Annotated in this window: 47 protein-coding genes and 1 riboswitch (1 of these 48 running past the window's edge); of the genes, 17 read left to right on the top strand and 30 right to left on the bottom strand. The window is 34.1% G+C overall.

Annotated features, from left to right (window positions below; translation table 11 throughout):
- The 18 genes from QO190_RS11935 to QO190_RS11850 form a co-directional block, all read right to left on the bottom strand.
- Window positions 1-624: the 5' portion of a M48 family metallopeptidase gene (locus QO190_RS11935; protein WP_371463271.1), read on the bottom strand. The gene continues 81 nt to the left of window position 1, outside the view; the window shows 624 of its 705 coding nt (coding positions 1-624); it begins with the start codon at window positions 622-624; the stop codon falls past the left edge of the window.
- Window positions 625-629: 5 nt separating this feature from the next.
- Complete coding sequence (locus QO190_RS11930) at window positions 630-3,857, bottom strand: type I restriction endonuclease subunit R (protein WP_371463269.1); 3,228 nt, start codon at window positions 3,855-3,857, stop codon at window positions 630-632.
- Window positions 3,858-4,058: 201 nt separating this feature from the next.
- Window positions 4,059-5,720, bottom strand: coding sequence for an ATP-binding protein (locus tag QO190_RS11925; RefSeq protein ID WP_371463267.1), 1,662 nt, complete (start codon window positions 5,718-5,720; stop codon window positions 4,059-4,061).
- Window positions 5,721-5,731: 11 nt separating this feature from the next.
- Window positions 5,732-6,856 carry an SAVED domain-containing protein gene (locus QO190_RS11920; protein WP_371463265.1) on the bottom strand — a complete coding sequence of 375 codons (1,125 nt, stop codon included), beginning with the start codon at window positions 6,854-6,856 and terminating at the stop codon, window positions 5,732-5,734.
- Window positions 6,853-8,079 carry a restriction endonuclease subunit S gene (locus QO190_RS11915; RefSeq protein ID WP_371463263.1) on the bottom strand — a complete coding sequence of 409 codons (1,227 nt, stop codon included), beginning with the start codon at window positions 8,077-8,079 and terminating at the stop codon, window positions 6,853-6,855. Before QO190_RS11915 ends, QO190_RS11920 begins: the two co-directional genes overlap by 4 nt.
- Window positions 8,080-8,117: 38 nt before the next feature.
- Window positions 8,118-8,543 carry a hypothetical protein gene (locus QO190_RS11910; protein ID WP_371463261.1) on the bottom strand — a complete coding sequence of 142 codons (426 nt, stop codon included), beginning with the start codon at window positions 8,541-8,543 and terminating at the stop codon, window positions 8,118-8,120.
- Window positions 8,527-9,780: a nucleotidyltransferase gene (locus QO190_RS11905; RefSeq protein ID WP_371463259.1), complete on the bottom strand. Its 1,254-nt coding sequence runs from the start codon at window positions 9,778-9,780 to the stop codon at window positions 8,527-8,529. The genes QO190_RS11910 and QO190_RS11905 overlap by 17 nt, the downstream gene beginning before the upstream one ends.
- Window positions 9,777-11,309 (bottom strand): type I restriction-modification system subunit M, encoded by a 1,533-nt coding sequence (locus QO190_RS11900; RefSeq protein ID WP_371463257.1) that lies wholly within the window; start codon window positions 11,307-11,309, stop codon window positions 9,777-9,779. The genes QO190_RS11905 and QO190_RS11900 overlap by 4 nt, the downstream gene beginning before the upstream one ends.
- Before the next feature lie 6 nt (window positions 11,310-11,315).
- Window positions 11,316-11,876 carry a restriction endonuclease subunit S gene (locus tag QO190_RS11895; protein WP_313101566.1) on the bottom strand — a complete coding sequence of 187 codons (561 nt, stop codon included), beginning with the start codon at window positions 11,874-11,876 and terminating at the stop codon, window positions 11,316-11,318.
- A 389-nt stretch (window positions 11,877-12,265) separates the two neighbouring features.
- Complete coding sequence (locus QO190_RS11890) at window positions 12,266-13,207, bottom strand: hypothetical protein (protein WP_371463254.1); 942 nt, start codon at window positions 13,205-13,207, stop codon at window positions 12,266-12,268.
- Between the two features lie 42 nt (window positions 13,208-13,249).
- Window positions 13,250-13,897, bottom strand: coding sequence for a tetratricopeptide repeat protein (locus QO190_RS11885; protein WP_371463252.1), 648 nt, complete (start codon window positions 13,895-13,897; stop codon window positions 13,250-13,252).
- A gap of 98 nt (window positions 13,898-13,995) precedes the next feature.
- Window positions 13,996-14,340: a tetratricopeptide repeat protein gene (locus QO190_RS11880; RefSeq protein WP_371463250.1), complete on the bottom strand. Its 345-nt coding sequence runs from the start codon at window positions 14,338-14,340 to the stop codon at window positions 13,996-13,998.
- Between the two features lie 21 nt (window positions 14,341-14,361).
- Window positions 14,362-15,117 (bottom strand): hypothetical protein, encoded by a 756-nt coding sequence (locus tag QO190_RS11875; protein ID WP_371463248.1) that lies wholly within the window; start codon window positions 15,115-15,117, stop codon window positions 14,362-14,364.
- A 2-nt stretch (window positions 15,118-15,119) separates the two neighbouring features.
- Complete coding sequence (locus tag QO190_RS11870; protein WP_371481338.1) at window positions 15,120-19,280, bottom strand: DEAD/DEAH box helicase; 4,161 nt, start codon at window positions 19,278-19,280, stop codon at window positions 15,120-15,122.
- 225 nt (window positions 19,281-19,505) lie between these two features.
- The gene (locus QO190_RS11865) at window positions 19,506-21,686 is read right to left on the bottom strand and encodes a VapE domain-containing protein (protein ID WP_371463244.1); all 2,181 of its coding nucleotides are present in this window, start codon (window positions 21,684-21,686) and stop codon (window positions 19,506-19,508) included.
- A 226-nt stretch (window positions 21,687-21,912) separates the two neighbouring features.
- Complete coding sequence (locus QO190_RS11860; protein WP_371463242.1) at window positions 21,913-22,194, bottom strand: helix-turn-helix domain-containing protein; 282 nt, start codon at window positions 22,192-22,194, stop codon at window positions 21,913-21,915.
- A 92-nt stretch (window positions 22,195-22,286) separates the two neighbouring features.
- Window positions 22,287-23,192, bottom strand: a complete 906-nt coding sequence (locus tag QO190_RS11855; RefSeq protein ID WP_371463240.1) for a hypothetical protein — start codon at window positions 23,190-23,192, stop codon at window positions 22,287-22,289.
- A 249-nt stretch (window positions 23,193-23,441) separates the two neighbouring features.
- Window positions 23,442-24,659, bottom strand: coding sequence for a tyrosine-type recombinase/integrase (locus QO190_RS11850; protein ID WP_371463239.1), 1,218 nt, complete (start codon window positions 24,657-24,659; stop codon window positions 23,442-23,444).
- A 368-nt stretch (window positions 24,660-25,027) separates the two neighbouring features.
- On the opposite strand from QO190_RS11850, the gene xerA reads away from it, so the two are divergent.
- Together xerA and QO190_RS11840 are read left to right on the top strand one after the other, a co-directional pair.
- Window positions 25,028-25,861, top strand: coding sequence for a site-specific tyrosine recombinase/integron integrase (gene xerA, locus QO190_RS11845; RefSeq protein WP_371462848.1), 834 nt, complete (start codon window positions 25,028-25,030; stop codon window positions 25,859-25,861).
- Window positions 25,862-25,915: 54 nt separating this feature from the next.
- Window positions 25,916-26,830, top strand: a complete 915-nt coding sequence (locus QO190_RS11840) for a dimethylarginine dimethylaminohydrolase family protein (protein WP_213189980.1) — start codon at window positions 25,916-25,918, stop codon at window positions 26,828-26,830.
- An 82-nt stretch (window positions 26,831-26,912) separates the two neighbouring features.
- On the opposite strand, the gene QO190_RS11835 is transcribed toward QO190_RS11840, so the two are convergent.
- Window positions 26,913-29,174 carry a glycoside hydrolase family 3 C-terminal domain-containing protein gene (locus QO190_RS11835; RefSeq protein WP_371462845.1) on the bottom strand — a complete coding sequence of 754 codons (2,262 nt, stop codon included), beginning with the start codon at window positions 29,172-29,174 and terminating at the stop codon, window positions 26,913-26,915.
- A gap of 243 nt (window positions 29,175-29,417) precedes the next feature.
- Window positions 29,418-29,527: riboswitch (SAM riboswitch) on the top strand.
- 138 nt (window positions 29,528-29,665) lie between these two features.
- Here QO190_RS11835 and QO190_RS11830 point away from each other — a divergent pair.
- The 5 genes from QO190_RS11830 (at window position 29,666) to ctlX (ending at window position 34,596) form a co-directional block, all read left to right on the top strand.
- Complete coding sequence (locus QO190_RS11830) at window positions 29,666-30,961, top strand: O-acetylhomoserine aminocarboxypropyltransferase/cysteine synthase family protein (protein ID WP_371462844.1); 1,296 nt, start codon at window positions 29,666-29,668, stop codon at window positions 30,959-30,961.
- Between the two features lie 18 nt (window positions 30,962-30,979).
- The gene (locus tag QO190_RS11825; protein ID WP_371462842.1) at window positions 30,980-31,414 is read left to right on the top strand and encodes an OsmC family protein; all 435 of its coding nucleotides are present in this window, start codon (window positions 30,980-30,982) and stop codon (window positions 31,412-31,414) included.
- A gap of 2 nt (window positions 31,415-31,416) precedes the next feature.
- Window positions 31,417-32,355 (top strand): alpha/beta fold hydrolase family protein, encoded by a 939-nt coding sequence (locus QO190_RS11820; RefSeq protein WP_371462840.1) that lies wholly within the window; start codon window positions 31,417-31,419, stop codon window positions 32,353-32,355.
- Between the two features lie 42 nt (window positions 32,356-32,397).
- A complete protein-coding gene (locus tag QO190_RS11815) occupies window positions 32,398-33,588 on the top strand; it encodes a homoserine dehydrogenase (protein WP_371462838.1) in 1,191 nt (396 codons plus the stop codon).
- Window positions 33,589-33,675: 87 nt separating this feature from the next.
- Entirely contained in the window at window positions 33,676-34,596 is a 921-nt protein-coding gene (gene ctlX, locus QO190_RS11810) for a citrulline utilization hydrolase CtlX (RefSeq protein ID WP_371462836.1), read from the top strand.
- A gap of 34 nt (window positions 34,597-34,630) precedes the next feature.
- Here ctlX and QO190_RS11805 read toward each other — a convergent pair whose 3' ends face one another.
- The 5 genes from QO190_RS11805 to recJ all read right to left on the bottom strand — a co-directional run bounded on the left by QO190_RS11805 (window position 34,631) and on the right by recJ (window position 40,510).
- Window positions 34,631-35,062 carry a GNAT family N-acetyltransferase gene (locus QO190_RS11805; RefSeq protein ID WP_371462834.1) on the bottom strand — a complete coding sequence of 144 codons (432 nt, stop codon included), beginning with the start codon at window positions 35,060-35,062 and terminating at the stop codon, window positions 34,631-34,633.
- 88 nt (window positions 35,063-35,150) lie between these two features.
- Window positions 35,151-37,328 (bottom strand): outer membrane beta-barrel family protein, encoded by a 2,178-nt coding sequence (locus tag QO190_RS11800; RefSeq protein WP_371462832.1) that lies wholly within the window; start codon window positions 37,326-37,328, stop codon window positions 35,151-35,153.
- Between the two features lie 435 nt (window positions 37,329-37,763).
- The gene (locus tag QO190_RS11795; protein WP_371462830.1) at window positions 37,764-38,105 is read right to left on the bottom strand and encodes a DUF3817 domain-containing protein; all 342 of its coding nucleotides are present in this window, start codon (window positions 38,103-38,105) and stop codon (window positions 37,764-37,766) included.
- 54 nt (window positions 38,106-38,159) lie between these two features.
- On the bottom strand, window positions 38,160-38,744 hold the full coding sequence (gene nadD / locus QO190_RS11790; RefSeq protein ID WP_104793881.1) for a nicotinate (nicotinamide) nucleotide adenylyltransferase: 585 nt from the start codon (window positions 38,742-38,744) through the stop codon (window positions 38,160-38,162).
- 56 nt (window positions 38,745-38,800) lie between these two features.
- Window positions 38,801-40,510 carry a single-stranded-DNA-specific exonuclease RecJ gene (gene recJ, locus QO190_RS11785; RefSeq protein WP_069800963.1) on the bottom strand — a complete coding sequence of 570 codons (1,710 nt, stop codon included), beginning with the start codon at window positions 40,508-40,510 and terminating at the stop codon, window positions 38,801-38,803.
- Window positions 40,511-40,617: 107 nt separating this feature from the next.
- Between recJ and QO190_RS11780 the strand changes: the two genes are divergently transcribed.
- On the top strand, window positions 40,618-40,992 hold the full coding sequence (locus tag QO190_RS11780) for a hypothetical protein (RefSeq protein ID WP_371462828.1): 375 nt from the start codon (window positions 40,618-40,620) through the stop codon (window positions 40,990-40,992).
- A 68-nt stretch (window positions 40,993-41,060) separates the two neighbouring features.
- Here the strand turns inward: QO190_RS11780 and QO190_RS11775 are convergent, their stop codons facing one another.
- On the bottom strand, window positions 41,061-42,686 hold the full coding sequence (locus QO190_RS11775; RefSeq protein WP_371462826.1) for an ABC-F family ATP-binding cassette domain-containing protein: 1,626 nt from the start codon (window positions 42,684-42,686) through the stop codon (window positions 41,061-41,063).
- Between the two features lie 373 nt (window positions 42,687-43,059).
- On the opposite strand from QO190_RS11775, the gene smpB reads away from it, so the two are divergent.
- From smpB to QO190_RS11760, 3 genes are all read left to right on the top strand, one after another.
- On the top strand, window positions 43,060-43,518 hold the full coding sequence (gene smpB / locus QO190_RS11770) for an SsrA-binding protein SmpB (RefSeq protein ID WP_371462824.1): 459 nt from the start codon (window positions 43,060-43,062) through the stop codon (window positions 43,516-43,518).
- 67 nt (window positions 43,519-43,585) lie between these two features.
- The gene (locus QO190_RS11765; protein WP_371462822.1) at window positions 43,586-45,019 is read left to right on the top strand and encodes an OmpA family protein; all 1,434 of its coding nucleotides are present in this window, start codon (window positions 43,586-43,588) and stop codon (window positions 45,017-45,019) included.
- Window positions 45,020-45,112: 93 nt separating this feature from the next.
- Window positions 45,113-45,853 (top strand): YebC/PmpR family DNA-binding transcriptional regulator, encoded by a 741-nt coding sequence (locus tag QO190_RS11760; RefSeq protein WP_213189960.1) that lies wholly within the window; start codon window positions 45,113-45,115, stop codon window positions 45,851-45,853.
- Window positions 45,854-45,884: 31 nt separating this feature from the next.
- Here QO190_RS11760 and QO190_RS11755 read toward each other — a convergent pair whose 3' ends face one another.
- Window positions 45,885-46,178: a GNAT family N-acetyltransferase gene (locus QO190_RS11755; RefSeq protein WP_371462820.1), complete on the bottom strand. Its 294-nt coding sequence runs from the start codon at window positions 46,176-46,178 to the stop codon at window positions 45,885-45,887.
- 96 nt (window positions 46,179-46,274) lie between these two features.
- Here QO190_RS11755 and QO190_RS11750 point away from each other — a divergent pair, with 96 nt between their 5' ends.
- From QO190_RS11750 to trmB, 5 genes are all read left to right on the top strand, one after another.
- On the top strand, window positions 46,275-47,531 hold the full coding sequence (locus QO190_RS11750) for a 3-phosphoshikimate 1-carboxyvinyltransferase (RefSeq protein WP_371462818.1): 1,257 nt from the start codon (window positions 46,275-46,277) through the stop codon (window positions 47,529-47,531).
- Window positions 47,532-47,558: 27 nt separating this feature from the next.
- Entirely contained in the window at window positions 47,559-48,347 is a 789-nt protein-coding gene (locus tag QO190_RS11745) for an SDR family NAD(P)-dependent oxidoreductase (protein ID WP_371462816.1), read from the top strand.
- 202 nt (window positions 48,348-48,549) lie between these two features.
- On the top strand, window positions 48,550-49,989 hold the full coding sequence (locus tag QO190_RS11740) for a hypothetical protein (RefSeq protein ID WP_371481336.1): 1,440 nt from the start codon (window positions 48,550-48,552) through the stop codon (window positions 49,987-49,989).
- Window positions 49,990-50,183: 194 nt separating this feature from the next.
- Window positions 50,184-50,975 carry a hypothetical protein gene (locus QO190_RS11735; protein ID WP_371462813.1) on the top strand — a complete coding sequence of 264 codons (792 nt, stop codon included), beginning with the start codon at window positions 50,184-50,186 and terminating at the stop codon, window positions 50,973-50,975.
- A gap of 80 nt (window positions 50,976-51,055) precedes the next feature.
- Window positions 51,056-51,739 (top strand): tRNA (guanosine(46)-N7)-methyltransferase TrmB, encoded by a 684-nt coding sequence (gene trmB / locus QO190_RS11730; RefSeq protein ID WP_371462811.1) that lies wholly within the window; start codon window positions 51,056-51,058, stop codon window positions 51,737-51,739.
- Between the two features lie 52 nt (window positions 51,740-51,791).
- On the opposite strand, the gene rpsB is transcribed toward trmB, so the two are convergent.
- The 4 genes from rpsB to QO190_RS11710 all read right to left on the bottom strand — a co-directional run bounded on the left by rpsB (window position 51,792) and on the right by QO190_RS11710 (window position 53,980).
- Window positions 51,792-52,550 (bottom strand): 30S ribosomal protein S2, encoded by a 759-nt coding sequence (gene rpsB / locus QO190_RS11725; protein WP_069800987.1) that lies wholly within the window; start codon window positions 52,548-52,550, stop codon window positions 51,792-51,794.
- A 129-nt stretch (window positions 52,551-52,679) separates the two neighbouring features.
- A complete protein-coding gene (gene rpsI / locus QO190_RS11720) occupies window positions 52,680-53,066 on the bottom strand; it encodes a 30S ribosomal protein S9 (protein ID WP_069800989.1) in 387 nt (128 codons plus the stop codon).
- Window positions 53,067-53,068: 2 nt separating this feature from the next.
- Entirely contained in the window at window positions 53,069-53,524 is a 456-nt protein-coding gene (gene rplM / locus QO190_RS11715; protein ID WP_069800991.1) for a 50S ribosomal protein L13, read from the bottom strand.
- 123 nt (window positions 53,525-53,647) lie between these two features.
- Window positions 53,648-53,980 (bottom strand): hypothetical protein, encoded by a 333-nt coding sequence (locus QO190_RS11710; protein ID WP_104793893.1) that lies wholly within the window; start codon window positions 53,978-53,980, stop codon window positions 53,648-53,650.
- A gap of 80 nt (window positions 53,981-54,060) precedes the next feature.
- Here QO190_RS11710 and QO190_RS11705 point away from each other — a divergent pair, with 80 nt between their 5' ends.
- A complete protein-coding gene (locus QO190_RS11705) occupies window positions 54,061-57,441 on the top strand; it encodes a methylmalonyl-CoA mutase family protein (protein ID WP_371462807.1) in 3,381 nt (1,126 codons plus the stop codon).
- Window positions 57,442-57,671 lie beyond the last annotated feature (230 nt).

The following is a 57,671-nucleotide window of genomic DNA, read 5'->3' as shown; positions in this document are numbered from 1 at the left end:
GGTGTGATTGTGATGTACCAAATGACAAAGTTCGTGTACCATCACATATTCAATACAGGCTTTCGGTGCTTTAATCATTTCCGGATTAAGAGTTATTTTTCCGTTCCTTGTGCAACTTCCCCAACGCTTTTCCATCCACCTTACTACAATTTCCGGTTTGATTATTTCATATTTACTTAATAACGGCAGTTTATTTTCTAAGACGATGTCAAATAAAGATATGGCTTTCTCACGATACCAGTTTTTTACTATTTTTTCAACAGTTTCTGAACTCGTTTTCGGGGTGTACACCATCATTTTTCCACGATAAAGTTTTACAGCAACTACATCTGCTTTTTCAATTTTTAAGAGATATTGCCTTCCAAGGTATAAGTGTGTTTCACCATTTTTATAGATTCTTGCTGGAATGCCTGGCTGAAAACTTTCATATTTTTTCTGCTGTTTCAGTATCCATTTTGCCTTTGATTTGACTTTTTCAACAACTTCTTCTTTTTTCGTTTCCAAAGGAGCAATAACTTTTACTGACGCATCAGGATACACCTTTATACCCAAAGTTTTTCTATCAGCAAACTCCAGATTAAAGTTTATTTCAATTTTACCATAATCCACCGTCATCACCTGCATTTCCTTTATTTGTATCTGTTTTTAGCGATTTTGATTACTTCTTCTATGATTTCATCCATCTTATCAAAAGAAATTGAAAGATCGTACCTTTGTTGGGATTCGAAAAGAAAATCATCCAATTTGATTTTTAATTCATTCTCCAGTTCGGTATTGGTCTGCCAGTCTACGATTAGTGCATCATCCTCGTATATAACTTCTTTAATTTCTGCTTCAAGTTCTACTGCCAAATCTGCTTCAACATCCTTATGATTTTCCAAATTTTCAAAAACTTCTTTAGCAACCACATCCAACACATTATAATACGCGGTTGCTACAGGCTTATGTTCCAGAACCTCAGGAATTCCTAACTGTTTGCCGGTTAAAAACTGATTTTCATAGTCTTTTACTTTATTCAGATATTCTGCTTCGTCAATACGGTGCTGACGGTAATCTTCAATTGCTTCTCTTATTAGTTCAGACAATTTTTTGTAAAAAACAGAATCATCATTCATCTTCACGTTTATTGCACTAATTGTTCTCGACGCTATATGGTCTGCTTTCGCAGCCTTTCCTATAATTTTTTCTACTTCCGATTCACGCTCCTCTTTATCAAAAATATTTACTAGCTCTGTGATTTTCAATACATCGCCTTCCGTTGTTATATGCTTGTCAATAAGTTTCTGCACCTGTGGTTCGTATTCTCTATAGTCGATATCATCATAATATCTTCTGGTAACATCTACTCTTAATCTCAAGAAGAAATGAGCGTCTTTTTTGTAACGGTCTATCAGTTTTTCATTAGATACATCGTTGAATTCCACTGTGGACATCGCCATTTTGAACAAACGAACAAAGAAGGACAACTTTTCATAAAAACTGTGGCGAATGCTTTCATCACCCAATAATGTAGAATAGGCTTCTACATCGTATTTGTTTTTAATGGTCTTAAATAAATCCCATAGGTCTGAATGTGCCTGAGGAAGTTTTGCAATTTCTTTCTGAATATTAATCAGTGTCCCCTCCAGTTCTTCTTCATCAAACCCTTCCAAACCACTGTAGGTATTTAAAGCACTGTCCAGGTTTTCAAGATTGCCAAAATAATCAATGATATAGCCATAATCTTTACCGGGAGCCACACGATTTACTCTTGCAATTGCCTGTAATAGAGTGTGCTCTTTTAGACCTCTGGTTAGATACAGAACCTGAGCCACTGGTGCATCAAAACCTGTCAACAATTTATCCACTACAATAATGATTTCCGGAGTTTCTTTCTTTTTAAATGAATTAATTATGGCTTTTTCATATTTCTGAGATGTTCCATATTTATCCATCATAGATTTGTAGAACTTTTTCACCACCTCTTCCTTTTCCTCGTAGGCGTCATCATTTCCTTCTCGTGTATCATCAGGAGAAATCAAAACTTCGCAGGAAACTTTTCCTATTTCCTTTAAGTATTCTCGGTATCTTATTGCGCTGGTCTTATTGGGTGCAACCAACATTCCTTTAAAACCTGTATTCTGAAAATTAGAAACAAAATGGTCCGAAATATCCCAGGCACGAGCATAAATTACCTGATCAGCCTTATTCAACTGGCTTGTGGTGCTGTATTTCTTTTTCAATTTTGCCTTACCATAAGGCGTTAAAGGTTCGGAAACTTTATCAAAAAAAGTGTCCAGTGGTTTTTCGTTGACTTCGATCAGATTATGACGGCCTTCGTACAGAATCGGAACAACCGCCTTATCTTCCACCGCATCCATTATGGTGTATGGATCGCCGATAATTCCTCCAAATTTACTTGCAGTGCTTTTCTCCTTTTTCATTAAAGGTGTCCCGGTAAAGGCAATAAAGCAGGCATTCGGAAATGTCTTTTGCATTTTTACATTGAAAGTTCCATACTGACTTCTGTGACCTTCGTCTATCAGTACGAAAATTTCAGAAGATGGAAATCCCTCCTTCTGCTGGCGAACTGCCGCTTCAAACTTGTTGATAATCGTCGTAATGACCGCATCAGAAGGATCTTTTAATAATTCTACCAAATGTTTTCCTGTTTGAGCATTTTCCACCGGAACCTGGCATTTTTGGAATGTTTTGGTAATCTGATCATCCAAATCAATACGGTCTGTAACCAAAATAATCTTGTGATTTTTTACTGATTTTAAAGACGCTATCAACTGTGCCAACATTACCATTGTCAGTGATTTTCCGCTTCCTTGAGTGTGCCATATTACACCGCCCGTTCTTTTTCCGGAAGCGTCCTGTACACTGATTTTTTTCAAAGTTTCTTTAATAGCGAAAAATTGTTGATAGCGGCTGATTTTCTTAATACCGTCATCATACACAATGAAATTAAAAATAAGGTCTAAAAGACGGTTTTTCTGACATAAACTGAACAATAACTTGTCCTGTTCCGTTACCAAAATATCTTCCTGCTCTAGGTTGTTAAAGTGTTGCAGAACGCTGAAATATCTTTGTTTAAAAATTTGTGTTCTTTCGTCTTCAGGAATTGGACTGTTCTTAAGTAACTTCAAAGCATCAGCATAAGCCACACCCTGATCTTTTGTTCGGAAAATTTCTTTCCAGACATTCCAGAATTCTTTGGAACTTCCTGTAGTTGCGTAACTTGCTTCGTTTACCGCCAATGACATCAGCACATTGGAATAAAGGTATAAATCGCGAATACCGTCTTCCTGCTGATTGCGCATATGCTGGGAAACTGCCTCTTCCAAAGGTTTTTTAATTGCCGGTGATTTACATTCAATCACCACCATTGGAATACCATTCACAAACAGGACAATATCCGGACGGTAATGGTCATTTCTGCCGGAACGCAACACGGAATATTCTTCGGTAATGTGGTAGGCATTATTTTCGGGGTTCTTCCAGTCAATATACTTAAAGGAAAAGCTTTTTTTGTCGCCCAAAACATTTTGCTCCAAACTTTTCCCTAATGTGATTAAATCATAAAATGCTTCATTGGCACTGATATATCCATCCTGAATAGGCAAATCCCTTAATTCGTTTATGGCTAAAGATATATTGGCATCTGAAAATTCAAAAGTCTTTTCCTTATACTCAATACTGTTGATTTTTTGCAACTGATCACGCAGAATAGGTTCCAGCAATACATTGCCGGTTCTTTCGCCACGCAAAACCATTGCTTCATCCGGCGAAATGTAAGTATATCCCATTTTCATCAGCAACTGCAAAGCGGGAATCTGGCTAATATGATCTTCAATGTATGACGGTGTGGACATCTTTATTATTTTATCTATTTACTATTTTGTCGTTTAACAATTGCTCTAAGAGAAGTCTAACAAAACTCTAGCACATTTCAATTAATATATTTATAATTTAACAGAGCAATAATCCCTTATAAAACAACACGTTACATTACTTCCTCTAATAAATTCTCTCTTAAACTCTCTTAAAATCTCTCTTAAGATCTCTCTTAAAATTTACTTTTTAAGAGACCATTTCGGATTACCAAAAGTTCCTTTGTTTTCAATAATTTCTTTAATCCTCAGTTCTGACAACAAGTTCCCAATCTTATTCTTCTTCTGTTGTTCCTCCATCCATTCTGGTAATTTGTTCCACAACAATGCATCCACATCACTCCTTGTCAGTTCCTTGTGCTCCTTTATTGATTTAACAATTAAATCTAGATAGTACTTCTTATCAAACCCTTTATTCTTAGAATATTCTGCTTTCTGACCGGTATTTTGTGCTACCTTCAGACCGATAAAATAGTTCGGTTTTCTGCCTTCTATCAATTTTTTGCTTTTCAGGTGTTTTTCTTCGAAGGCGGTTAAAGGATTTTTTTTCTGCACTTTATCCAGCATCATAATTTCTTCCAGGGACAGGTCTTTGTTCTGTGCCAATAAACGCGCATAATCCATATCCAGAATTTTTCCGGAAATGGACATTTTTACTTTCTCTTCCGATAGATCATAATCGGGCATCGGGAAATATCTTGCACGCTGGAAGTTGAAAATTTTCTTTATTCCGCCGCCGGCTGTATCCACCATTTTCAGGTTGAACATTGCTGTAGCCAAAAATTTATTTCGGTAGAATTCTTCCGGTGCATCCTCAATTACTACTTTTTCCACACTTCCGGGAATGAAAGTGCCGTGATTGGTAAACACCAACTGATCTTCCATTTCTATCACATTAATTCTGGCTCCTTTGGTGTAATCCTGGTGCGCAATACAGTTGTTTATGGCTTCACGAATTGAGAAAGGTTCGTATTTTGCCACTTCATCCGGAAAGATCGTTCCTTCCTTCATATAGCGGTATTTGATATTTCTAATCTTCGCAAAAACCTTTTCTACAGAAAGAATGAGCGGCAAACCGAAAATCTCATAATCAATATCGCTATTGTTTTCATCTACCAACTTCCAGCGGATTTTTACTTCGGCAGGATTCAGAAAATGTTCGGATTCGTCTTTACCTAAAAGAATGAGTGCCGTTCTTGTAATTTTACCCTTAATGGTAACCTTGGCCTTGTTCAGGAATCTGACGTCATCCCAAGTGTCCACTTCTGCTGCTTTCTCCGGGAATTTACTTTTGTAGTTTTTTCTTGCCAGATCAATAGCATCCTGGTCCAAATCTTCAAAAGCAGCATCAGGAATAATTGCAATGCTCCAGTCTTCTGTGGTTGCCTGTGCACGGATTCTTTCAATTTTCTCCAAATTAAGAGGCACCAGTTCTTCACCATCTCTTGCATAATAATGACCGTCAAAACTTACCGGAATTCCTTTGGGTGCAGCAGGAATTTTGAACATTACCACACGACCTTCCGGTTCCGGAAGTTCATAGATTTCTATAAAAGAAATGCGGTTGGTGGTTTTGTTGGCTATTTCACCTTTCAGACTGTCCAGGTCTTTTCTATTCGGGCGGAACTGCGAACCTACAATGGTGTGTTTTTTATCTTCCACACCGAAAATAAGCCAGGCATTGGGTTTGCCGCAAAGATTGGCTTCGTTGCTTAAAGCCGAAAAATATTTCCCCAGTTTGGTAAAATCGTAGGTGTTTTTGGCTTCCTTGAATTCTACCACTTCATTTTCCGCAGAAAGACTGCGAAGATTGTTTAAAGTAACCTGTAGTTGTTTTGGTGTCATAGTTTTGAAATTTAAGAGTGTGAAATGTCTATTGCTTCGACAAATCCACCCAATTCTTTATTCTGATCAAAAATTTTCATACTTAAATCCGCTTTGGGCATCCAAACTCTCCCTAACTGAACCGCCAATGAAATGGGCATTGAAGGGAAAATATTTAAAACTGCATCCTGACCGTGAATTCTTTTTATTTCACGAAATGCTTCTTTCATTTTTTCGCCAAAATCTTGGATTTGTTTTCTACTTTTTACAAAATCGTTATTTGGGTTGTCAATTCTAATACTGTAAATAGAAGTGTCATTACCTAATACAGATGCAATTCTGGAATCAACAATATCATCGCTTAATTCAATTTTTAACGCAACATTTGTTTTTACTTCATCTGCTACAAAATGATATTCAGTTTGAATATCATCTTGAAAAGACCAAGTATCGGGATTTCTAAGTTTCTGATGAACATCAACAGAAGTAATATCGTTAAGTAACGTTCCCAGATAAATCAAGAGCGGTATTGGAGCAAACGCAAATAATGAAATCTGTTTTATTTCATTATCATTAATTTTAGGAAATAATAATCTGTCGAACTTTTGCTGCAAAGATTTTGTTTCTGTTATCCAAAAATCAGGATCGGAGTCCTTATTCAATGAACTTACAACGCCTAGATTAATTGAAGAATCCTGCGCTGGATAAAATTTAGGAAGCAATGACTTACTAATGGTGCTGTAGTGAACATTAGGAGAATGAGCGCCAATATTTGCACTGTAAGTCACAATGTGGCTTGTCATATCAGGACTGATCGCTCCAACGATACCGATTCGTTCTTCGTGTTCTGCTTTCATTTCTAAAAGCAATTCTTCTGGGTGACCTACAATATCACCTTTATCAATCAAACGATGGTGAACATCGCACAAAACCATCAAATTGTTTATATCACTCTTTAATGCTTCCGACCGCTCAGTACACCCACGGGGACCATGAGGAGAATCTGCCACAATATGTGCAATATATGAGGTATTGAACTCCGTTTTTGTCAAAGGATCAAGGTAAAGTTTTTGATTGCATCCTCTAAACTGGCATCTTCCAGCACTTTTACCCCATAAAATAATTTTTGTTTTTTCGGGAATATAACTTACACTCATCTCAATATAACTCTTGTTTTACCTGTTAATAGTTGTTGTAACAAACCTTTTTTTTGTTCTTGAAGTAATCTCAATTTTTCTTCATATAGTTTTAACTCCAAATTAGCAGTATCTAAGACCTCCGCAATCGCTTTCTGTTCTTCCACTGAAGGAATTTTAACTTCCAATTTTAAAAAGTCCTTTTTACTCATTACTCGGTTTCTGCCTGCTCCACCTGGTGAAATCAATTCTAACAGATATTTGAACCTTGGCTGTAAAATAAAATGTCTAAAAAATTCTGGGATTGCCTTTTCCTTTTTAAAAATATAGGTAGGAAAACGGTGCGACACCAAACCTCCGTCGTCCTCTTTAGAAACAATTGCAATTGCCTGTTCCCAAGCAAATGTTATATTGACAATTAAATCATCTTCCTTAACTTCATATAATTCCTCCATCGCAATATCTGCCGGATTAAAATTTGGTTTATGGAAAATACCTTTACCGTGGCTGCGGATTCCAATTGAAAGAAACGGTTCTTTAGGTTTTTCTACAAGCCTAATTTCATTCTTTAAACAATTTTCAAGCGGTATAAACTTCCACTCATTATTAAAGCCTTGAATTCTTTTTCTACCGCTTATTAGGTTTTTAGAAATATTTTTGTTTCTGATTTTTAATTCATTAACCAAATTATTAATAATGGTTATTTTTAAATCACACCCCATTAATATTTCAGATATTTTCTGCTGTTCATTTAAATCAGGAATTGGAATTTTTGCATTTTCGATAGAGCAAATATTTAAACCAAATCTTGTCATCCCATTTGCTAATTTTTGAAACTGATGATTTATTGGCGCATAGTTTATCATTTGAGATAAGTAACCTGAGTCGATTTTCTTGCTAAATGGTCGTAAAATTGCTAGGTGATATCCGCACACTACATTTTCCATCTCTTCTAGCACTAATGCTGGAACTGCAATATCCTTTCTATCTTCCGAGTCTTTAGTAATTATTACATCGCCTTTCCTTAAAGAATATTTCTGTAGTTCTTCACTTTTGACCGTTCCGTCAGACAACTTTAATTCTGAAAAAATAAAATTATTGTAATATACATCTGTGTAATTACAAATTTTAACAGGAATTTCATTTTCAAAAATATGCTTATCAACGTTACTTACTATTATTTTGCATATTTCTTTTAATAAAACAATTTTCCAATCTATAGGTAAAGCATCTATTAAATTCATTAAAATTTCTTAATCTAAATTTTCACTTTGCAGTGTTCTTATATTTTGGATCTTCCAGGATGTATCCCTCCTCCAGTCCACTCACCTCCTACAACCCAAATTTCATAATGAAAAAGCCAATCATAAATCCAAGGAACAATTGTTTCCGAAAGAAGCATATTAGCATTCCATTCATTACCATAATACAAGCATAGAAGTTGATCCTTATCATTATAAACGTGTTCGAGTCTATTTTTTCCTTCGGCTTTTTTTAAAGGTTTGGGCTCTATAACATAAACCTTTGGTTTTTCACCCAAGTTGTAAATCATTTTCACAAAATAAGAATCTCCCATCGGCGATGGTGACAGTGTATACTTCCAAACCATCGAGTTTCCTTTTTTAGTAAAAACATGTGAATCTGGAAACATTTTCTTTAAATGCATTGCCTGAACCATTAAAGCAATCTGTTTAATCTTCTGCGCCATAAAAAGTATGCGGTTTTACTATTGTTGCACCAGCACTCATAATTCCTAATTTCGTATCAAATCTTGTTTTGCCTTGTTCGGTTAACAATCTTCTTTTTGAACCTATATTATTGAAGGCCTCTTTAACCTCTCTTTCTCCAAAAGATTTAATTAATGATTCCTGAATAGCAGTTCCTCTTGATGTAGATGCTCCAGCAATATCCTGTTTAACCTTTTCAAGCCATTGGTAAAATTTCGCCTGTTTTGCTGGACATTCAATCCATTTATCCGCAAAATTTTCTTCTTGATTTTTCAAAACAGGATTACCAATAAATTTATAAGTTTTTAAAGTCTTGAAGTCTATTTTATCTTCTATATACAAATGCATTCTATTTACCACATTCACCAAAGCATCCAAAACGTTTGCTTCACCTTGGTAAGCGTGTGCAGCCAAAGTTGTAATAATTACAGAAATTGGTCTTTCTTCATCATCGCTGAACATCATATCACGGTGCCGTTTTAAAATTTGAACAACGCGCTGCAACGGATATTTATTCGTCTGATAACTTGGCATTGGCTGAACAGCCTCATTCAATGAAAACATTTTAGTTTCCCTGAGACCTCTTACCTGAACAGCCTTGTTCATAAACCATTTTGCATATCCAAAAGGATTGCTTAAATACCATCCTGAAATATTTGTTTCTGTTGTATAATTAGGCAATTGATTATCAGTAATTCTTATAGCAAGATCTTCCACATTATCCATATTTGTAATATCAGAAAGTGATAGTTGAAGTTTCTGATCCCAATCATATGCAGAAACAGACGGTAGAATATCCATATGGTATCTTTGTGAAGCAGAATTCTGACGGTAAAGCAGAGTCCAACATCTGCGCTTTTCTTCATCACAAATATTTTCTAATCCTTTGTGTTTTTTTATCTGATCACCAACAATCTCTTTCAGGTTTTTTTGAACCCAAGACGGCGCTTTGTCTTCAAGTTCGCAGACAATATCCAAATCCATATCAAGTTTTGGATCCACAGGACGAACGGCAGTTCCAATAATTAGTGAGCCTTGAGGTTTTATCTCGGGATTAAAAGGTTTCAATAAGGAGTCATCTTTACACAGCCACTCTCCAACCATTTTATAACTGCTAACCGCAGCATTAAACTCAGTCTCTGTGATATCAAGACTTTTTCCTAATTCATCAATAATTTCACTAAACTGTTCTTTTTGTTCTTTCGTTAAATTCATCATATTAGTTTTAATTCTGTTAAATATTTTTCCATCTGTGCTTCTACTTCGCTTAATTGCTGTTTCAGCGATTGGATATTGTCGTGCACGGTTTTAATGTCCACTTCTTCCTCTTCCTCAAAAGTGTCCACATAGCGCGGGATATTCAGGTTGAAGTCGTTTTCTTTAATATCTTCAATGGTTGCACGGTATGCGTATTTATCTTCCAGCACTTCGCCTTTTTCCTGCTGTAAAGGTTCGCCGTTTCTGTAGTTTTTGTAAGTGGTAACGATATGCTCAATATCCTTTTCGCGAAGAACATTCTGGTTTTTACCGCTTTCAAATTCTTTGCTCGCATCAATAAACAACACATCTTTGTTAGCGCTTCTCGCTTTATCAAAAATGAGAATAGCCGCAGGAATTCCTGTTCCAAAAAACAGATTTGCCGGCAAACCAATTACCGCATCCAGCAGGTTTTCCTCAATCAGTTGCTTACGGATTTTGCCTTCCGAGCTTCCACGGAACAACACCCCGTGCGGAACAATTACGCCAACACGACCGTCGGTTTCGTTGGCGGTTTCAATCATATGGCTGATAAAAGCGTAATCGCCCTTACTTTTTGGCGGAACACCACGGTGGAAACGCCCGAATTCATCAGCCGCTGCATTATTGGCACCCCATTTATCCAGAGAAAATGGTGGATTTGCGACCACAATATTGAACTTCATCAGGTTATCATTTTCTAAAAGCAGAGGATTGTTAATGGTATCGCCCCATTTTATGGTTGCGCTGTCCTGCTCGTGCAGAAACATATTCATGTTACACAAAGCCCAGGTGCTTCCGTTGTTTTCCTGTCCGTAAAGCGAGTAGTTTTTCCCCGGAATTTCTTTGGCCACTTTAATCAATAGTGAACCGGAGCCACAAGTAGGATCGGAAATACGATTGCCCGGTTGCGGATCTACCAGTTTCGCAAGCAAAGTGCTCACTTCCGCCGGAGTGTAGAATTCTCCCGCTTTTTTACCTGCTTCACCGGCAAAAAGAGAAATGAGGAATTCGTAAGAATCGCCAATCACATCATTGCCATCCAAATGCGAAGGCTGCAGATCCAGTTTAGAAAAATCTACCAATAGATTTTTCAAAATGGCGTTACGCTGTTTGGTAGGCCCAAAAGCCGTTTCGGAATTAAAGGAAACCGAACGGAATACCATATTCAGTTTGGCGCGGTTGGCATCTTCCAGCGCCGCCAAACCCATATCTATAATTTCGCCCACATTGGCTTCGTTGCGGTTTTCAAAAAGATAATCAAAGGTGCTGATTTCCGGAACCTGAAAACGCTCGCGCTGCAACTGTCTTTTTACCATTTCTTCGTTGCCAGGATATTTTTGGCGGTATTGCTCCTGTTTATCTTTCCATACATCAGAAAGGTATTTCACGAAGAGTAAACTCAGGACATAATCCTTATAAGAACCGCTTCCCATCACAGGACGCAGGGAATCGCAGGCTTTCCAAACGATATTGTTGATTTCTTTTTGGGTAATTTTATTTTCAGGCATTATGAGTTATTTTAAAATGTTATTAATGGCGGTTTGGTATAATAGTATTTTCTGATCTTTAATAGCGTCGGCAAGTTTCATTTCTTCATCGTGCAGTTTTTTCATCGCGACAATTTTTTTCTGTATTTCCAAAGGCGGAATTTCAATCTCAAAATCTGCCAGTTCTTTTTTACGCAATGAAGGAATATTACTTCCGGCTCCAGCCTGCTGAAAATAGGCAATGTTTTTTGAAAGGTTCAGCACTGCTGACAGAAAGCCAGGCAACACTTTATTTTCATCCACCTTAAGCACATAAAATAATGAGGAAGGAATGACTTCTCCCCATTTTTCTTCATATTCCGCAGCAAAAAAACGGCTTCCTTTTCCTGCAAAGAGAATGTCTCCCACCTGCAAAGCAAAAGCGCGAGTGTTTTCTCTGTCTGGAACAAAAGCATCAAAATTGCCCAACAAAGTACCGGTTTCCGAAAAATTCTTTGCCTGTAAAAATGGCAAAGAACCTTCTGCAGACGGCTTTAAATAAGAACCGAACTGAATTGAGCAGACTTCATTTAGTTTAACTTTTTTCATAAAATAGTATTGTAAGTACTCTACAAAGTAATGCAAAGTAAAGCATAAAAAATTAATTATGCAAATATTTTTAATTGTAGAGTATTACAAAATTTAATTTTTAGGGAAACATAAAGTATTTGTTTGCGCTAAATTAGTGGGGTGTAAGGGTGTAAGCAAATTTTATATGAAAAACTTTTCCACAATTTTCATTTTAAAAATAATGTTCCATTGGAAGTAAAAAGTTACATATTAAAGAAGTTCAAAGTGTAATTTTCTTCGTATTACGCTATTTTAATCAGAAAATTTTTAGAAAAAAAATAAAAAAAATGTTTTGGCGAAAAATGGTTACACCCTTACACCCAACAAACAAAAGAAAAGCGAAGCAGAATGCTTCGCAATTATTTCTACTAGAAAGGAAATTCTTCGTCATCATCAAATTCAGTATCAAATTCGTCTTTTGGAATTAACGGATTTTCTTCGGGAATCCATTCAAAATATTTGTTTAATAACTCGCAAATGATGTGATAATAATAAACTTCACTCAATTGATACTTGAAATTCCTATCTTCATAAAAATCCTCTCTGAAATAACAGTTCTCTTCAAAGCCATATTTTGCATATCTAAACTCAAAATCAGTCCTTATGAGCCAATTTTTAATCGATTGTTCGTTTATCACTGGAAATTTTGTAAATTCCAAAAATAGCTTTTTAGCTAATTGATTTCTTTTTACTGCCGTAACTGCTGAACTCACTGCAAATAAATAATTACCTATTTTGACTGTATATTGATAAGATTTTTTATCGAAAATCCTTTTCATTGAGTCTAAATGATTGTATTTATCAAACCAATTTAAATAAAAATTTGAACTTAGGATTCCATTGACTGACATTTCATTTTCTATTTCTTCAACAGCCCTCAAACATTCTTTTTCTTCCTGTAACGTTTCCCAAGAATGGACAAAATTTGTTTTTTCATCTTCATAAAAATAGATTCCTACCCAATCATTTTGAATTTTAATATTATCTGTTTTGAATTGCCCACATTTGTAAATATCTGAAAAATCATCTTCATTTTCCTCAAATACTAAACTCATATAGCATTCACCTTGGGAATTCACAAAAGAGTAACCTGTTTTTCCTTTTTGACAACCATCACATCTTCCTTCATAAGCTTTGAAATCCTGTTTAATTTCCTCATCACTTTTTGCTCTTTCAAAATAATCTTTCAGTTTATTGACGAAGGTTTGCTTTGGAACATCCTGATAAGACATATCATCATTGAGCAGAACATCTAACATTCCTGCATCAAGTTGTTCAAATGCTTTGATTATGAGCTGTTTTTTCGTCATTCGGTTTTTAGAATTAAATTATGAGGTGACTTCACAAAAATGTTAAAGCCTCGCACTCCAATAGCGGAAATTTTGTCTACAATTCGTATCTCCCAATTCAATACCTTTTCTGAAATAAGAAAGACCTTCATTAATATTTCCAAGATAACAACAAGCTACGCCAAGCCTGTTGATATTATCCGCAACCTGTGGGAAATATTTATATGCTTCAAGACAGTTTTTTTGGGCAAGATTCCAATTCTCCAAGACAGCATATACCAATCCTAGTGCATAATAACCGGTTGGCAATTTGTGAATATACAAAAGCTCTTCGCCTAACTTTACAGCTTTGTCATAATTACCGGAATCGCAAGCTTGCATACTTTGTTGCAGAATTAAACCGGGATCAGTATTTGCTTTAGGTTTTTGAAGTGAAGGTTCAGAAGAATGTAGTGCGTCCAAAATTCTTTTAGCATTAGGATTACCAAGTCTAATCGCTTCTTTTAGTAATCTTTCTGCTTCAGTAATATTTCCTGCCTGTTGCTGAATTTGACCAGCCAATAAATAGGGATTTGAATAGTTTGGGTTGTATTCAAGTGCCTTCCTGCAGTCTTCAAAACCTTCATTCAGTTTGCCTAAGTTTTTCCTCGCATTACCACGGTTATTGTAAAGTCTTTCAAATGGAAGCCCCATTAGGACGCCTCCCATCATTCCTTCCAAATCAGGGTTCAGTTCAGAATTGGGATGTTTTTTCTTTATATCAATTGCAGCGGTGTAAAATTCCTCTGCTTTTTTATTGTTCCCAAGATTTAATAACAGATGCCAATCTGATGATAAAGTTGGTAAACAGACAATTCAGAATTAGAAAGCTCTATTGCTTTATTATAATCAGTTATAGCTTCGGTGAAATAATTTTGATCCTCATAAACATTTGCACGGAAAGCATAATGCCGCCAATCTGAAATATCAGATTTTTGAATAGTAGAATTAATATAAGAAAGCGCTTTATTAAGATCTCCGGCTAAATATGCTGACTCTGCAATTTGATAATCCAGAAGGTAGCCATTATTTAGACCACGTTCCATATTTTTAAAAGTTCTGGTATTAGTATTTTCTTTCTTATCGAAGCCAAATAATTTTTTGAATAATGACATAGTTAGATGTTTTTAGATTTACTACTTTATGAAGTGCATTGCAACCGAAACGATGATTGCTACTACTATTAGCAACACTAAAACAGTAAAATTCGAACCTTGTTTTTTCGCAAGTAGATCTTGTTTTTCTTTTAGTGCATTCAATTGAGAAACTAAATTTCGTTCCTGCTCCAATAATTTATTTTCTAAACTTTGTAGCTTTTGATCCACTGTGGAAAGTTTCTCCTGAAATAGCATTGTTTGATTTGAAATATTTAATAGCGAAGTGTTTACATTGTTAACAGCACCAAAAATATCAGATAATCGCTTGTCGTGTTTATTGAAATGCTCTTCTAAATCAACAGTTTTTAACCTTTCGACCTCGCCGGTAAAATGTTGTCCTGTAGTGCTCAAATTATTCTTAACATCATCAAACTGACCAATTTTCTCTGATGTTATCCTTTCTAAATTTTGAAAATAATCAGAATTTGCATTTTCAAAACGTTTTCTAAAATCAATTTCGTCAATTTGAGCGATTCTGTTATTGAGATCAATAATTTTTTCCTGCAGAAATATATTTTGTTCTTTCAGAAGTTCGTAGTTTTTGTAAACAAACTGATCTGAAATTTCGCTGAGTTTAACACCCAAACGATCAAAATGAATTGGAACTTTTTTTACTTCTTCAAGAGTTTTGTTAACATTATTTCTTAATTCGGAAATCTTTTGCAAGTGATCGCGTAGTGCATTTACATTTTCTAAAGAAGATTCAATAATTGCTGAAGTATTATAATCGCTCATAATTATGCTGTAGTATAAAATTTATCTAAGAGTTCTGAAACCTGTTTTAACTGCAGGTTTTGTAAAAGTTTATTTTTTATTAAATCAATGTCCAAAATACTTTCGTTTTTTTCATTAATATTTTCGATAAGTTTTTCAAAATAGGTCTCGAAAACTTTTTTAATTAGCGTATAGTCATTATTGTGATATTCCACATCTTCAAAAAGCTTATCAAATCCTTTTTCAATAACCTTATTCGCCTCATTCCTGTACGAAACATTATTGGTGGAATACATTGCAAAAGCATTCAGCAATTTTAAAACCCAATCTTTGTTGAGTTCATTTTCGACCAATGAAAATGTAATTTTTTTACAAGAACCAATTAAATGTTTGTAATTGTTTTGTTCAGTTCCATTTTTAATAATGCTATCACTTAAATATTTTTGCAAAATATCAAAGGGATCCATCTTTTTATCTTGATATAATCTGTGATCATCCAATAAAGAACAGTCAATTCCATTTTCAACATAATCGGGTTTGGAATATTTTGCGTTAAAATAGAAATACATTTCTTCCTTAAGGTAAAGGTTATTTTCAAAAAGACCTAAATTATTTGTGGCCATATTATCCATCAGCCTTTTAATTTCATCTGTAGCTCTTTTTCTTTTACCTGCAATCTCAAGTATAGCAAAATCAATTAAATGAAAAACGATTTTGATAAAATCATCAACTAAATCATTTTCAGAAAAAGAAAGATTTTGGCGTAAGATATTTATTGAATTTTCGACTGATACTTCCGATTGATAACGGCGTAGAAATGATTCTAATTTACCAATATAATACTCAATAGATTCATCTTTGTATAAAACACAATGATATTGCTGTTTTACATAATCTTTGGTGTAAGATCGTAGCAAACCTGCAGAATGTAAGCGATAAACCATTCTTCCCGTTTCTATTTCGTTGCGAAGCGCAAAATAAGGAGCTTCGATTTTTGCTCTTTTAAAATCATCAATTTCATCAACTTTTAAAATACCCTCCATTTCAAGATTAAACCATAACTCCTCTACATTTGCACTGTTTTTAAATAAATCGTCAATCGTTTTTGTATGCTCCGCTTTTTGCAATGTAATAAGTTCCTGAAGAATTGTTGATGGCTTAATATTTCTTAGATTAGAAAATGCAAGCATAAATTTAAACTCACCGGTCTCTACCGAATCAAACACACTTCGTAACGGTGGTTGAAATGAATCAGCATACGGAAAATCTGAACTATTAAATAAGTTTGTTATATGCGATTTTTCATATCGTTCTCCTTTGTAAGCCAAATCATAGAAAAAATCGTGAATGGCACGGTCGGGAGAACTTTCATACAATAATTTATCTATATTTTCTGCAATAATCTCTTTTAGGTTCTTAACCATAAAAGGTGATAACACGCCTTCTTTACCAGTTTTAGAAGTCCATTTAAATTCGCATTCAGAAAGTTTTTGTAAAAATTTAGTTTTATCCTCAGCCAAATTTTCATCACTATTAAGATTCTGCTTAATGACAAACATATTGAATGAATTCAAGCCTTTATAATATTTTGGTAATTCTAAATAATTGAATTTGATGTGATTTAGAGGATTGACCAAAATGGTAGCCAATGACGTTTTTTTATCTCTTCCTGCGCGACCGCACTCCTGTACCAGACTTTCTAACGAACCAGAATAATTGACATGAAAAGTTCCTCGAACATCATCTTTGTCAATGCCCATTCCAAAAGCTTTTGTGCAAACCATATGTGGAGTAATTCCCGAAGTGAACTTTATGAAATTATTCTGAATTTCCTCCTGCTCTTTTTCATCATCTGAGCCATAGTAAAAAGTTGACGAAATACCACTTTGCTGAATTTTACTTTGAACAAAACGAACCCCGTTTTTATTTAGAAATTGACCATCATCCCCTTTGCTAGTTCCTTTTACAGCACAGAAAGAAATAGAACAAAAATTGTTGACATTTTTATGGTTATATAGTTCAGAATTATACTTAAAAATTAACTCGTTATTTTCGTCATAAACAGGTTTTTGATTTTCTTTTAGACAGAAATCTTTTGGATCAAAATTTTCAAAGTGATGTAATTGAGATTTTAATAAAAGTTCCTCATTATTAAAGTATGAGTAACTCTCCTGAAAATTAGCCATTTCTTCCAATAATGATTCTGCTCTGCTTTCTTTATTTTTAATATTAACAACTTTGAAAAACAGCTCCGGACGAATCGTGTTCTCAATCATAATGGTTGCGGAAGCAACGTCATTGCTTTTTATTTTCAATTCCCTTTCAATATCAGCCAATACATCAAAAGAAGCTGTTGCAGTAAGTCCTATTAAACTAACTGGCACTGAATTCCCAAATCTATCTTTATCTCGCGTATAGCAATATTTTTGCGCATTTTCGCCTAACATCAAATAATCATATCTAAAGTCGTGTCCCCATTCTGACAAACAATGAACTTCATCGATTACGCAATATCCAATGCTCTGACCTGTGCCTGTTGTGTAAATATTTTGAATAATATCCCTGAAACTTTCAATTACAAATCTTTCAGGTGACACAAAAATGATTTGTTTGGATGCCAGTTTAAAATCTACGATGCTGCGATTTTTTTCTTTGTCAGTTTGAGATGAATTTGCGTAACAAATAGAATCAATCCAATTTTCTTTTAAAACTCTAACCTGATCTTCCATCAGCGATTTAATAGGATCCACTACAATTGTTAAAGACGGCTGCATGAAAGCCGGAATTTGAAAAGTCAATGATTTACCGCCTCCTGTAGGAAGAAGACCTATTACAGGTAATTTTTGGAGTGCTCGTGAAATAATTGGCAACTGACCTTCCCTGAAATCTTTTTTTCGGAATATGTTACGTAAGAAGTATGCGATATGTGGATATAACTCTTCAATATTTGAATAAGAAGTGTCCTCATTTCTTATTACCAGTGGTTTATATTTAAGAGATTCAGCACAATAGATTAATCTTGAGCCTTCAACTGACTGATCCACATAGTGAGCACTTCTTACTGTATAAAACTGGTGAGTGACGGTGTTTCCAAAATTGTAAATATTTTCTCTTAACAAAATAGAATGGTCAATAACAAAATCAAAATCTGAAGCATTAAATTCATTCCACTGAATTTTTCTGTGACCAAAATTGATTTCACTATTTAAAATCCATTTTTCATCTTGCAAAACAGTTATTGTTATTTCCGGAATTTGCAGTTTGCTTTCACTTTTTAAAAGTGGGGTGATATTATCAATAAATTCTTTAAAAAGTTCTACAGCTAAACCTCCCCCCGGAATATCTCTTTCAATAAAGCAAATGTTGAGATTTTGTTTTTCCAGAAATTCTGGTTTACGAATAAATATTTCTAAAAGTGTTTTCTGAAGTCTGGCAACAACTGTTGGCAATAATGTCAGATAATATTTCGGAAGTTCATTCTCAACTATTTTATCAAAGTTTTTTTGAAAAATATCAAGGATATCTTGTTGCAAATATTCTTCAGGCGTTTTGGTAAGATTTTGAATTTCAAAACTGGAAAAACGAATCACATTTCCATTTTTCTCAGATATTTTCTTATCTCTAAGTTTATCGTAAATAACCTGCTCTTGTAATAAATGATGTGGACCGTCAACCTCAAATACAATAGTTTCATACTTATAATCTTCTGAAATTTGATTAAAATATTGATAGGGCTTTGTAAACGAAAAATCCAAACGTCTTTTGCCGCCAAAAGATGAAACCAATGTCCCAAATTCTCTTTGAGATTGAAAAATCTGCTTAAGAAAAGGCTTTGAATTATTGAGGAAAGTCCACTCCAATTCAGAATCAAGCTGCCCGGCGTAATTTTGTTTCGCAATATCTAAACCAGGACTCACTAAATGAAGTAAATCAAAGTAATCTTGATAGTGAATAACATTCTCAGGTATCAAGTATTTGTAATCATAAATCTTCGTTGAGTCACTATATGAAAGACCAATTTTTTCAAAAAAATTCTCCAATAAAATAGGCGCTCTTGTTGGAAGTCCTCTCGACAGGATGTTATTTTGAACAGCAAGAACTGGGTGTATTTGCTGATAATCTATCTCAGAATCTGAATCAAAATTTATTGAAAAGCAAGAAAGATTTTCAAGAAGCCCTTTCAAAGCATCGACTTTAGGATTTTTAATCCTTCGATTAAAAAAAGATCTATTATGAAATTCGTTATTTATGAGATCTGAAATCCCATCAATTATGTAACTAGCCTGAAAGTTCATTGAAAGTGAAAAAGTAAATTATTCTATTATATGCTTCCGTTTTCTTTAAAATGCTAAATTTAAGAAAATTATGGATAATAGAAAAAAAAAGAGAGGTGCAGATTGCACCTCCTTTTAACTCTCAAATCTGTACGGAATTTTCGGGGTTTCAAAGTTCTGATTTTCTGTATTGAATTTTTGTTTTGTTCTTTCTTCAACTTGCTCAAAACTGAATTCCTTCACTGCATACACATACGATTTATTCTTTGCTAAACGCAGGAAACCGTGTTTCTTTAATGCTTTGCCCAATTTGTTCACAACGCCATCAGAAATATTAATTTTTGAAAGTTCAGCCAATCGAACCGCTATTTGTGAGGCATTGTAAAAAGCGTTGGCATTTTCTTTTGTAGCAGGTTCGAACCACGTTAAAAGCAATTCTTCTTCTGGGCTTAGCAATTGGTATTGTTCGTTATTTTGGTTTATTTCTTTGATTTCTTCTTGGTTGAACCAATGTCTAAATCCGTCCTCTTTTAGTTGCAATGCTTGAGCGTAGACTTTATTGATATCAATATCATGGGTGTACTCGATGTGTTCTACTTCGAAGCATAAGAAACGGCGTGAGCCAGTGGTGTCATTTAGAAACTGAGCCGTATTTACCGAACCTGCAAAAGATGCTCTTCTTGGCAAATTCTCGTTGTTGTGTCCGTAAGCTTTGCGCATTCGGATATGGGTTTTGGTGATGATCTCTTTTAAGCTGCCAATTTCTGAACGGTTTAGATTTTCTAATTCATCCAGATTGATTAACATACATTCTGCCAAATGGATTAAAGTGTCTTTATTGCTTGGGTTGATGGTTCCCGAAAATATGTACTCTTTCAGTTGTTTCGGCATTAGTTTTTCAATCCAGGTTGTTTTTCCCAATCCCTGTTTTCCTGAAAATACGATAACCGTTTGGTTTACCTGTTTTTCATCCAGTACACAGGCAACCATAGCCACAAACCATTTTTTAAAGCAAGTACGCCACAAATCCTGTTTTGTGGTGGTGATGGTATCAGCCAACATTTCTATATAATCAGTTTCGTCTTCATTTTTTGGAAGACTTTCGAAATAGACTTCGAAAGGATCGAACATTTCGCAATAGTCGGAATGGAGAAGGTTTCTCAAGCTGTTTATACTGCATTTTACTTTTGCTTTTAGGATTTCGCGAAGGATTGAATTTTCTGCAAAGTCGGTCATCGCCTTCCATTTGGTGGCTTTGAGGGTTTTGAATTCGAGTTTACCCAAAACATTGTTGTACCGGAAGTTGTAGCGGTTGTTGAGGAACATTTCCAGTTTATCAATGTAGGAAGGTTGTTCTTCCTCGTCGTCGGAGAAATTGCCGTCATTGGTTTTGGTCGCAGACGATTCACCGGAATTTGTTTTAATGCTCACAGATTGCACAGATTTAGCAGATTTAGTTTTCGGCTGGAAGGTGTCTGTGTTGTGTTCTGCGGTGTTTTGGTAGGCACTTTGAACGGCTGTCGTTACTTCCTTTGCATCATATCCATAATCTGCCAAAATGTAACCCAAAGCCATTGATTCGGAAATACCTTTTCGGTTGAGATTGTTCGCCAAAGCAAAAACGAAGTTGTTGCGGTTGCCCTCCTCAAAACGGACTTTGTTTTCTGTGAAGCGGACGGTGTGTTCGTAGATGAGAAGAGTGTCGTCGGTTGTTGGTTTTTGGGATTTCGTTTTTGGTTTTTCGGGAGGAAGGTTTTGCTGATTTTCATCAGAGCCTGGTGCAAATATTTCTGCATTGATATTCAGATACAATTCAGGATCGTAAGAAAAGAAGCAAAGCCGGGTTATGTCTTTGCCGGATTTGTCAATTTCAACCTGCAGAAGTTCTTCAAAATATCTTTGAAGTTCCAAAAACGTTTCTTTGTGCTGTTCTTTGTCTGACGAAACTTTCACTAAAATTTTCAGACCGTTTCCTGAAGGACTAACGAATGAAGCAAATACAAAATCATCTAATCTGATTTTTGTCTTACACTGTTGGAGTTTTTCTTTTTCGAGTTTGTCGATATCCAATACTATTAAGCCGTTATAGTTTGTCAGGAATTCCATTTTTCTGCCACCCTTAAATGTCGCACTTGGTGTAAATGCCGGAAGTGATTTTTTGGCTCGTTCTGCAGCTTCTTTTTTATCGTCGGCAAGGGATTTTCTGAGATATGTGATGGCGTTTTTGTAAGTTCCGGATTTTATATCTTCCAGAATTTTTAGGAAGTCTTTCTGTTCGGAAACTTCGTTGAAGTTTTTGAATATGGTGGATTGCATTGGTTTAGATGTTAGAAGTTAGATGATAGAGGTTAGATTTTTTTTAACGCAAAGTCCGCAAAGGTTTTTCTGATAAACTTGCAGCATAACTTTTAAGATCGCAAAGGCACATCGAAGATGTGCTGCAATGGCTGCAAAGATTATTGAGATAGACCGTTTGACTGGCAGTCAAAAGCCCTCACTGAATTTGAGGGCTTAGAGGTTTCAGCGTCTGGAAAAGTGTCAGTCATTTTTTTGCGAAGGATTTGTTGTAGTGATCCTGCATTGTCTTTTCAACATCTGACAGTTTGTAGTAGATTTTGTTGCCTACCTGGGAAAAAGAAATTTTCCCTTCATCGCGCCACGTCTGTGCTGTTCTGCGTGAGATTTTAAGCATTGCGATGAGTTCCTCATTATCCAGGAATACTTCCTGTTTTGGTGCTGTTTTGTAATTTAGTTTTTCAAGAACTTCATTCATCTTTGCTACAAGTTCGTCGAATTGATCTTTGGATAAAATAATTGCTTCCATAAAAATTGTTTGTTTAAGATTATGGAGCAAAGGTGTGAGAAAAGAAAAAGTCCCCGAGTCCCCAAATGGTCCCCTGGGGACTAAGTTTTTTTTCAAATCTCTCCCAAGTCTATTCTTTTCTCAGAATTTGGACGCTTGTCTTCTTTCGAAGGCTTCAAAATTGTTCGAATTGTTTGGGGACTTAGTGAAAGTCCCCCTTTATCTTCGAAACAGTTTACAATAACTGCGACAATATCCTGTACATTACCGTCTATAAAAGGTTTGCCATCAACAAACATTTCACGGTTTAACTGGTAGAAAATATCAACAATCTGGTTTACATTGCAGTTTATCCTTAGTTTGGAATATGGCAATAAACCTTCCGGGGTGGAAGGCAGAGCATTCTGCATTTCTGCTTTTGCTTTGGCATAATTTTGAAGTTTTCCAATAAGTTTCTGGCATTCCTGTTCGAAGTCCGGCAATTTGTTATTTATCAATTCCAGTTCTGCTGTACTGTATTCAAAAATTTCGGTTGTTAGAAAAAACACCTTTTCCTGTATCGTAGGAAGTGAATGGCATTTTAATTTCGATTCCTTAAAACTGAAATATCTTTCCTCTGACTGTGCGTTTATTTCTCTTGCCGGGGGTTTCTTAGTTTTTTCTTTTGATTTTTCAATTTTGAGTTCCTGCCTTTTCAGTTCAATGCAGGTCTGAAATTTCATCAGTTTAGAATCACGTTTTGCCTCATGGAAGATTTCTTCATTTTCGGAAATGAGTTTCTCAAACTTGTTGAGCCAAAGCATGGGATCTTTTACCAGGCTACAATGGTGGTTCAGAAAGTCGGGAATGTTGGAATTGTTTTGGTTGAAGGCCTTTGTGAAGAGTGACTGGCAATATGTTTCGAGGGTTTCCTCCGGGATTTTTTCAATATCAAATAAGGCGTTGAACGCGTCCGTAACCTTTACGGACGAAAATTGCACGAAGGGTAGAGTTTCCTTTATGAGATACCTGGAAGCCATGGCTATTATATATTAGAGTTTTTTTTATGAAAGTATTGTTTGCTTTTAATTGCATTGTTTGGTTTTTACGCAAAAATCTGTTCAAATCATAACCGAAAACATTAAGATTTTCACTTTTAGTGACTAAATGTAAATTTAGGAAATTGGATGCAAAATTTAGTGAGCGAAAATATTTGTAATGAAAAAATCCTTAAAAATTATTTTTAAGGATTTGTACATCAATTACTTATGTTATCCACACTCCACCAGCTACAATACAAACTGGTCAACCGCTTTTGAAAGTTCCTCGTTTACAATTTTTGCGTAAATCTGCGTGGTGGAGATATCTCTATGATCCAAAAGCTTTGAAACATGTTCAATACGCATTCCTTTATTAAGAGCCATTGTGGCAAAAGTGTGACGGCTTAAATGAAAATGGAGCGTAAAAGGAAATTCCAATTGTTTACCTAATTTTCGAAGATATAAATTGCAAAGACCGTTTTGGCTGGATATGGCTCTTCTTTTTCCTTCTGGATCGATTTTAAAAAAGTTTCTTTCTGTAATTGCAGGAAAAAGAAATTCGCCAATATTATCGGGATGATTTCTATATTTTTTGATGATTTTTTGTGCTGTTTCGCCTATTTTGAAATGGTGTACACGACCGGTTTTTTCGACCTCTTTACGAATCATATGGGTATGTGGGTCATATTCAAAAACTGTAAGCGTGACAACATCTGAAAACCTGAGCCCACCGGCTGACACAGAAAACATAAATAGATCTCTGTAAAGCTCGGCTTTTGAACGTCCTTCAAACCTGTGATTTTTCAGCTTTTCGAATTGCTCGTCATTCAGAAAATTTCTTTTGCTGGGTTCTGTTTCCAGTTTCAGTTTTTTAAAGGGATAAAAACTATCATCAATTATTTCCTCTTCTTGTGCGTGTTTGAACATCATAGAAAGAACAATCATGCTTAGTTTCTGCGAAGTTTTGTTATTTTTTAAAACATTACCAGCATACAGCATATAATCTTTTAAAAGACTTACTGTAATATCATCAAACATAATTGAATCATCGTTTACAAATGCTTTGAACTTTGCGAGTTGCGATTTATAAATTTTATAGGTTGAAGGAGAGTAGGTGTGCTGCAGTTTTTTCAGTTTGGATTCGGCGTACGCAAAAAACTTTACCCGGTCTTTACCCTTAATGGCTTCCTTTAACTTTCTGGCAGTAATTGATTTGGATTTTCTTTCGGAATCAGCAATTGTTGCAGATGCCTCTGCAAGTTTTGCAGCGAGCATAGCATTTGTGCGTGCGCTGTTTGGGAAGCTCTTGCGGACTTTTTTATTTTCATCATCCCATTGTGCCGGATTTATCTTAAGACCAGTACTGATATACTTAGACTGGCGATCCTGAATCAATCGGATATAAAGAGGGCATTTGCCTTCCTTGTCTTGCTGCTGCGTTCTGAGGATAAATTTTACTGATGCCATAGGTAGAATATTTGTTTGATGTTGTACTAAAAATTCTTCTTTTTGAAAAGGAACGCAAACAGCTGAATTGTTGAATATTCAATCGGATGCAACCTGATACAAAGGTACAACATTTAGTTCAACAAATTCTATTTTCCGTTGCTTTTTTATGCTTTTAATTTAATAGTGAAAAAACAAATATAGCCTATTAATAGGCATTTAGAAGTATTTTGAAACATTGATTTGAATATATCGTATAACACCCAAATATACGCATTGCGTATAATTTAATTATATATACCTGCGTAAAAAAACAATAAAAATATATAAATATTTGATAATCAGTATTTTTATTTTTATTAATTTTGGACTTGCGCAATAATTGTAATATGGACTACAAATTAGTAGAAAAATTTTTAACTAGACTGAGGGTACAAAGATTCTCAGAAAATACAATTGAGAATTATAAAAGTCAACTAATTTATTTTTTAAAAATTTCTAATCAGTATAAACCAGAAGATATAACTGATAATCAGTTAGAAAAATTTATTATATGGTTAGTGAATGAAAAAAATATTGGTCAATCTTATCAAAAAGCAATGTTAGCAACACTAAAAAAATTTTATAAAGAAATTTTTAATAGAGAAGTTAACCTGTCTCATCTTTATCCTAAAAGAAAAGAAAATAAATTACCAAAATTTCTTACACAAAATGAAATTAAAAAAATTATTGATATTACAGAAAACCTAAAACATAAAACCATCATTACTACTATTTATTCTTGCGGGCTTAGATTAAGTGAATTATTAGAATTAAAAATATCTGACATAAAATCAGAACAAGATTGTATTGTTATTAGACAATCAAAAGGAAATAAAGATAGAATAGTAATGCTTTCACCCAAACTTTTAGATCTATTAAGAGAATATTATAAAAAATACAAACCGAAAGAATATGTTTTTGAAGGGCAACTTGGCGGAAAATATTCTGCAAGAAGCGTTCAGCAGATTCTTAAAAAGTCAATAGAAATTGCAAAAATTAATAATCAGGCTTCTGTGCATACTCTCAGACATTCTTACGCCACACATCTATTAGAGAATGGAACTGATATAAGGATTATTAAAGAGCTTCTTGGGCATAACTCAATAAAGACTACAGAAATTTACACTCATATAACAGATGTTCAGAAATATAAATTAAGAAGTCCGCTTGATTTTCTGTAAAAATTTCCTCACTTCAAAACCTTTATTTATATTTGCTATAAGCAGAAATTATTTATGAAGCTCAATATAAAAAACGAAACAGGCAGATTAAAATCGGTAGTTCTAGGTCAGCCAAAGTCTATTGGCCCAGTTCCTACTTTAGAAGAAAGTTATGATGCTAAGTCATATTACTCCATAGAAAATGGTATTTATCCTAAAGAAGAAGACATCATCGCAGAAATGACTGCCTTCGAAAAAGTGCTCAAAAAATATGATGTAGAAGTTTTCAGACCGAATATTATCAAAGATTACAATCAGGTTTTCGCAAGAGATGTAGCCTTCGTCATCGAAGATAAAATGATTATCTCAAACGTCATCAAAGATAGAGCAGATGAACAGGAAGCTTATCGTAAAATTTTTGAAAAAGTAGAATGGCGCAAAATCATCAATTTACCAGAAACCGCTCATATAGAAGGCGGAGATGTAATTGTTTGGGATGATTTTCTCTTTGTGGGAACTTGTTTCTCCGAAGATTACAGAAATTATAAAACGGCTAGAACCAATGAATATGCTATTGAAATCCTGAAAGAATATTTCCCTAAAAAACGTATCATAGACCTTGACCTTAAGAAAAATGACAAGGTTCCGTATCAAGGTGTTTTGCACTTAGACTGCACGTTTAATCCCATTGGAAAAGACAAATGTATTATCTATAAAGACGGTTTTGTAGACGAAAGTGATTACCAACTCATCATAGATATTTTCGGGGAAGAAAACTGCTTCCACATTACACCAGAAGAAATGTTCGAGATGAATCCTAATATTTTCTCTATTTCGCCAGAAGTTGTAGTTTCAGACGAAACTTTTACCAGAATGAATGACTTTCTGAGAAATGAGTGGGGTTTTACGGTAGAAGAAATTCCGTATCGTGAAATTTCTAAAATGGGAGGTTTGCTCAGATGTTCTACCATGCCTTTGGTTAGAGAATAATTAGATTATTTTTATCAAAATAAAAAAGGACAACTTCATAAAGAGGTTGTCCTTTCGATTTAAAGAAATAAGAAATAAAAAATTATTGTAATGAAAACTTGATTTTCGTTTTAATCGCGTCTGAAGAATTCCCAATCAGCGCTTCGAAATCACCAGGTTCTGCTACCCAATCGTGTTTTACTGGGTCAAAGAAACTTAAAGCAGATTTGTCAATCGTAATGGTTACTTCTTTTTGTTCACCTGGATTTAAGTAGATTTTTTCAAAGCCTTTCAGTTCTTTTAATGGTCTTGGCAAAGAAGATTTTAGGTCTCTTATGTATAATTGAACCACTTCTGCACCTGCTTTTTTGCCTGTATTTTTTACTGGAATTGTAAACGTAATAGTCTCATCTTCGGTAATAACAGATTTGTCTGCTTTAGCTTGACCAATTTCGAAAGTGGTGTAACTTAATCCATGCCCGAAACTGAAAAGTGGTTTGATATTTTTGGTGTCATGCCAACGATAACCTACGAAAATACCTTCATTATATTTTATGTTGATAGGGTTTTGTTGGTCTTTTCCTTTTCCTTGAGCTAATTCTTCTTTATTACCAGGATATTCTCCTAATTGATGCGCTGAATTGTCTTCTAATTTCACAGGGAAAGTGAAAGGCAATTTTCCAGAAGGATTAGCGTCACCTGCTAAAACTGAAGCGATAGCATGACCGCTTTCTGAACCTAAATACCACGCTTGAACAATGCTAGGAACTTCTTTTACCCAAGGCATTTCTACAGCATTTCCTGAAACTAAAACCACAGAGAAATTTTTGTTTGCTTTAGCCAAAGCTGAAATTAATTCATCTTGATGATAAGGCAAGCCCATATCTTTTCTGTCATTTCCTTCACTGTCTTGGAAGTCACTCTTATTAAGTCCGCCCACGAAGATTACAAAATCAGAATTTTTAGCCAATTCTACTGCTTCTTTGGTTAATTCTGCTTGTGAACGATTATCAGTAAGGTCTTTTCCTGTTTTTACTCCATTGTATTCTCCGCCTACATCTCCTACATAACCTCTAGCAAAAACTACTTCTGCATTTTTTCCAAATCTTGCTTTAATTCCGTCTAAAGGTAAAGTTTCATATTTTACTTTTAATGAAGAAGAACCACCGCCTACAGTCATCATTTTGATGGCGTTTTCACCAATTACAGCAATCTTTTTAGTTTTAGCAATGTTAATTGGCAATACATTTTTTTGATTTTTTAGCAATACAATTCCTTCTTCACCAATTTCTTTGGCAATCGCTCTGTGTTCTTCAGAAGCAATATTTCCAAAAGGCTTGTTTTTATTCATGGTTGTAAAGAAAGCCAATCTTAGGATTCTTCTTACTTTATCATCCAATTCTTTAGTTCCTACTTTACCAGATTTGATGAGTTTTAAATAAGGATGTGCTAAATAGTAATTGTCATAAGCATTGCTGGTTCCTTCAGAAAGTCCATTTGTCCAGCTCCCGAATTCCATGTCAAGTCCATTCATAATGGCTTGTTTAGTATCATTTACAGCACCCCAATCAGAAATAACTACTCCTTTAAAACCCCATTCTTTTTTCAGAATATCGTTTAATAAATATTGATTTTGACTTGCATACTGATTTTTGTACATATCATAAGCTCCCATTATAGACCAAGTATCTCCTTCTTGTACAGCTGCTTTGAAGGCAGGTAAATAAATTTCATATAGAGCTCTATCATCTACAATTACGTTGCTGGTATGTCTAAATTGTTCCTGATTATTAAGTGCATAATGTTTCACACAAGCAGCTACACCATTAGATTGAACGCCTTTAATGTATGGAACCACCATTTTAGAAGATAAAAATGGGTCTTCTCCCATATATTCGAAGTTTCTACCGTTTAATGGAGTCCTGTAAATATTTACACCTGGTCCTAATAGAATATCTTTTTTTCTATAACGAGCTTCTTCTCCAAGAGCTTTTCCGTAATTCCAAGACATTTTTTTGTTCCAAGTTGCAGAGAGTGCAGTAAGCGCAGGATATGCAATGATGGAGTCATTGGTCCAACCAGCTTGATCCCATTCATCCCATTTTACTTCAGGACGAATTCCGTGTGGTCCATCAGTCGTCCAAAATTCTGGAATTCCTAATCTTGGAACACCTGGTGAACTGAATTTTGACTGAGCATGAAGCATCGCTACTTTTTCTTCTAAAGTCATTTTAGAAAGCGCGTCTTCTACTCTAAGTTCTATAGGTTGCGAATCATCTAAATAAATTTGTGTCTTTTTTTCTTGTGCTTTTGCTTGAAAACTCATTAACGAGACTAAGCAAACAAGTGCAATTTTCTTGAACATAAGAATTATTTTTTGGTGCAGTAAAACTACAACTTTTTATTATTATCTCAAAATGAGATAATAAAATTTTCAAAAAACTTATCTTGATATTGAATAGTTAAAAATAGAAATCAATAAATTGCCTGTTAATCAGTTGGTTAAGATTTGTTTAAAATGGAAAAATATTTTTTTCTTCTAAAAATTTGGTTTTCTGTAAAACTTGTTTTTATATTTGCACCACGAAAAACGTTCTTTTATACACGCAACTTATTAAGAAAGGTGGAGGGAATTGACCCTGCGAAACCTTGGCAACCTGCTAACAGAAATGAGAGTAAGGTGCCAAATTCAACCCCGAAATTCGGGAAAGATAAGTCTGAAATCAGTTTAAAATAGTCATACACTATATCAAAAACTCTTTCGACTTGTCGGAAGAGTTTTTTTATGCTCTTTCGTCAAGAATTTTCTGCAAATAAGTTGCTCTAATATTTAACAATTAAAAAATTATTAAAAAAATGAGCAATTTAAAATTTGAAACGCTTCAACTTCACGCTGGTCAAGAAATCGACCCAACTACCAATTCTAGAGCGGTGCCGCTTTACCAAACTTCGTCTTATACTTTTAACAGTGCAGAACATGCTGCCAATCTTTTTGGGTTAAAAGAATTTGGGAATATCTACACCAGACTCATGAATCCTACCACAGATGTTTTCGAAAAACGTGTGGCTGCACTTCATGGTGGAGTAGCAGCTTTGGCTACCGCTTCTGGTCACGCTGCACAATTTTTGGCAATTACCAATATTTTACAAGCAGGAGACAATTTCGTGAGTTCGCCTTATTTGTACGGAGGAAGTTATAATCAGTTCAAAGTTTCTTTCAAAAAATTAGGCATCGAAGCACAATTTGCTAAAGACGATGAGCCAGAAAGTTTTGAAGAATTGATTAACGAAAACACCAAAGCGATTTATTTAGAAACCATAGGAAACCCTACGTTGAATGTGGCAGATTTTGATGCAATCTCAGCTGTAGCTAAAAAGCATAATATTCCATTAATCGTTGACAATACTTTTGGAGCAGGTGGTTATTTGTTCAGACCAATTGAACATGGCGCAAATGTAGTGGTAGAATCTGCTACAAAATGGATTGGCGGTCACGGAACTTCTATTGGCGGAATCATCATAGATGGAGGAAATTTCGATTGGGGAAATGGTAAGTTTCCACAGTTTTCTGAACCTTCAGATGGTTATCATGGATTGGTTTTCTCAGATGTTTTCGGTGTAAATGGACCTTTTGGAAATATTGCTTTTATCATCAAAGCCAGAGTAGAAGGTCTTAGAGATTTCGGGCCAGCTATTTCTCCATTCAATTCATTTTTATTGCTTCAAGGTTTAGAAACATTATCGCTGAGAGTAGACAGAACCGTAGAAAATGCTCAGAAATTAGCAGAATTTTTAGAAAATCATCCAAAAGTAGAAAAAGTATTGTATCCAGGTTTGCCGAGTTTCCCAGATTATGAAAATGCTAAAAAATATTTGAAAAAAGGTTTCGGAGGGGTACTTAATTTTGAAATCAAAGGCGGAAAAGAAGCAGCAATTAAATTCATCGATAATTTACAATTGGTTTCACATTTAGCAAACGTAGGAGATTCTAAAACGCTTATCATCAATCCAGCTTCTACCACACACGAACAACTTTCAGACGAAGAAAGATTAAAAGCTGGAATTACTCCGGGACAAATTAGATTAAGTGTAGGAATAGAACATATAGATGATATTATCGCAGATTTAGAGCAATCATTTCAACAATTATAAAAAGTAAAAAGAAGAAAAATGTCAGAATTAAATTTTAAAATAAGCGCAGAAAGTAAGTCTGCAACCAAAGTGATTGCAAAAGCAAGACAGTTTGAAATCATCATAGACGAACCTCAAGATTTAGGAGGAAAAGATGAAGCGCCAAATCCTGTAGAAACATTATTGGCAAGTTATGCAGGTTGTTTTAATGTAGTGCTTCATCTTTTAGCAAAAGAGAGAAATATAGAAATCAACCATTTGAAAATTGATATTAACGGTAACATCAATCCTCAAAAATTATTGGGAATTTCTAAAGAAGAAAGAGCTGGATTTAAAAATATAGATTTAGATATCACCATAGATTCTTCCGCTGAAAAATCTGTCATAGAAAATCTTATAAAAGATGCTAAAGAAAGATGCCCAATTAATGACAACCTTTCTAATTCTACTCCCGTAAATTTTCAATTGAATTAAAAATGTATAAATTCTCCTTAGGTAATTTTATTTCAGAATCTAATCAATTATTAGAAAACGTAGAAATTGCTTATCACATTTTTGGTGAACTAGCCCCAGAAAAAAAAGTGATGTGGGTTTGTCATGCTTTAACTGCAAATTCAGATGCGCAAGATTGGTGGCCTAATTTCATTGGTGAAAATTTAACTTTAGACACCGAAAAATTTACCATAGTTTGTGCCAATATTTTAGGTTCTTGCTACGGAACGAGTTTTCAAAAACAAGAAAAACTTCCATTAATCACGATTCGTGATATGGTAAAACTTCACCAAGAATTAGCCAAATTTTTACAAATTTCTGAAATAGAATTGCTTCTAGGAGGTTCTCTCGGCGGAATGCAATGTTTAGAGTGGGCGATTACAGAACCAGATTTTATTAAAAAATTATTTGTAATTGCTACCAATGCAAAGCATTCTGCATGGGGAATTGCTTTTAACGAAGCACAAAGAATGGCGCTGGAATTAGGCGAAAACGGAATAGATGCAGCTAGAGCTATCGCCATGCTTTCGTACAGAAACTATGCTACTTTTGAAGCGACTCAAACTGATGAAAGTGAAAAATTAGAAAATTATAGAGCGGTTTCTTATCAAAGACATCAAGGTGAAAAACTCAGAAAAAGATTTTCTAAAGAAAGTTATTTCATGCTTTCTAAAGCCATGGATTCTCACCACTTAGGAAGAGGCAGAAATTCAGTGGAAAATGCTTTGAGCCAAATTACAGCAGAAACTTTGGTGATTGGCATAGATAGCGATATTCTTTTTCCTGTTTCAGAGCAAAAATTTATAGCAGAACATATAAAGAATTCTAAGTTGGAAGTGATTTCTTCATTGTATGGTCATGATGGATTTTTAATCGAAACCGAAGAAATTTCAGCATTACTTAAAATGCATTTCAACTTATAAGAAAATACAAACGATGATTTTCAAAAAATTAAAATTAAAAAAATGAGCAAAAAATTAACGATAGGATTGTTTGGTTATGGAGTGGTAGGAACTGGTCTTTATGACGTTTTGCACAAAAGTAAAACGGTAGATGCCACCATCAAAAAAATTGTGGTAAAGCATAAAGATAAGCCTAGAAATATTTCGCCGGAGCATTTTCATTATGATAAAAACGAAATTCTGCAAGACGAAGAAATCAATCTGGTGGTAGAATTAATAGATGATGCAGATGCAGCTTTTGAAATTGTAAAAACTGCTTTAGAAAACGGAAAAGCTGTAGTCTCAGCGAACAAAAAAATGATTGCAGAACATTTCGAAGAACTGTATGAACTGCAAAAAAAGCATCAGGTTCCTTTCCTGTATGAAGCGGCAGTTTGTGTCAGTATCCCGATTATCAGAAATTTAGAAGAATATTACAATAATGACTTTCTGCAATCTATTCAAGGAATTGTAAATGGTTCTACCAATTATATTTTGACCAAAACTTTCCAAGATAATTTAAGCTACGAAGAAGCGCTGAAAGAAGCCCAAGAAAAAGGCTATGCAGAGAGCAATCCTATTTTGGATACAGGTGGTTTTGATGCACGTTCTAAACTTCAAATTCTATTGACGCATTCTTTCGGAATTACTACGAAACCAAAAGAAGTTTTCAATGTAGGAATTCAGAATTTGGGAGATTTAGAAATCAAATATGCCAAAGAAAAAAATCTACAGATTAAATTATTGGCTTATGCTCAAAAAAGAAATGAAGAAGAAGTCGTCGCACTTGTGATTCCGAAATTTGTAAAATCAACTGATACTTTTTCTACAGTGAGTGATGTTTTTAACGGAGTAAAAGTACAAACCGCTTTTGCCGATAAGCAATTTTTCTACGGAAGAGGAGCGGGTTCATTGCCTACTGCAAGTGCAGTTTTGTCTGATATTTCTGCGATTGCTTATGATTACAGATATGAATACAAGAAAATAGCCAACTCAGAAAATTTGAAACTGGCTCAAGATTTTCCTTTGAAAGTTTTATTTAGACATAAAGCCAAAGACAGCCAAAATTTTGAAAATTATTTTGAAGAAATCGAAGAGTTTTATGGCAATAGAGAAGATGCTTATTTTGTAGGAAGCATTCGTTTTCAGCAACTAAAAGACGTTTTCACAAAGCATCAAGATGAGGTGTCATTTGTGTTGATTGATATTTTATAATTATTAACTTGTTTTTTCCTTAAGCGTTGTTTTTCTCTGAAAAATGACGCTTTATTTTTTGTATTTTTGGCAGACAACATACAGATTATGCAAACAACCAACACCGTTTTAATGATAGAGCCCGTTGCATTTGGTTTTAATGCAGAAACGGCACAGAATAATTATTTCCAAGTAAATTCAGAAAATGCTGAAACACAAGGAAAAGCACTGCAAGAGTTTCAAAATTTTGCAGAAAAATTAAGAAGTCATGGCATCAATGTAATGACGATTAAAGACACGTTAGAGCCTCATACTCCAGATTCTATTTTCCCTAATAATTGGATTTCTATGCACCAAGATGGAACAGTGGTTTTGTATCCAATGTGTGCCGTGAACAGAAGATGGGAACGTAGAAATGATATTTTAGAAACGCTTCAAGAGAAATTTGATGTAAAAGAAATCATTGATTTTTCGGCGCCAGAAAAAGAAGGAAAATTTTTAGAAGGAACAGGAAGCATGATTTTCGATCATGACCACAAATTAGCGTATGGTTCTGTTTCGCTGAGGTTAGACGAAGCCTTATTCAGAAAATTTTGTGAGAAATTTGGTTATACCCCTGTTGTTTTTCATTCTTTTCAAACAGCGAATGGAGAAAGATTACCAATTTATCATACCAATGTGATGATGTGTGTAGCAGACCAATTTGTGGTGATTTGCCTAGATTGTATTGATGATGAAACCGAAAGAGTGAACGTAGTGGATACTATTTTAGAATCAGGAAAGGAAATTATAGAAATTTCTGAAAATCAAATGCAACAATTCGCTGGAAATATGCTTCAAGTGCAAAATGAAGATGGCAAAAAGTTTTTGGTAATGAGTGAAACGGCTTACAATTCTTTAACTCCAGAGCAAATTTCAGCTATCAAAAAGTACAATGAAATTATCTATTCTAATCTAGAAACCATAGAAATAAACGGTGGCGGAAGCGCAAGATGTATGCTTGCTGAGGTTTTCTTACCGAAGAAATAAAATATTAACTGAAGCACCGAAGTTTTCGGTGCTTTTATTTTTTCCAATCTTTAAAACTCATTTCAAATTTTATTTCCTCTCCGTGGAATCCTGCGTTTTTCCAGCCCTGTTTTTTGTAAAATAGTTCTGCTCTAGAATTTGTTTCTGTTGAAAGCCAAATGGTTTTTTGGGTTTTGCTAAAATATTCATCAAGCATTAATTGATGAAGTTTTTTGCCAATACCTTTTCCTTCGTATTCGGGTAGAAGAAATAGCGCCCAAACATTATTTTCTATAAAATCTACAATAGAAAATCCTACAATATTATCATCAATTTCGCACACGAAACCAGTTCCTCTTTTGGTGATAAACTCTTCTACCAATTCATTAGGAATTAAGCTAGGATTAGAAAGTTGATTTTCTTTTACAGAATTTCTTACTATTTGTATCAGAGGAATATCTTTAATGGTTGCTTTTCTGTATATCATGTTGTAAAAATAAAAAAAACCACGAACAAAATTTTGCTCGTGATTTCTTTAATTAAAATTTAGTTTAATATGATGGGTTTTTGTGAGATTAGTTTCCTGTTCTGTTTTTAATGTCTTTATTAGCACCTTCTATATTTCTGGCTTTTTGAGTTTTTTGGTTTCCAAAAGTATAGGTTGCGGTAAGCGCAAGCATTCTTCTGTATTCATTTTTTCTTACGTTATTGTAATATCCATTGCTTTGTACATCTGTGATATTATATTTTGAGCCTGTATTAAGGACATCATTCGCTTCGAATAAGAACGTCCAATTGTTCCAAATTTTTCTTACAGAAATGTCCAGCGATTGAAGAGCGGAAAGTTTACCAATCGAGATTTGTTGAGGTGCCAAGTAAAAATAATTTACACCCAAGAATAAGTCTTTTTTGCTCGAAAGTCTGATATTGTTATTCGCTTGAATGTGGAATAAATTCGTAGACTTGTTCAGATTAAACGCTGGGAAAGTTTCACCCGTAATTGGATCTGTATCTACACTTCCTTTGAACACATTATGACCAAAAGTTGTGGTGTAATTGGCACTCCAAATTCCATTGTAGAAATTCTTTTGGAATCCTAAAGTTGCACTGAATTCTTGTTTTTCGCCAAAGTTAGTTCTAATGTATCTCAAAACGGTATTTCCATTTTCTACTTTTTGTAAAGGAATTTGGTCTGATGCATCTTTCACAAGACTAGTATTTAAAACCAAGAAATAAGTGTTTTTATACATATAGTTTAGTTCTTGATTGTAATACTGAGACGCTTTCATAAAAGGATTATTCTGTACATAATTGGTCTGAGTAAGATAAATTCTAGAAGGATTAAGTTCCCAGAAAGAAGGTCTTCTTACACGACTAGAGAATGAATACGTTACATTATGATTCTTATTAATAGCGTAATTTATAGATGCATAAGGTAAAAAGCTGTTGTAATCTCTAGTAAAATGTTCGTCTTTGTCTATTACGCTTCCTTCACTTTTCGTCAGTTCCAAACGAGTTCCCAATTTGGTAGAAACTTTATCATTGAAACTTTTTTCTAGTGTAGCATATACTCCTACAATATTTTCATCGTAGATAAAATGGTTAGATTGGTTATCATCAATTCCTGTTGGTGGCAAAATATTTACAAATTGAGTGTCATTGTCAGTTTTGGTTTTGTTGTAACTTCCTCCCACAGAAAGCGTTAAATTCTTATTGAATTTCTGAATGTAATCTGCCATAAAACCAAGATTATCAATTTGCTGAGGAATAGATTGGTTGAAATTAGCCAAAGTTACTCCATTAACATCACTGGTTTTGTTTACGTTCTCAGTCTTTTGATTGAAGTTAAGATACGCAGCATTCAAGGATAGTTTGCTTCCTAAAGTATCTGTTTTTATTTCATAATTCAGGTTAAGAGAATGGTTTGCAGAATGGTCATTTTGGTTATTTGTGGTGATGTTTTCTCTTGTAGAATTATTTGATAAATCGGTGATGATATTTCTAAAATAAGAAGAACCATCTTTGGTTTTATTCAGATTCAAGCTGTAAGAAATTCCTAAAATTTGTTTATCCGAAATTTCATAATCAGCATTAATATTTCCTCCAACATAAGCATTAGGATTTATTGTATTTCCAACGGATAAATTACTAGAAGTATCTGTTCCGTTGCTCAAAATATAGGTGTTATATTCAGACCATTTTCCTACATAAGTATTGGTGCTTACAGTAAGTTTGTCTTTTTTATAATTGAGTGAAACCGATGTGTTTGGATTGTTATAATAGCCTTGTTTGTTTTCCAACTTCCAAGTTCCGCTCATCCCATCGTATTTCTTCTTTTTCATCACGATATTGATGATTCCTTGATTGCTTTCTACCTGAAATTCAGACGATGGAACGGTAATGACTTCTATTTTCTGAATGTTTTCAGATGGTGTATTTTTCAGCATTTCTAAAACTGCTTCTGCACTCATATTGCTTTTTCTACCATTAATGTAGATGATGGCGTCATTCTTTCCTAAAATTTTTAGGTTGACATTGTCACTTGTAGAAATAAGTGGAGTTTCTTTTAAAAGTTCAAAAGCATTGCTTCCTTTTGCAACTGGCGAATTGGCTACATCATAAACCATTCTATCAGATTTCTTGTGAAAAACCTTTTTGGTCATTTTCACTTCTTCTATGTCTTTCGTTTTTTCTTCTTGCGAATAAGAAAAAAGAGAGGTAAGAATTGCTGCTGTAAATAATAATTTTTTCATGGTGTAATTTTTAAGTTTAAATTCTATAAAAAAGAAAAGTCGCAGTGGGTTATTAGTTGAGTGATTTGGTGTGGTGATTAGTTTTTGTGGTTATTAATTTTTTCACTGCGACTTTTTCAAGTTTGGTTATTCGTTTTAGTTATTCGTTTTTAAATGGTTAAAGTTTTTCTAAAAGATTTTCTTCTATTGAGATGAAGTATGTTTTGTTTAATAATTTACATTGCAAAGATATATAATTAATTTAGTATTATGCAATACAAAGTAGTAAATAAAATTTATTACTTGATTTAACTTATTGATTTTCAGTGATAAAAATTTTAGTTTATGAATTGCTTTCAGAAATAAGACAATCGAATTGGAAAGAATATTACATCAAAAAACAAAAAAAAGTGAAAATTTCTTTTCACTTTTTATAATATTTTGAAGGTAAAATCTTTATTCTCTCTCAAATTTTGCCAGTTTTTTGTCAATCCAAATCGTTGCCAACGGAAAAAACGCAGCCAGAAGTGCGAATACAGAATCTTCGTCATCCCACTGATAAATTTTTCTACAAGGAAAGGCTAAAATCAGGTATAGTGTGAAAAATAAACCATGAATACTCCCCATAACACTGATGTAAATAATGGGTAAAATTCCTTCCTTGTCCTCACGAATCCAAATCATGGCAGAAAAAAGCAAAAGCCAAGAAATTGCTTCGGCGATACAGATTTGTCTAAACCATTTGATGAGTTTTTCTTGAGAATATTTGGTTAAAAAGAAATTTTCTATGAATTCCATTATATAGAGTGTTACTTGATTTGAAGTACAAAAATAAAGATTTAATAATGAATTTTACTTATAAAAACTACTTCCGTCTAAATATTCAAAAACTTCTGGTGGAAGCATCGGTCTTACATTTTTGCCTTCTTTAATCATATTTCTAATTTCTGTGGCAGAAAGTTCTATAATTGGTGCATTTACCATACTGATGTTTTCGTGCTGTAAATATTCACTGTCTTTTTTCTCGCCTTCAAAAGTTCTGGGATAGACAATGATTTGATAATCAGACATCAGTTTTTCTGCGTTTTTCCATTTAGGAAGTGAATCTAGATTGTCTTCGCCCATAATCAGCGCAAAAGAATAATTGGGATATTTTTCTTTGAGATAAGTAAGCGTATCAATCGTGTAACTTGGCTTTGGTAAAGAAAACTCTACGTTTGAAGCTCGCATTTTAGGATAGTTTTTCACTGCAAGTTGCACCATATCAAGACGATTGTGGTCTGTAAGCAATGATTTTTTATCTTTAAATGGATTTTGCGGAGAAACCACAAACCAAAGCTCATCCATATCCGAATTTTCTAAAATATAGTTCGCCAAAATCAAATGCCCAATATGAATGGGATTGAATGAGCCGAAAAATAGTCCAATTTTTTTCATTAAAGGGTTTAGGAGTTAGGGATTAGTTTTTTACTCGCAACACGTATCTCGTATCTCTAATGAAATTTCACATCACGAATGTTCAAATAATAGGTCACGTTTCCTTTCCAATGATTTTCTTCTACGGTAAAAGCAATGTCGAAATTTTTAGTTTTGAAATCATCCATATATTGCCCTAATTTAAAGCCAATACATTCTATATTTCTACCAGAAACCGGTTGATGAATATAGAATTTTAGGTGATTTCCGTCTTTTCCCATTTGTTTTACGTAACCAGAAACTTTTTGGTTTCTCAGTTCTAAAACAGGCTTCATATTGTGTGGACCAAAAGGTGATAATTTTCTATGAAAATTAAAGAAATCGCGGTTTAAATCTTCTATTTCAATGACAGAATCTATCGTAATGGAAGGGAATTTTTGGTGTTCTTGAATTTTTTCGGCCACTACTTTTTCAAATTTTTCTTTGAAAGCTTCAAATTTATCTTTTTCCATCGAAAGTCCAGCCGCAGCTTGGTGTCCCCCGAATTTTAAGAAATATTCACTACAAGCTTCTAAGGCTTCGTGCACATCAAAATCTGAAACGCTTCTCGCAGAAGCTACCATTTCGCCATTGTTTCCATCGGTGAAAACCAAAGTCGGTTTGTAGTACACTTCCGTCAGTCTAGAAGCTACAATCCCGATAACGCCTTTGTTCCACTCATTGTGATAAACCACAGTGGTGAAATTATTTTCTTGCTGGGTTTCGATGACTTGGTTAAAGGCAGATTGAGTAGTATTAGCGTCTAATTCTCGTCTGGAATCGTTGAGGTTTAAGATGTCGTCTACAATTTGATGAGCGTGTTTCAAATTGTCTGAAATCATCAGTTCTACCGCGGCTTTTCCATGAGAAATTCTTCCTGCAGCATTGATTTTCGGAGCAATTTCGAAAACGATGTTAGAAATATCAAACGTAGCAATTTTTTCTTCAGGAATCAGAAGTCTTATTCCTAATTTTCTGGTTTTTCTTAAGGTTTTTAATCCCAATTTTGCTAGAACTCTATTTTCGCCAGTCATTGCTACAATATCTGCCGCAATAGAAATAGCGAGTAAATCGGTAAGTTCATAGAGTTCGTTTTCTGGAATTTTATAAATCGTATTTAAACCTTGACATAATTTAAAGCCCACTCCACAACCAGAAAGTTCTTTGTAAGGATATCTGCAATCGGTTCTTTTCGGGTCTAAAACGGCAAAAGCTTTTGGTAATTCTTCGCCGGGTAAATGGTGGTCGCAAATAATAAAATCAATGCCAAGAGAACTGGCATATTCTATTTTATCTAAGGCCTTAATTCCACAATCTAATGCGATGATAAGTGAGAATCCGTTTTCTTTAGCGAAATTAATTCCCTCATCAGAAATTCCATACCCTTCAGAATAACGGTCTGGAATATAGAAATCTAAATATTTTTTTTCTACAATTTTAGAAAGATAAAGATACATGAGCGAAACTGCAGTAGTTCCGTCTACATCATAATCGCCGTAAACCAGGATTTTTTCGCCATTTTCTATTGCAGAAGCAATTCTATCTACTGCCAATTGCATATCTTTCATCAAAAACGGACTGTGAATGTCTTCTAATTTTGGTTTGAAGAATTCTCTGGCTTTTTGGTAATCATCAATGCCTCTTAGAACCAAAATTTTTGATTCTAAAGTCCCGAAACCAATTGAAGAACTGATGCTGTCTACAATTTCTTCATCAGGTGCTGGTTTATATATCCATTTTTGGCTCATAAATGCAAAGTTAGAAATTTAAATTCATTTAAATTAGAATAGTTATAAATTATGTCTATTGACTATTATATACAAGATAATTTCTATTTTTGTTTAAACTAAAAATCATGAAATTTATTTCAGTTGTTCTTCTCGGCTTTTTTACATTTTTTATGTCTTGTAGAGAACTTCCAGAGCAAATTAATTCACCTTTTCAAGGAAATTGGAGTGGAGATTATCAAGGTGCAGAAAATGGAACGTTCACTTTTAAGATTACTCCTGAAGGAAACATAGTAGGCTCCAAAATATCTACTTCTAAAAATTATTCTGAAGAATTTTTAGGCTATATTTTTGCTGATGGAGAATTTTCTTGCAATACCAGAAATGGATTTTTGTTCAAAGGGAAAATTACAGATGTAAATGCTAAAATTTACTCAGGAAATTGGACGCAGAATTTCAACAATACGACTTTTCAAGGAACTTTCACTTTTAAGAAGAATTAAATCAACGTTAAAAAAATAAAAACCGCTCAAAATTTTGAGCGGTTTATTTTTTACATTAGCCTTTCAGCTTAAGAATACATTTGTTGTTGTAATTCTTTGATTTTTTTGTCTTCTAGATATTCATCGTAAGTCATATCTCTATCGATAACACCTTTTGGCGTAAGTTCTATGATTCTGTTACAAACCGTTTGAAGCATTTCGTGGTCATGAGAAGCTAATAAAATGTTTCCTTTGAAATTAGACAGTGAGTTGTTCAGTGTAGTGATACTTTCTAAGTCTAAGTGGTTGGTTGGTTCGTCTAAAAGTAAAACGTTTGCTTTTTGAAGCATCATTCTAGAGAACATACATCTCATTTTTTCACCTCCAGAAAGTACGGTACAAGATTTCAGTGCTTCGTCTCCCGAGAATAGCATTCTGCCAAGGAAACCACGCATGAATTCTTCGTGTCTTTCTTCATCATTTTTAGTGAATTGTCTTAACCAGTCTACTAAATTTAAGCTCTTATCTTGAAAGAAATCAGTATTGTCAAGAGGCATGTAAGATTGGTTCGTTGTAACTCCCCAATTGTATTCTCCTTTATCTGCAGTTGCATTTCCAGAAATAATTTCGAAAAATTCTGAAATTGCCAAAGAGTTTTTAGAAATGATAGCTACTTTGTCTCCTTTCTTTAACTTAATATCTACGTTAGAGAAAAGCAATTCGCCGTCTTTGGTTTTTTCTAAATCTTTTACTTCAAGAATTTGGTCGCCTGCTTCCCTTTCCATTTCGAAAATAATTGCAGGATAACGTCTTGAAGTAGGTTTTATATCATCAATATTCAGTTTTTCAATCATTTTCTTTCTAGCAGTTGCCTGTTTTGCTTTAGCAACGTTAGAACTGAATCGAGCAATGAAATCTTGTAATTCTTTTTTCTTTTCCTCAGCTTTTTTATTCGCTTGTTGACGTTGTCTTGTTGCTAACTGAGAAGCTTGATACCAGAAAGAGTAGTTACCTGTATAAAGGTTTAATTTAGAATAATCTAAGTCACCAATGTGCGTACAAACGGTATCTAAGAAGTGACGGTCGTGAGAAACTACAATAACCGTATTTTCATAATCTGCTAGAAAATCTTCTAACCAAGCGATGGTGTCAATATCTAAGTCATTGGTAGGTTCGTCTAGAATCAAAACATCAGGATTTCCGAAAAGAGCTTGAGCTAATAAAACTTTTACTTTGTCTTTATTCTCGAGTTCTCCCATTAATTGCCAATGCATTTCGTCTTTTATTCCCACGTTAGAAAGCATGGTTTGCGCATCTGATTCTGCGTTCCAGCCTCCCATTTCGTCATAGATTACGCCGAGTTCTCCAGCTTTTATTCCGTCTGCATCAGAGAAATCCTCTTTAGCATAAAGTGCATCCATTTCTTCTTTGATTTCGAAGAGTTTTTTATTTCCTCTTAATACAGTTTCTAAAACGGTAAAATTATCGTAAGCAAAGTGATCCTGTTCTAGAACAGACATTCTTTTGCCAGGTTCTAGTGATACATTTCCTGTAGTTGGTTCTTGTTTTCCTGTTAAAATTTTCAGAAAAGTAGATTTTCCTGCGCCATTTGCTCCGATGATTCCGTAGCAATTTCCCTTGGTAAACATGATGTTTACCTCGTCAAATAAAACTCTCTTCCCGAATTGTAGTGATAAATTAGATACTGTTAACATATTGTTTCGTAAATTTGGCGCAAAAGTAAGAAAAGAATTTGGTATTTCGAGGCTAAGTTTCGGATAAAGAATGAATTATTATAAAGGAAAATAGATTTCTAGGGTGAGTAAATTGACCTTTAAAATTATTTGATTCATAAAAAATTAATAAATTTTAATAAATGATTATCAGTAAGTTGGTTATTTAATTAAATTAAAATGAGTGGAAAAACTAAATTTGGCACGTGCTTTGGTGCTTGTTTTAAGGTTTTTCAAGTCATTTGTCATTTTAATGAAGATTTCAGAATTCAATAAAAATGGTAAAATTTTATAAACTTTAATATAAATTATGTAAATTTATATTTTAGCAATAATTAGACATTTGCAGTATACAATGAAGATAGAAAAAACCATAAATATTTTAAATAAACGAGCAAAATTCGAATATGAAATTTTAGAACAGATAGAAGCAGGAATTGTTCTTACGGGAACCGAAATTAAAGCGCTTCGTTCTTCTAAAGCATCTATTACAGAGAGTTTTTGTCAGTTTATAGAAAATGAGCTATTCGTTGTGAATATGAGTATTGATGAGTATAGATTGGGAACTTTTTATAATCATAAAATCAAAAGAGAGCGTAAACTCTTATTACACAAAAAAGAATTGCAAAAATTTCAAAGAAAGTTGAAGGATGTAGGAATGACTATAGTACCATTAAAGCTATACATTAATGACAGAGGAAAGGCAAAAATGCTTATAGCACTAGGAAAAGGAAAGAAACTTTTTGATAAAAGAGAAACAATAAAAAACAGAGAAAATAAAAGAAATTTAGACAGAATATTAAAGAAAACCTAAAAAAACTTTGTTTTTAACGATATTTTGTGTTTATTTTGCATTATCAATTATTTAATCATTTAATTCTATGAAAAATCTAAAATTAGGAATTTCAGCATTGGCACTTACACTTGCCTCTACTGCTTTCGCTCAGACTACTTCTAACCCTTGGGTTATCGGAGTTGGTGCACATGGAGTGAATCATATGGGAGTTGCTAACGGTGGTGTTGGCAAAGTATTTGATAACTTTGATCAAGTTTTCACACTTAACAACTATACTATTACACCTCCTTTGTCAAAATTAACTGTTGCAAGAAACCTTAACAAGTATTTCGTTCTTGATTGGCAAACTTCAGTTGGAAATGTAGACAACAAGAGATTTGCAATGGGTAAAGAATTCTTCTTGCAAACAGGTCTTGGTTTGCAATTTAAATTTGCTAGCCTTTGGAATGAAGAATCATGGTTTGATCCGTATGCAAGAGTTGGAGCCAACTATTTAAGACATGATTATTCAGGTCTTACTTTCCCAAGTTATGATTATGCTAATGATGTATTAAGAGGGACTTATAATAGTGATGATGTAACTGGAAAAGCGAACCATTTCTCAGCTGCAGCGGGGTTAGGTGCAAATTTATGGTTGACAAAAAACTTTGGATTTAATTTACAAGGAGATTATGTTTCTACCCCTGGAAATAATTCAAACGTTGCAGATTTTTGGCAAGCTTCTGCTTCATTAATGTTCAGATTTGGTAACACAGATAAAGATAAAGATGGTATTAAAGATAAAGACGATGCTTGTCCAGACGTACCAGGTTTAGCTCAATTCCAAGGTTGTCCTGATACAGACGGTGATGGAGTTGCTGATAAAGATGATAACTGTCCAGAAGTTGCTGGACCAGTAGAAAATAACGGTTGTCCTTGGCCAGATACAGATGGTGATGGTGTTCTTGACAAAGATGATGCTTGTCCATCAGTAGCAGGTCCAGCTGCAAATAATGGTTGTCCTTGGCCAGATACAGATGGTGATGGTATCCTTGACAAAGATGATGCTTGTCCTACAGTTGCTGGTTTAGCTCAGTATAACGGTTGTCCTAAAACAGATAAAATTGTTGCTGATGAGGTTACTAAAGCATTAAACGATATCTTATTTGATTTCAACAAAGCTACAATCAGACCAGAATCTAAAGAAAAATTAGATCAAGCTGCTGCTTATATTAAAGATTTCCCTTCTGGTAAATTCTTAATTGAAGGTAGAACAGATAAAAAAGGTTCTGATGCTTACAACTTAAAACTTTCTAGACAAAGAGCTGCTTCAGTTGTTGCTGCTTTAGAAGCTAGAGGTGCAGCTCCTGAACAACTTAAATCAAGAGGTGTTGGTGAAGCTAAAGCTACTGTAGCTGAAACTGCATCAGATGCTGAAAGATTAACTGACAGAAGAGTAGTTGTAGAAGCTATTTCTGCTGCTGACTGGGATGCAATCCAAAAATCAGATGTTCCAGCTCCAAAAAAATCTAAAAAATAATCAATTATTTTAAGATAAATTTAAACACCCTTATTTTTAAGGGTGTTTTTTTGTGCTAATTTTCTTATTTTTGCAAACGTAAAATATCAAATTATGGGACGCGCATTCGAATATAGAAAGGCTTCAAAAATGGCTCGTTGGGATAAAATGGCCAAAACGTTTTCTAAAATTGGGAAAGATATCGCTATTGCAGTAAAAGCTGGTGGTCCAGATCCAGATTCTAACCCTGCTCTTAGAAGATGTATCCAAAATGCAAAAGGGGCAAATATGCCTAAAGATAATGTAGAAAGAGCGATTAAGAAAGCTTCTGGTGCAGATGCAGAACATTATGATGAGGTTACTTATGAAGGATATGGACAAGGTGGTGTAGCTTTCTTCGTAGAGTGTACAACCAATAACTCTACCAGAACGGTTGCAAACGTACGAGCGATTTTCAATAAGTTTGATGGTAATTTAGGTAAGAACGGAGAGTTAGCTTTCATCTTTGATAGAAAAGGAATTTTCACCATAGATAAATCTTTAATCAAAATGGATTGGGAAGATTTCGAGATGGAAATGATTGATGGAGGTGCAGAAGAAATTGATAGCGATGAAGAAGAAGTGATGATTACCACTGCATTTGAAGATTTCGGTTCTATGTCTCATAAATTAGATGAGCTAGGAATAGAAGCTAAAAGCGCGGAGTTACAAAGAATTGCAAATAATACCAAAGAAGTAAACGAAGAACAGTTCAAAGCCAATATGAAAATGCTAGAGCGTTTCGAAGATGATGATGATGTGCAAAACGTTTACCACAATATGGAAATTACAGACGAATTAATGAATTCTCTATAAAATTAAAAAGCCGCAAATTTTGCGGTTTTTTTTATTGAGGAAATACATCTTCTATATCTTTCATTCTCAGCATTACAGAACGAGCATAAGAACAATGTGGGATAATAATCCATTGGTTTTCTCTCGAAAATTCTATGCCATTTTCTACCAGTTTTTTCCCCATTCCTTGTCCCTCGAATTTAGGAAAAACCATTACATAAGAAATAATCAACGTGTTTTTCTCTGGCTGAATCGTATAAGTCAGCCTTCCAATTTCTTCGATTTCATTTTTAAGAGAAATAAAGCCTCCGTTTCCGTTTTTATGATTTTCAAAAGTTAAATTCATAATCTAAATTTTTATAAAAGTAAGAAATTTTAAAATTCGAACATCATATAATTGCATTTGATTAAATTTCCTTATAATTTAGCATTTCTGTAAATTATGAAAATTTCAAAATCACATCTTTTAGACGGAAAAACTATTTCTATCACCGGTTCGAAAAGCATCTCGAATCGATTACTTATTTTGGGCAAATTATTCGGAGATTTAAAAATAGAAAACCTTTCAAATAGCCAAGATACTCAACTTCTGCAAAAAGCACTCAATGAAGATTCTGAAACGGTAGATATTCATCACGCCGGAACTGCAATGCGTTTTTTGACCTCATTTTATGCCATTCAAGAAGGAAGAAAAACCATTCTTACGGGTTCGGAAAGGATGAAGCAAAGACCCATAAAACCATTGGTTGACGCATTAAGAGAATTAGGCGCGGAAATTAATTATCTGGAAAATGAAGGTTTCCCGCCTTTAGAAATTCAAGGAAAGAAAATTGATAAAAATTTCGTAAAAATTCCTGCCAATATTTCTTCACAGTTTATTACGTCATTATTATTGATAGGCGCAAGTTTAGAAAACGGTTTAGAAATAGATTTGCAAGGCGAAATTACCTCTCGTTCTTACATCAAAATGAGCTTAAAAATTTTAAAAGACATTGGAGTTGAAACACGTTTTGAAGGAAATACTATAAAAATATTAAGTGCGGCGTCGTCTTTATTGAATCAAAAATTAGATAGGCATTATCACTCTTCTAAGATTAAGCATTACACCGTAGAAAGCGATTGGAGTTCTGCTTCTTATTTTTATTCTTTGGTGGCGATTGGTAAAAAGAGAATTCATCTGAAAAGTTTTTACGCGTATTCTTTGCAAGGAGATTCTGCCTTGAAGGAAATTTATTTGAAATTTTTTGGAGTAAATACCATTTCTGATGCAGGAGAGAATAAAATTACATTACTTCCAGATACTCATTTTAAATATCCAGAAAAATTTGTTTTGGATATGAATGATTGTCCAGATATTGCACAAACGGTTTGTGTAACGTGTGTTGCGCTAAAATTACCTTTTGAAATTTCAGGTTTAGGAACTTTGAAAGTGAAAGAAACAGATAGATTGATTGCACTTCAAAATGAATTAGAAAAAATAGGTTGCAGAACAGAAATTACCGAAAACTCCATCAAATCTCTAGAGTTTTTTGAACCAACAAATGATATTTCTATCGCCACTTACAGTGATCACAGAATGGCGATGAGTTTTGCACCGTTTGCTTTGGTAAAAGAATTAGACATACAAAACGAAGACGTGGTAGAAAAATCTTATCCAGATTTTTGGACAGATTTTTTTGAGATTACGGAGAAATCGTAATGACTTTTTAAATAAAAATAATAGTCGATGACAATAATAATAACTGGAACTTCCACAGGAATTGGCTTTACACTCGCTGAATATTTCGGAAAAAAAGGGCATAAAATTTTTGGCTTAAGCCGAAAAAATGTGGAAAGTCAATATTTTACTTCGATTCCAACCGATATTACTGATAACACACAAGTTCAAGCTGCGATTTCAGAAATTCTAAAAACCGAAAGCAGAATAGATGTGCTCATCAACAATGCAGGAATGGGAATGGTAGGCGCTGTAGAAAATTCTACCAAAGAAGACATTCTGAAGTTATTCAACCTGAATTTAGTTGGATCAGTGCAAATGATGAGCGCAGTAATGCCAAAAATGCGTGAACAAAAATTCGGAAAAATCATCAATGTTTCGAGTATAGGTTCTGAAATGGGACTTCCGTTTCGTGGATTTTATTCGGCTTCGAAATCTGCGCTGGATAAAGTGGTAGAAGCAATGCGTTACGAAGTTTATCAATGGAATGTAGAAGTTTGCAGTTTACATTTGGGAGATATTAAAACCAAAATCGCAGAAAATAGAGTGAAAACTCAAGTTTCAGAACCGTATAAAAATGTTTTTGACAAAGTATATTCTTTGATGAATGCTCACGTTGACGAAGGAACCGAACCTTTGGAAGTGGCACTTTACATCGAAAAATTATTAGAAAAAAAATCTTGGAAAGCACATTATTATTTCGGAAAATTCGGGCAGAAAATTGGCGTTCCTTTGAAATGGATTCTTCCTCAGAAAACGTATGAAAATCTGATGAAAAAGTATAATAAAATGGATTGATTTCAGTTGAAAATTATGAATTGAAAGTTGAAAATTATTGAAGTTATTCTTTAAAATATTTTTTGTTCTGTATTGCGTTTTTTATAATGCGCAACAGAAACAATTCATCTTAATTGATCTACAAACAAAAAAAGAATTTGTAAAAAAAGACTCACTTTCTGCGGTGAAATTTCTAGATTCTTTGGCGGAAAACAATTATTATTTGACTAAGATTTTAAACGTTGAAAAAGTAGAGAAAACCACAAAAATCGTTTTTGACAAAGGAAAAAATTTCAATGAAGCCAAAGTGAAATTTTCGTCAGAAACTGTTTTGTTTTTGAAATCAAAACCAGAGATTTTTACCAAAAATTTAGATTCTCTCAAACAAGTTATCAATCAAAAATATACAGACGAAGGTTTTGCTTTTAACCGAGTGAAAACACAATTTTTAGGCTTTGAAAACGATGTTCCGAAAGTTGAAATCTCTATTTTTAAAGGTGATAAAAGAGTAATCAATGGTTTTGTTTTGCAAGGATTCACCAAAGTTCCGAAACGCTTTGTGAAGAATTTAGAAAAAGAATTTGTAGGAAAAACGTATGATGATGGTAATCTGCTCAAAATCAATTCGAGGCTAGATAATCATCCTTTTTTAATTCTAGAAAAAGCTCCGCAAACCCTTTTTACCAAAGACTCTACGCAAATCTACCTTACTTTTCAGAAGAAAAAAGCCAATAATTTTGACGGGATTATCGGTTTTGGGAATAATGATGAAAAGAAATTTACTTTTACGGGAAGTATTAATCTCAATCTGAAGAATGTTTTTAATAGTTTTGAGACCATTTCTTTGTATTGGCAAAGAAATCAACAGAGCGGACAAAACTTCGATTTACAAACCGATATTCCATATCTTTTTGGTTCTAACATCGGCACGAATCTCAATATGAATATTTACCGTCAAGATTCTACTTTTGCTAACGTGAAATTTCGTCCAGCGTTGTATTTTCATCTTTCGTCCACACAAAAAATTGGAGCGAGAGGAAATTTTGAAATTTCTTCGGTTTTAGATGACACTTATACTTCGGGACAAGACTTTAGCAAAAAAGGAGTTGGAGCTTTTTACGAATTTACAGAAACTTCCGAAGAGCCGCTTTTTGTTTACAAAACCAAAATTATTGGCGAGGCAGATTTACTCAGTTCTTTTTATCAAAATTTAGATAAAACTTTTCAACAAACCCGTTATTTTTTCTTTGCAGAGCGTAATTTTCATCTCAAAGGAAATCATTATTTCAATGTGAAAGCAGAATCTGCAATGCTGGATTCAGATGGAGAAATCACTACTAATGAACTTTTCAGAATTGGTGGTTACAATTCATTACGAGGTTTTAATGAACAGTCTCTTTTTACTGACTTTTATGCTTTTGGTGGAGTAGAATATCGTTATTTGGTAAGCAATCAAGCATTTTTTGATGTTTTTGGGCAATTGGCTAATGTTAGAAATTTTACACTCAAGACAACTTCTAAACTCTACAGTTTCGGACTGGGTTTTAATTTTTTGTTACCGATTGGTTTAATGACTTTTCAAATTTCCAACGGACAAGAATTTAATAATCCATTTAAATTCCAAGACACTAAAATTCATTGGGGAATCATCAGTAAGTTTTAAATTTCTCCAAAAAAATTCTCTAAATTGCTTTAAAATAAGGCGAAATTCCCAGAATGTTAATTTTTTTTAGAATCCTTGACTTTCTTCTAACAATTATTAACAGTTGAAAAAAAAGTTTAATAGAAGTTTAACTAATATTTTAGTTATCAACGTTTTATTTAGTCCGAAAAACAAAGTATTTTTGCTCCATATTTATGAAGCGAATTTTATTACTAAGCTGTTTGCTGTTTTTAACTACAATAAGCGCTCAAACTTTTTCTGGAACTCTATTTATGCGAGATAAATCTTCTTTCTATCTCAACCAGATTTATGTTACCAATCTCAATGAACAAAGAACTTATCTTACTTCTTATACTGGTGAGTTTAAAATTCCTGCAAAAGTAGGAGATGTAATAAGATTTACCTCAATTGTTTCGGAGCGAAAAGACATCAAAATTACTCCTCAATTGCTTGAAAATCCTCGAAATTTGATAGAACTCGAAGTGGCATACAGAGAAATTCAAGAAGTCATTTTGAGTAGATTTAAACCTACAGGAAATCTTAGAAAAGATGTTCGCACTTTAGATTCTAAAAAATCTTCTCTTGAAATAGCGAAAATAATAGGTTTACCAGCTCCAAAAGGCGATGGAACTCCGCCAATAACTCCAGTTGCAAGCTTAGCGAATGGAGGTTTAAGTATCGGTTTAGAAAGTCTTTATGATGTAATTTCTGGGCAAGCTAAGAAAAAACAAAGGCTTCAAGAATACGAAAAGATGCAGATTGGCATTAAAAATATTAAAGCTTATTTAGGCGATGATTATTTTACCAGATTAAAAGTTCCCGTACATTTAGTTGATAATTTTCTGCAATTTGTATATACTTCTGATAATTTGAAAATTTATTTAGATGTGGCTAATTATGAGGCTGTAAAAGTCTCTATAGAGAAATATTTGCCTATTTATCAAAAGAGATTACGAAACTCTCATCTTCAAGAAGTTTTAAATTAAACAATGATAGGGCAATTCCATCTTCCTAATTTTTATTAAATTTAAAATAATTATATCTTTGCTTTCTTAAAAATTGACATGTGGGGAAGAATAAAATAGCAAGATTTGAAGAAAATAGAAGACTTTCAAATGTAATACAACCAACTAGAGAAGAAGCTTTAGGTAATTTTGAACTAAAGGGAAAATGGAGAGAAAAGGTTTTTAAAAACGATAATCCTATTGTTCTAGAGCTTGGTTGTGGGAAAGGTGAGTATAGCGTAGGAATGGCAAAAGCTTTTCCTGAGAAAAATTTTATCGGAGTAGATATTAAAGGAGCAAGATTTTGGTTTGGAGCAAAAGAAGCAGTAGAAAAAGGTTTAAATAACGTAGCTTTTTTACGCACTCAAATAGAATTAATAGATTGCTTTTTTGATGAAAATGAAGTTGATGAAATCTGGATTACATTTCCAGACCCTCAGATTAAATACAGAAGAGGGAAGCATAGACTCACCCATCCAGATTTTTTAAATCGCTACAAAAAAATTCTGAAACCTTCCGCAATTATTCATTTGAAAACAGATTCTGAGTTTCTGCATGGTTATACTTTGGGGATTTTACAAGGATATGGCCACGAAATTCTAACCGCTCACCATGATATATATGGAGCGCCAGAATATGAACCAGATACTCTCTATCTAAGGGAAATAAAAACTTATTATGAGGAATTATTTTCTGCTAAAGGCAAAACCATTACCTATATTAAATTTAGATTGAATCAAAAATAAAAAAACTCTCAAGAATTTCTTGAGAGTTTTTTGTTGTATGATCTTCGAAAAATTATTCAGCGTCAAAGTCTTTATCTGCATCAGCAGTTACTTTTTCACCTTCTTTAGATTTTTCTTTATCAGCTTTTCTTTGAGATTGACCTTCTTTGATAGATTCTGATACTACAGAAAGGATCATGTCAATAGATTTAGAAGCATCATCGTTTCCTGGAATTACGAAGTCTACTTTTCTAGGATCTGAGTTAGTATCTACGATACCAAATACAGGAATACCTAATTTTTTAGCTTCAGTTACAGCGATGTGTTCTCTCATGATATCTACTACGAATACAGCAGAAGGAAGTCTAACCATGTCAGCGATAGAACCTAAGTTTTTCTCTAAGTTAGCTCTTTGTCTGTCTACTTGTAATCTTTCTTTTTTAGATAAAGTTTCGAATGTTCCATCTTTCTTCATTTTATCGATAGCGTTCATTTTCTTAACCGCTTTTCTGATTGTAACGAAGTTAGTTAACATTCCACCTGGCCATCTTTCAGTGATGTAAGGCATGTTAAGTTCTGATGCATGTTTTGCTACTACTTCTTTAGCTTGTTTTTTAGTAGCCACGAAAAGAACTTTTTTTCCTGCAGAAGTAATTTTTTCTAAAGCGTTGCAAGCTTCATCTAATTTCACTGCAGTTTTATGCAAATCGATAATGTGAATACCGTTTTTCTCCATGAAAATGTATGGAGCCATATTAGGATTCCACTTTCTAGTCATGTGACCAAAGTGTACGCCTGCTTCTAATAAGTCTTTAACTTGTGCTTTTGCCATTTTTTTAATTTTTGTTAGTTTACGTTCCGCTTTTAAGCAATCAACTTTACGTTGGATGGGAGTAAAGTTTGGGTGCTAAACATAACGGGCAATTTTTGTAATAATTTGTAAATAAACCGAGAAAAAAGATTAACGTTTTGAGAATTGGAATCTCTTTCTTGCTTTTTTCTGACCTGGTTTTTTTCTTTCTACCATTCTAGCGTCTCTAGTAAGAAGACCAGCTGGCTTAAGCGCTAATCTGTTTTCTTCATTAATTGCACATAGTGCTCTAGAAATCCCTAGTCTAATTGCTTCAGCTTGACCTGTAATTCCACCACCGAAAACGTTTACAGTAACATCGTACTGACCTACAGTTTCAGTTAATAAGAACGGTTGGTTTACTTTATATACTAACATGTCAGTACAGAAGTAAGTTTTTGCATCTTTACCATTTACAGTGATGTTACCAGTACCTGGTTTCACGTAAACTCTAGCTACAGAAGTTTTTCTTCTTCCAATCTTGTGAACTATAGACATAATTATTTAATTTCGTTAAGGTTAATAACTTTTGGTTGCTGTGCTTCGTGCTTATGCTCAGACCCAGCGTATACATACAAATTCTTGTAGATAACACTTCCTAATTTGTTTTTTGGTAACATTCCTTTTACAGATTTTTCTACCAATTTACAATTGTCTTTTTTGTGCACTTCTTCAGCAGTTAACGATTTTTGACCACCTGGATATCCAGTATGCCAAATGTATTCTTTGTCTGCCCACTTGTTGCCAGATAAAGCAACTTGTTCTGCATTCAAAACGATTACGTTATCACCACAGTCTACGTGTGGAGTGTAATTCGTTTTGTGCTTACCTCTCAAAATCTTTGCAACTTTAGAAGCTAATCTTCCTAACGGTTGCCCAGCTGCATCTACCACAACCCATTCTTTCTTAGCGGTAGCTTTGTTAGCTGATACGGTTTTGTAACTTAATGTATTCACTTATTATCGTTTACGATTAAACATAATTTTCCCCTAAAAAGGTGTGCAAAGGTATTAATTTTTTTTGGAATTGAAAAACTTTATCAAGATTTAAACGTAAATTTAACCTTAAAAAATTAATTTTCAATCTCTTAATGACTTGTTGTTTCTGAAACTTGCCAGTAAATAATACCCCACAAATACTATAGAAAACTTAAAAACAGAAGGTAAAGCCTTTTCTAAATCAAAAATGAAAGCGCCAATCAGTACTAAAAAAATCATCGCGCCAAAAGAAATTCCTAGTTTTTTCGGCAAAGAAATAACGGGATTGTCTAAATAAAAAGCCATTCCCCAAGCTAATCCGAAAGCAAAACTGTAAAAAAGTTCTAGCCATAATCCACCACTTTCTAATAAGAAATGATTAATTAAAAAACTGATTAAGGTTCCTGCTATCGTGTATAATAAAGCTCTCTTCATGTTTTAAAATTTTTACAAAAATACTTAATTTTTCAATTCTCGGGATTTTTCTATCTTTGAGACCTATCGAAAAGTTATTTATGGAAACCCAAAAATATCAACCTAACAACAAGGTAAGAGTAGTTACAGCAGCCTCACTTTTTGACGGACATGACGCTGCCATTAACATTATGCGAAGAGTGATTCAAGGAACAGGATGCGAAGTTATTCACCTTGGCCATGATAAATCCGCAGAAGAAGTAGTAAACTGTGCTATTCAAGAAGATGCAAACGCTATTGCACTTACGTCTTATCAAGGCGGTCACAATGAATATTTTAAATACATTTATGATTTACTTCGTGAGAAGAACTCTCCTCAAATCAAAATTTTTGGTGGAGGTGGTGGAGTAATTCTTCCCGAAGAAATTAAAGATTTAATGGAGTATGGAATAGACAGAATTTATTCTCCAGATGATGGTAGAGAAATGGGATTGCAAGGAATGATTGATGATTTGGTTCAGAAATCTGATTTTGCTACAGGCGAAAATATCACCGTTTCTGACATTGAAAATATCAAATTTGAAGATGCTAAATCTATCGCTCAAGTGATTTCTGCAGTAGAAAACTTCTCAGATGAGAAACCAGAATTGGTTGAAGCCTTAAAAGAAAAAGCAAAACATTTCAATATTCCCATCATCGGGATTACAGGAACTGGTGGCGCTGGTAAATCTTCGTTAACAGATGAATTGGTGCGTAGATTTTTAAGAGCAAACGCAGATAAAAAAATTGCGATTATTTCTGTAGACCCTTCTAAAAAGAAAACTGGAGGTGCACTTCTCGGCGATAGAATCAGAATGAATTCCATCAATGATTCTAGAGTTTACATGCGTTCTATGGCAACTCGAGAGAACAATGTTTCGGTTTCGCCTTACATTCATTCTGCATTAGATGTTTTAAAAATTTCTAGTCCAGATATTATCATTTTAGAAACTTCTGGAATTGGTCAATCTGGTTCAGAAATTACTGAAATTGCAGATGTTTCTATGTATGTAATGACGCCAGAATACGGTGCTTCTACTCAGTTAGAAAAAATTGATATGTTAGATTATGCAGATTTAATTGCATTGAATAAATCTGACAAAAGAGGAGCTTTAGATGCGATTCAAGCGGTGAGAAAACAGTTTCAGCGTAACCACCAATTGTGGGAAACACCATTGGAAGAAATGCCAGTTTTTTCTACGAAGGCAAGTCAGTTTAACGATTGGGGAACTACCGCTTTGTACAATGCATTGATTGAAAAAGTAAATGCTAAATTCACTTCATTAGATTTAAAATCATACGAAGAACAAAACGTTTCGGAAGAATCTACCATTATTCCTCCAAAAAGAGTTCGTTATCTTTCTGAAATCGTAGATAATAATAAAAATTACGACAAGCAAGTTGAGGAGCAAGCGCTAATTGCTAAGAAAATGTACCTTGTTGAGGGTGCGAAAGCGCTGATTACAGATGACGATCATACTACTGATAAACTTGAAAAAGTTTTCCTAAAAACCAAAAAAGAACTTTCGGAGGAAAACAGGTTGTTCCTTCAAGGTTGGCATCACTTCAAAGAAGAAATGCAACAAGATAGTTTCTCTTATTTAGTTCGTGGAAAAGAAATTAAGGTAGAAACCAAATATGAATCACTTTCGCATCTTAAAATTCCAAAAATTGCTTTGCCAAAATTCCAAGATTGGGGAGATTTAATTCGTTGGAAAGGTCAAGAAAATGTTCCAGGAGCGTTTCCTTATACATCGGGAATTTATCCTTTCAAGAGAACTGGAGAAGATCCTACCAGAATGTTTGCTGGTGAAGGCGGTCCAGAACGTACCAACAGAAGATTCCATTATGTTTCTGCGGAGATGCCTGCGAAAAGACTTTCTACAGCGTTTGATTCTGTGACTTTATATGGTCAAGATCCTGCTTTTCCACCTGATATTTACGGAAAAATCGGGAATGCGGGAGTTTCTATCGCGACTTTAGATGATGCTAAAAAATTATATTCAGGGTTTGATTTAATCAATGCATTGACTTCAGTTTCGATGACGATTAACGGTCCTGCTCCTATGATTTTGGCGTTTTTCATGAATGCAGCCATCGACCAAAACGTAGAAAAATATATTAATCAGGTTGAGGCAGAGGTTAAGGCAGAGTTTGAGAACAAGGTCGAGGCAAAGTTGAAAGAAAAATACGATGATAAAGGTTTAAAAAGACCTGTTTATAACGGTAATTTGCCAGAATCTAATAATGGTTTAGGTCTTAAATTGTTGGGTTTAACAGGTGATGAAATTGTAGATGCAGAAACGTATCAAAAGATAAAAGCAGAAACTATTGCAACGGTTCGTGGAACGGTTCAGGCGGATATTTTGAAAGAAGACCAAGCACAGAATACTTGTATTTTTTCTACGGAATTCGCTTTGAGATTAATGGGCGATGTTCAGGAATATTTCATTCAAAATAAAGTGAGAAATTTCTACTCTGTTTCTATTTCTGGTTATCACATTGCTGAAGCTGGCGCAAATCCAATTTCTCAGTTGGCGTTTACATTGGCAAATGGTTTCACGTATGTGGAATATTATTTGAGCCGAGGTATGAATATCAATGATTTTGCACCGAATTTATCTTTCTTTTTCTCTAACGGAATTGATCCAGAATATGCGGTAATCGGTAGAGTAGCGAGAAGAATTTGGGCAAAAGCAATGAAACTGAAATACGGTGCAGACGAAAGAAGCCAAATGTTGAAATATCATATTCAGACTTCTGGTCGTTCACTTCACGCACAAGAAATTGATTTTAACGATATCAGAACCACGCTTCAAGCGTTGTACGCAATTTATGACAACTGTAACTCGTTACATACCAATGCTTATGATGAAGCGATTACCACGCCAACTGAAGAATCTGTACGTAGAGCAATGGCGATTCAGTTGATTATCAACAAAGAATTAGGTTTAGCGAAAAACGAAAATCCGCTTCAAGGTTCTTTCATTATTGAAGAATTGACGGATTTGGTAGAAGAAGCAGTTTATGCAGAATTTGATAGAATTACAGAACGAGGCGGAGTTCTAGGAGCAATGGAAACCATGTATCAGCGTTCTAAAATTCAGGAGGAATCCATGCATTATGAATGGTTAAAACATACAGGAGAATATCCAATTATCGGCGTGAATACTTTCCTCGGAAAAGATGGTTCGCCAACGGTTTTACCAGGAGAAGTGATTCGTTCTACTGAAGAAGAAAAGCAATTGCAGATTCAGAATTTAGAGAATTTCCAGAAATCCAACGAAGATAAAATTCAAGAATGGTTGCAGAAACTTCAAATGGCTGCCATCAATCAGAAAAATTTATTCGAAGTGATGATGGAAGCGGTGAAATATTGTTCTCTTGGACAAATTACCAACGCACTTTTCGAAGTGGGTGGAAAATACAGAAGGAATATGTAGTTTATTGCTTTCTGCTTTCTGCAATTTGCTTTCAGCAAAATTTTGTATCAATAGAAACGGGCTTTAGCCCGTTTATGAAAAATGAAAATTCCTTTGGCTTTAGCCAAAATTTATAAAAATCTCCAGAAATTTCTGGAGATTTTTTTTGTATTTTGTCTTGTCCTGAAAAAAGTTGACTAAAAATTAGATAATATGTCAACAAAGAAGAAAATTTCAAAAATTCCAATTGC

The sequence above is a fragment of the Cloacibacterium sp. Arc13 genome, from assembly GCF_041431305.1.
Lineage (GTDB): Bacteria > Bacteroidota > Bacteroidia > Flavobacteriales > Weeksellaceae > Cloacibacterium > Cloacibacterium caeni_B.
This window is presented reverse-complemented; position numbering and strand designations above follow the sequence as displayed.

Bases quoted from the DNA above. Each gene is read 5' to 3' on its own strand.
- recJ (WP_069800963.1), bottom strand. From the start codon at position 40,510: ATGAGCCAAAAATGGATATATAAACCAGCACCTGATGAAGAAATTGTA.
- QO190_RS11800 (WP_371462832.1), bottom strand. From the start codon at position 37,328: ATGAAAAAATTATTATTTACAGCAGCAATTCTTACCTCTCTTTTTTCT.
- QO190_RS11860 (WP_371463242.1), bottom strand. From the start codon at position 22,194: ATGGAAGCAATTATTTTATCCAAAGATCAATTCGACGAACTTGTAGCA.
- ctlX (WP_371462836.1), top strand. From the start codon at position 33,676: ATGCAAACAACCAACACCGTTTTAATGATAGAGCCCGTTGCATTTGGT.
- QO190_RS11885 (WP_371463252.1), bottom strand. From the start codon at position 13,897: ATGATGGGAGGCGTCCTAATGGGGCTTCCATTTGAAAGACTTTACAAT.
- QO190_RS11840 (WP_213189980.1), top strand. From the start codon at position 25,916: ATGAAGCTCAATATAAAAAACGAAACAGGCAGATTAAAATCGGTAGTT.
- QO190_RS11750 (WP_371462818.1), top strand. From the start codon at position 46,275: ATGAAAATTTCAAAATCACATCTTTTAGACGGAAAAACTATTTCTATC.
- QO190_RS11760 (WP_213189960.1), top strand. From the start codon at position 45,113: ATGGGACGCGCATTCGAATATAGAAAGGCTTCAAAAATGGCTCGTTGG.
- QO190_RS11835 (WP_371462845.1), bottom strand. From the start codon at position 29,174: ATGTTCAAGAAAATTGCACTTGTTTGCTTAGTCTCGTTAATGAGTTTT.
- QO190_RS11780 (WP_371462828.1), top strand. From the start codon at position 40,618: ATGAAATTTATTTCAGTTGTTCTTCTCGGCTTTTTTACATTTTTTATG.
- rpsB (WP_069800987.1), bottom strand. From the start codon at position 52,550: ATGGCAAAAGCACAAGTTAAAGACTTATTAGAAGCAGGCGTACACTTT.
- QO190_RS11915 (WP_371463263.1), bottom strand. From the start codon at position 8,079: ATGAATTTAATAGATGCTTTACCTATAGATTGGAAAATTGTTTTATTA.
- QO190_RS11900 (WP_371463257.1), bottom strand. From the start codon at position 11,309: ATGCCTGAAAATAAAATTACCCAAAAAGAAATCAACAATATCGTTTGG.
- QO190_RS11795 (WP_371462830.1), bottom strand. From the start codon at position 38,105: ATGGAATTCATAGAAAATTTCTTTTTAACCAAATATTCTCAAGAAAAA.
- QO190_RS11775 (WP_371462826.1), bottom strand. From the start codon at position 42,686: ATGTTAACAGTATCTAATTTATCACTACAATTCGGGAAGAGAGTTTTA.
- QO190_RS11705 (WP_371462807.1), top strand. From the start codon at position 54,061: ATGGAAACCCAAAAATATCAACCTAACAACAAGGTAAGAGTAGTTACA.
- QO190_RS11805 (WP_371462834.1), bottom strand. From the start codon at position 35,062: ATGATATACAGAAAAGCAACCATTAAAGATATTCCTCTGATACAAATA.
- QO190_RS11880 (WP_371463250.1), bottom strand. From the start codon at position 14,340: ATGTCATTATTCAAAAAATTATTTGGCTTCGATAAGAAAGAAAATACT.
- QO190_RS11865 (WP_371463244.1), bottom strand. From the start codon at position 21,686: ATGCAATCCACCATATTCAAAAACTTCAACGAAGTTTCCGAACAGAAA.
- QO190_RS11930 (WP_371463269.1), bottom strand. From the start codon at position 3,857: ATGTCCACACCGTCATACATTGAAGATCATATTAGCCAGATTCCCGCT.
- QO190_RS11925 (WP_371463267.1), bottom strand. From the start codon at position 5,720: ATGACACCAAAACAACTACAGGTTACTTTAAACAATCTTCGCAGTCTT.
- xerA (WP_371462848.1), top strand. From the start codon at position 25,028: ATGGACTACAAATTAGTAGAAAAATTTTTAACTAGACTGAGGGTACAA.
- QO190_RS11905 (WP_371463259.1), bottom strand. From the start codon at position 9,780: ATGATGAATTTAACGAAAGAACAAAAAGAACAGTTTAGTGAAATTATT.
- QO190_RS11825 (WP_371462842.1), top strand. From the start codon at position 30,980: ATGTCAGAATTAAATTTTAAAATAAGCGCAGAAAGTAAGTCTGCAACC.
- QO190_RS11745 (WP_371462816.1), top strand. From the start codon at position 47,559: ATGACAATAATAATAACTGGAACTTCCACAGGAATTGGCTTTACACTC.
- smpB (WP_371462824.1), top strand. From the start codon at position 43,060: ATGAAGATAGAAAAAACCATAAATATTTTAAATAAACGAGCAAAATTC.
- QO190_RS11710 (WP_104793893.1), bottom strand. From the start codon at position 53,980: ATGAAGAGAGCTTTATTATACACGATAGCAGGAACCTTAATCAGTTTT.
- QO190_RS11830 (WP_371462844.1), top strand. From the start codon at position 29,666: ATGAGCAATTTAAAATTTGAAACGCTTCAACTTCACGCTGGTCAAGAA.
- QO190_RS11920 (WP_371463265.1), bottom strand. From the start codon at position 6,856: ATGAGTGTAAGTTATATTCCCGAAAAAACAAAAATTATTTTATGGGGT.
- QO190_RS11855 (WP_371463240.1), bottom strand. From the start codon at position 23,192: ATGGCTTCCAGGTATCTCATAAAGGAAACTCTACCCTTCGTGCAATTT.
- QO190_RS11890 (WP_371463254.1), bottom strand. From the start codon at position 13,207: ATGACGAAAAAACAGCTCATAATCAAAGCATTTGAACAACTTGATGCA.
- QO190_RS11735 (WP_371462813.1), top strand. From the start codon at position 50,184: ATGAAGCGAATTTTATTACTAAGCTGTTTGCTGTTTTTAACTACAATA.
- QO190_RS11815 (WP_371462838.1), top strand. From the start codon at position 32,398: ATGAGCAAAAAATTAACGATAGGATTGTTTGGTTATGGAGTGGTAGGA.
- QO190_RS11820 (WP_371462840.1), top strand. From the start codon at position 31,417: ATGTATAAATTCTCCTTAGGTAATTTTATTTCAGAATCTAATCAATTA.
- QO190_RS11875 (WP_371463248.1), bottom strand. From the start codon at position 15,117: ATGAGCGATTATAATACTTCAGCAATTATTGAATCTTCTTTAGAAAAT.
- rpsI (WP_069800989.1), bottom strand. From the start codon at position 53,066: ATGTCTATAGTTCACAAGATTGGAAGAAGAAAAACTTCTGTAGCTAGA.
- QO190_RS11895 (WP_313101566.1), bottom strand. From the start codon at position 11,876: ATGAAAAAAGTTAAACTAAATGAAGTCTGCTCAATTCAGTTCGGTTCT.
- QO190_RS11755 (WP_371462820.1), bottom strand. From the start codon at position 46,178: ATGAATTTAACTTTTGAAAATCATAAAAACGGAAACGGAGGCTTTATT.
- QO190_RS11765 (WP_371462822.1), top strand. From the start codon at position 43,586: ATGAAAAATCTAAAATTAGGAATTTCAGCATTGGCACTTACACTTGCC.
- QO190_RS11910 (WP_371463261.1), bottom strand. From the start codon at position 8,543: ATGGCGCAGAAGATTAAACAGATTGCTTTAATGGTTCAGGCAATGCAT.
- QO190_RS11850 (WP_371463239.1), bottom strand. From the start codon at position 24,659: ATGGCATCAGTAAAATTTATCCTCAGAACGCAGCAGCAAGACAAGGAA.
- nadD (WP_104793881.1), bottom strand. From the start codon at position 38,744: ATGAAAAAAATTGGACTATTTTTCGGCTCATTCAATCCCATTCATATT.